Here is a 54,807-nt window from a genome sequence, read left to right as displayed (position 1 = left end):
ATCACTGACCCTTGGCCTCGGCCAATGCTGCCTCTGCTTTGTCCAGCGCCTTTTCAGCCGCTTCGAACGCCTTGGCTTCCTTGTCGCCGGAGTTCTCGGCTTTCAAGGCCGTTTCAGCCGCATCATAAGTGGCGCGGGCATCAGCTACGGCCTTTTCCAAAACGCCGAGGTCAGGCCCTTGCGACTTGCCGGAGGAACGCTTGTGCTCGGCAGTTGCGGAAATAACGCCGAAATTTGCGGCGATGCTGTTCGCTTCCGATTCCGGCAGGGTGACCGCAGTTCCAGGCGCAATTGATTCACCGTCTACAATGATCGTTGCCGGATATGCCTGTCGTATAGTTTTTTCATTCTTTGCCATCTGACTGGCTCCTGTTTGCTTCGGGAAAGACTGGCGATCGCTGCACCGCGGGGGTGCAGCGATCTGGAAATCCGCTCGTTTAGCGGACGGACACGAACATCGAGGCGGATGGATCGCCCGGCACTGGCAATGGTGCCGACTGGGTCATGACCATGGTTGCCGAAGGATCGGGCTGGAGCCACATTTTCGGAAAACGAGAAAGCGGCTGCAATTGAGCTTCCACATCCTGAATGGCGCCATGCGCCATGAAACCCTGTAATTGCGATGGCGCAATCACGCCGACGCCATAGCTCGGCCAGACATCGATGTTGTTGCCAGCATCATCCTGGAACTTCTGTGTGTACTGCCAGAAGTTGAACTGGCCGACCGTGCCGAGGTAAATCGCAACCATGTCCTCGCTGCCAGCGGCAACGGGACCGAACTGGAATTCACCGCCCTGCTGACGGCGATTGTCGAGGATGGTTCGAATTTCTTCATCGGACTGAACAAGTTCGGCAGCTTCCGCACCAAGAATGATTTCCGTTACAGCACCGCCAGATGCAGTTGCGACCGTGGTTGCCCACGAACGCAGAGTGCCGCGAATGGAAACACCCGCCTCCCCCCAACGGCTTGCTCCGGCAAGAGCAAGGGTCTGACCGGCAGGACGGCCATAATCGATTTCAACGGTCGGATAGTCCTCGCCGGTGACAACGATCTTGCCGGTGCGCAGCGCTTCCGCCGCCATGATTTCCTCGCGGCGGGTGATTTCGTCATCCTGATCGGCAAGGATATCGGTGACTGTCTGGAGATAACGTTCCTGAGCTGTCAGATTGCCATTGATCGGCTCGCCGGGGCGACGGCGGAAACCTTCACCGGGTCGAACTGTGTTCTTTGGCTTGAGGTACGCAGGGGTGAATGTCGAGGTCTGACGGCCACGGATGGCGCGTTCCCGGCCCGGAATGAGCGGCGACACGTAAGGCGCGATGTTACGCCGACGCTTGAGTTTATCGAAAGCGATTTCCTCGCTGTCCGACTGGAATCCATTCGGGAAAAATGTGTCCCGGATGAATGCAGTCGGACGATCGCGCGACTCAATAACAGTAAGCAGCGCGGTTGTGCTGAACAGATTCATGTCAAAAGTTCCTTCTTGAAGCACCGCTTGTCTGAGCGTGCGATTGAGAAAAAGGGGATGTAAGGCTGGCGCTTAAGCGAGCGTGCGGACGTAGAGCGAAGCGTCAGCCGTGCGGAATGCGGCTTCTACGGTCGCAGCGGTATGACCCGCCCCGTAGATGAGCTTGGATGCATCCAGCTCCGCCGAGGTGTAGACCCGCTTGGCAACGTCGCCTGCGGTGGCGTCAACGTCCACAGCCGCAACAACTGCAGGAACCTGCGAACCGTCAGCCGCCGCCGACAGCGATACGATGTACTTATCGGATGCGGTGATGCGGCCAAGCACGGCACCACGTTTGATGTTCTGCCCGCTGGCGATAACGACCGTGCGGACAACGACCGGATGATCGCCAACAAGCAGATCGCCGGGTGTGTAATGTTCTGTTGGCATGTCAAAGTCTCCTTTTGGGACTTGAAAGATGATGGAGGGATCATTGGCCCACGCCGAATGCGCAAGGCGGTTACTTCTTCTTGCGCGCTTCGTTGCGGGCTTTGGCGTGTGCGATCAAAGCAGCATCGCCGGTCAGTGCGGACGGTGTCTTGCCGCCGTTGCCGAGCGCAGGAACACGGCCCTGCATGCGGCTTGCAAGGCCAGAACCTTGCGAAGGCACGGAAGCGGAAAGCGTAGCGACAGCCTCTCTGGCGCTCATGCCTGTATTGAAGGCAAGGTGAGCGGCAAGGGTTGGATTGGCATCGGCTTTTGAGCTACCGAGAATTGCAGCCATGCGCGAGCGCTCTGCCTTGCGCCCCTTGGCGAACTCGCCCTCTTTCTTTTCGTCGTCGGGGTTTTCTTCGTCCCCCTCGGCCTCTTCGGGCTTATCCTCATCCTCGACAGGAATGGATTCATCGCCTTCGGCCTCTTCAGGCTTTGTTTCTTCTTCCAGATCCTCGGGCTTTTCTTCCTCAAGGCGTGAACGGTTGACCCGACCGCCGACTGCGGCCCGGATTGCGCTTGCAAGCGACATCGGCTTTTCCTTTGAAACGTTGGGATTGTTGGTTCAGATCAGGATGCGGATGCATCCATTGCCGCGACGAAAGCGCGAAAAGCTTCCTTCGGTCGGCCCACGGCATCAGCAAGGCCGATATCGACCGCCGCCTGTCCACGGTAGGTGTCCGCCTCGGTAGCGAGAGCGGATTGCGTTGTGATCCGGTCACCGCGATAGCGGGCAACCGTCTCGGCAAATGTCACACGCATCGCCTCAAGATCGGCGATATAGGTGTTGTATTCTTCCTCGCTCATAGCCTCAAACATGCCGGGCTTGGCCTTTTTGGCACCGGCGCGAAGGATCGTGACTTCCAGTCCTTCTTTCTTCGCCCATCCGGACAGATCGACATGCATGGTGATAACGCCGATCGAACCGGCAAAGCCGGTTTCCGGAATGATGATCTGGCGGCAAGCGGAGGCGAGCAAATAAGCTGCGGAGCAAGCATGATCGGTCAGGATGGCAATGGTCGGCTTGACCTGACTTAATTCATAAATTTCTTCGGCGCAGGCAAAACAGCCATCGACTTCGCCGCCAAAACTGTCAACTTCATAGACAGCGGCGGTAACATCGGCGCTGGCGCGGGCATCGGCGGTCTGTATGGAAATTCCCTCATAGCTGGTCATACCCGACGATTTGCCGATCCATGACCCCTTGTTGACAAGCGAGCCTTCCGCCTCAATCAAAGCAACACTGCCAATCATCTTCGGCCCGCTGTAAACCTTCTCGCCGGTCCATCCGTCGCGCAACTGGCGCACCGGCTCGGCAAGTGCACCCATTTCGATCGACGAATGCACGTCGACAGATTGTCCCAAAACGCGCGGCCCGAATGCGCGGGCAATGACATCGCCTTTCGCGGCATGCAGCATCAACGGAGTATTGAAGAGGCGCGCGGCGATCTCCGGCATTGCAAACGGTGTCATGCGCTTTCCCCTTCTTCTTTCTCTTTTGGATCGGCGGCAAATCGCGAAACGACACCGGCACTGGCAGTTTCGCCGGAGACAACGCCATGTTTGGCAGCAAACTTGAGTTCGCGGGATCGCTGCAGAATGTCCTCTTTCCAGTCGCGGCCCTGTTCGGCGGCTTCCGATTCTTGCGTGGTGAGACCAGTGGCGAGGCGAATGGCAGCGGCTTTCGCTTCCTTCTCAGGATCGACCCAGCCGCGACCAGCACCGATCCACGCAGCGCGCGCCCATGCAACAGGGTTTGCCTCGAAGGAAACAGCATTGGCAGGAAGTTTAATGCGGCGCTGATCAAACACTTCTTCCAGCCAGGCCATGTAGATCGGCTGCATGAAGCCATGGGCGAAATTGGTTTTGCGCGAGGTCAATCCACGCCAGATTTCAAGAAGCGCTGCGCGAGCGCTGGAATAATTGACTTTTGACCAGTCCATGGTGAGCTGCTCATAGGTCAGCCCGATTGCCGAGGCGACATTGCGCAGGGCAGCATTGACGAACACCTCAAAGGCAGCGTTCGGATGCTCGGATTTGGTGAATGTGACTTCCTCGCCGGGATTGAGGAAGTTGATCTGCGCGCCTTTCAGGCGGATTGGATCAGCTTTGTAAGCCGCGCCCTGTGCAGCGGCCTGCGCTTCGTACAGAGAATTGACCGCCTTCGTTGCATCGCTCGCGCCAATGCTGTCGGCAAGCTGATCCATATCAAGCGGCGTTGAAATGAAAGCGGCCATGACGGCATTGAGCGATGCGGCCTGCAATTCATAATCATTGTAATCGGAAACCTGTTTGAGCGATTGCAGAACCGACGCCCATGGCGATGGCCCACGCGTCATACCGGCGCGGCTCGCCTCAAAGGCATGAACGGCAAGCGGCCTGCCCCACTCAGTTTCTTTTTCGACGCGGTCCCATATGAAAGCATCTCGCAAAGGACGCGCGATATCGCCGGGATGTGATCGGCGCACGTGATAGGCAACCGGTGCACTATGGCCGTCAATCTCAACACCGTCTCGCATCGTGTCGCTGTCGATTACGCCGTAAGGGTTGCAGATCCGCGCCGGATCAATCACATGGACGCAGGTTCCGTAGCCATTGGCACCCATGCGATAGGGTAAGACTGCAAAGGCCTCACCGTCAGAAAAGCGATGACGGGCTGCAAGGCCGAGGATTCCGGCGACAGATTTGGTGCGCTCTGCGTCAAACCAGTTTCCGGGGTCAGTCGCAACATCAGACCACAGCGCCTCAATCTGGTCGCCGATCTCGTCTGCCTGATCTGCATCAATGCCAAGCGTGCGAAAATTCGGCTGAGATGATAGCCGCCAGCCGGAGCCGATGATCGTATCCACGAGACGCGAGACACCAGCAGACGCCCAGCCATTATTGCGGACAGCATCCTGAACGCGATCGGAAATGAAATCACGTGAGAAGCTGAGCGCCGACTGGCCCGACCAAGTGCCCGGTTGCCAACTCGCCATGGAAGCATGATCCGTGCCCGCCGCCTGATAGGCAGAGTTCATGGCATACTGGCGGCGCGCCGTCGCCCGAACCTCTGGCGGCAATGGCTGGCCGTTGGCATCGAAAAGAACAATCTGGTTCATCCGAATATTACCCTGCGAGCTGGAGTGCGCGGGCGAACACCAAGGCCAAGCTGTGCTTTAAGGTCAGCGATATAGGCGCGTAGACGACCTTCATCAGCGGTCGAGAACGTGGCGCTTTCACCCTGATAGCTCAAAGACACGGTTGCCTTGCCAGTGATCAACTGATGCAAAGCCGTTTCGGCTTCATCCAGACGCATCTGGAGAACTGCACGATCAACCATTAATGACGCTCCTGTAATCAAGCCCTGCGGGCGGCACGCGCCTGCGCTCTGGCAATCGCCTGCGCAACGAGCGGACTGACTTTCGTTTCTGTTTTTGTGGTCGTCACACTCGACTGGCGCGGGTTGTGCAACTGATCTTCCAGATCGAGCTGGACAGGTGCCGGCTCATTGGCGAGACGCTCGGCAAGTGCGTCCCATTCATCTTCCGTCCAGAAGTTGACACCGATGCGCAGCGCTGCTGCCTGCGCCTGGTTCATCATGTCGAGGATTTCGTTGCGCGTTCCTGCAGGCAACGTCCACTCATAGTGCACGTGGCCGGACTTCTTGCTCTTCTTGGCAACACGGCGCTCCGATGTTGCCTGCTTGTAAAACTCGTCGCCGAGACCTTCAACGAAATCGATGTAGCCGGTCTGCTCTGGATCTTCCTTGCGGTAGGAACGATAAAGACCTGCTTTCATCACCGCCTGATTGAAGTTGAAAAAGCGCCGTGAATATTTGAGCGGCTTGCCCTTGCGGTCTTTTTCTTTCTTCACCTGCGCCAGCATTGGCGAGGTCTCGCGGTTGTCGCCGCGCACCATGATCACATCAGTGATCGGGTGCCGCCGTGCCCATTCCCATACATCTTCGGTGTAGGCATTTCCGTCGATTGCAGCGAGGTCGGCGCGGCGCTTGTTGCCGTATGTGTCCGGCCATTCCCGTTTGACGATCCGGTCAAGCGCCGCTTTTACCTGCGGTTCTGAAATATGCCCGGAGTGTTCTACAAAGCCCGGAAGCCCCTTACCCGCCCGCTCATCAATGACACCGCAATCTATGACACAACTGTAGCGGTTCTTGCCCCATCCGCGCACAAGCCATTCAACACGGTCACCCTGCACGTCAATGCCGATCGTCACGACCAAGGCGCGCGGCGGGATAACACCCCGCTTGTACTTGAGCTGCTCGGCGCGATCGCGCAGGATTTCCCAGCCGATAGCCTCGCCTTCCGTCTCGAATGCAAGGCCAAGCCAGTCATTCCAGAAAACCTGCTCGGCTCCGGCCTTCTTGCCTTTATCGTCGGGACCGCCGCGCTGAACGTTCAGCCAGGCACGCGCCAGAGCCTCCCATGATTCAAGCGGCGAATAGGCAACCCAGATATGGAACGAGCGGTGATAGCGCGCACGCTCGGGGTATTTCGCAACCCATTTCGCCCCGTTTTCAGGCGCAACCATCCATGCGCGGTGATGTTCCTTGATTTCCGCACCGCAGGATACGCAGTAAAAGCATGCCTTCTCGGGATGCTCCTGATCAATGTGGTCGCGCATCTGCTCCCATTCGAGCGGTTGCAGGTGGCGGCAATGCGGACAGGGAACATGATAGCGCTCCTGCGTACCCTGATCATAATTCGCTGAAATCCGGCATCCCGGCGATATGAGTGGTGTCGATATCTTCAGGAGCTTGGCATTGAGAAAGGCCTTCGAGCGACTTTCCGCCTGACTCTCAGGGTCACCCGCATCATTGTCCTGCCATTTCGACAGATCGTCCTGCACCTGTTTGCGCGGCGAGATCATCGAAAGGCCAGAAGGTGAATTGGCACCCGCTGCCTGAATAGCGCCCCTTCCGTCAGCGCGTTCCTTGTAATGGATCGAATTGCCGCCATCGCGACTCTTCTCGGGAAACAATGACGTCAACGCGGTTGTTTCGCGAATGAGCGGCATCAATTTCTGTTTCGACCAACGCGACGCATTCTCTTCGGTTGGGTGGACGTAGAGAAAATCGCAAGGGTCCATATCGATGGTCCCGAGCGTGAAGATGTTGGCCAGTACCGTGCCGCCGACCTGCGCAGATTTTGCGATCGAGACAACTCGGCAAGGGTCTTCCGGTGACAGTGCCCGCAGGATTTCCGAGAAGAACGGAAACAGCGCCTCATTATATGGCCCCGGATACTGGGTAATACGTTCCGAGAACACGATGTTCTGTTTCGCCCATGCCAGATAATCGACAGGCGGCGGTGGCTCGCATTCCTGACCAAGTATCTCGAAAATAAGACGGCGCGGATTAACCAGATAGCTCATGCCGCCTCGTCGTCGCGATCGTCCGTAACGGGATCATCAACGGTCAGTGGTTCATCAGCGGCCTGCGCCTTGAATTCACCCGCCGCCCGAACCCGCACCGCTCGAAAAGCCTTTTGCAGGTGATGCTGAACATCACGCTGCGGAACATCAAACTGTGCGGCAATTGCCGCCGCCATATCAACAATACCGCTTTCCATGACGCGGAAAGCAACTGCGACCGCTCTGGTCATTTCCGATCTGACATCCTCGGTCAGCATGTACCGACCAACCGCAAGTGCTTCATCGCGCTTGGCCCGAGCGGTCTGAAAGCGGGCCTGCTCAAGTTTCTCGCGGGCGATCTGCTCGGCAATGATATCGGTCGGAAACCGGAGAGCCGGTTGCTGCGCAGCGGCTGGGGTGTCCAGAGCCTCGCTTGATGTTCCGAGCCGCGTGGTCATTCCGTTCGAACCAACACGCTGTGCGACATCGAGCCGTCCGGTTAGCTGCGCCCTCGCCTTATCAACGATGATCTTGGCGTTACGGCCCTCGCCTTCAATCGCATCCCGCGTGATCTGCCCGGCTGCGATATACTGCGAGACGCGGCCAGGCGTAACATTGAGCAGCCGCGCAAATTCTCCCTTGCTCACAATCTGGCCGGTCGGCATTTCCATTTGAAAATTCCTCAAGCGCAATAGCGAACAGATGCGCAGTCTGTCCGGAAGTGATTGCGAGTTGAGCGATCCTTTAGCCCTGACTTTAGCTGTTTAGGCTCTGCTCTTTAGGCTTCAATTTCAGGCTCAGACTGACGAAGGGTCGCCGCGCGAAATACCCGCAGACCGATCTGCACAGGAAGGACCCCAAATGATTCCGGATGGTTTTGAGGTCGGTTGGCTCACTTTGCGAGCGCTTTGCCTATCGCCTCGGCAAAGTATTGCGGGAACTTGCGCTCTGCGACGGTCTGCACGGTCAGCTGGAAATCAATCTTCTTCGAATAGCTGCGCATCTTCACAAACAGCAACAAGGGCTTGATCCCGTTGTCACGCGGATCGCGCTGCCAGACACCCGGAAACAGACTGGAAGTTCTGGCGGGCACGAAGAACCGCGCATTGCGATAGCTCTTGTTCCGCTTGGCCGAGGCATCGGTGCGCTTGCGGTTGAAACCTTCAGTGCGCGCATTGATCTGAAGATCAGCAAGAATGCGAACGATCAGCGCAACGCGAACGTTTCCGTACTGATCAAGCGGACAATCCTTTGCAGGCACAGCATAATATCCCGATGGCAATAGCCCCGCAGACTGCAACTGCACTTCGAAGGATTTGAGATTGCGCTGGCCACCAAAGAACTGAGGCGTGAGGAAGTTTGCAGGCGGTGTCGAGTTCTTTGCCCACGATTTGCCCGCGATGATAACCGTTGAGGTCAGCTTGTTCTTTGTCGCTTGCTCGTAGGCCACACCCTTCTTGGCGAATGGTGTCACCCGGTCTAGCTGCTGATCCATCTGGCTCTGAACTTCCAGACGACCGACAGCGGCTGTCCTGTTCAACGCTGCTATCGTTGCTTCCGGCAGAACCGACCGCTCCACACGATCAAGGAAGCGCTCCCAGCCCTTGGTATCAAAGTTGAGATATGCCGCAGTTCCGCCCAAAGATGAGCCGCCTGACAAAGATGTTGTTACATCCAGAGCCATGATGTTCCCGGTATCAGTGTGGAATTGCGTAGCACTTGGGGAGAAGCTATCCGCCTATTGGCATTCGCTTCTCTAAGGTCCGCAGGGAGCCCTACCACGATGGCAGCTCACCGTCTCGAAGGAGAATCATCCTCACTGTCTACGGGTCGTCTGGTAAGACTCGCTACTAGACTTTTTCGATTTGATCAAGATCAAGCCAAACTGGGTTAATCCGACCGAATATGGCTAACTCAACCATGACTCTTTCGTCGTCATGTTTGCAGTATTCAACCGTGGCTGGGAACGATGCAAACGGACCATCCTTAATCCTGATGCGCTCACCAAGATCAAACGGCGCAGTGCCGCCTTTGTCCTCTCTGAAGATTTCACCGCTGGCCACCAAGTCTTTGAGATATGTAATCATTTTATCTCTGAGCGCGATTGGATGGTCGCCATCCGTAAGGATGCTTTTGACGTGCTTCAAGGCAGACAAGCCAGCCCAACTTTCCGGAACAGGAACTACTTTTACGAAGATGTAGCCAGGCCAGCATATCAAGTGCTTTTCCGATGCGGGACGGCTCCCACGACGCGGAGTGCGCTTCACTTCCACAGGCAACCACGCCTCGATTGAAGCATCCTGCAAGAGTTTATGCACAGACTTTTCGCAATTGTTTGCGGTCATAATCACGAACCATCGGCGTTTTGATTCGGAATTTCCCGCCGCTGCTGCGAGAAAACGGCGCTGCCTATCATTCCATTGCAGCGCCCTTTCTCTTGCGATCCGAACGCGATCTGTGTTGATTTCAATTGCTCTTTCGAGGGTACGCTTATCGATTGCCATCATGATCATTCCCCAAAACAGCCTGCTTGAATGCATCTAACCGAGCCGGTCCGCCGACCGGAAAATAGACAACCGGCTGTCTGCCGGGGTCTGGTATCCACGGCCAGCCAGACTGCTCGTGGTGGGTTTTCCATTCTTCGTACCGCGTGCTTCCAACCGGTACGGCCTCGACCCAATCCTTGAATGCCTCCAGCGAGGCAGCGACCGCAACGCCCTGATGATTTGCTGCCCGTTCGTGCATGGTGTTGATGTGTGGCCAACCGGATTTGGCAAGGCTTTCCCGGCGCAGCTGGTCACTCAACCTGTCTGGATCATCGCTGCTGCTGATCAGATGCTTCTGGAAAGCCGTAAACGACGCGAATGGATTTTTTGGACCGGTGACGAGTTGTTTGGCACGGGCGATTGCCCACAATGCGCCAAATGGTGCAGCGTCCAAGGTATCGGATTTCTTGGTTTCCGAAGCGGGTGGAAGCTTTTCCCATCGCTTCTCCCGAAGATAGGTGTCGAAAGCACAAATGGTTTTCCTGCCACCTGCCTTACCTGCAACGCTGATGTAATCCTGCATGCGCTCAACCGCTGCTTGTCGATCTGTTTCCGACAAGGCCAACCATTGCGCCATCGCTCTCGGTTCGGAATCGTCAATGTACGTTGGCCAAATCCGATGCGCGCGATTACATTCCTTCCTTGCTTCCGCCTCATTACTGGATTTTGCTTTTTCGGGATTTTCGCCCCCGCGCTCTCTCTCCCCGCTAAGAGGGGTCGTTAAAGAAGGGTCGTTAATAGGTGCCGGTCCAGAACCGGCAGGGGGTGCCGCCTCTGGACCGGCAGGGGGTGCCGATATACCGGCAGGGGTGCCGACATACCGGCAGGGGTCATCGGCGTCACAAATTGACGCCGGATCAGGGTGTTTCGGGTCAAGAATGACACGATAAAAGTGCGCGCTGTCCCGCCCGCTGTCAGTCTCTTGAACGTGTTTTTCAAGATAGCCTGTTTCGACAAGGCGACTGATCGATTCAAACACTGTTGAGCGGGCGCAATCCATTTCTTGCGCCATCTTGACCTGCGACCGGCGACACCAGCCAAGGTCGTCAGTATGACGTCCAAGCACGCATAGCACCTGTAAATCGCGCGGCTTGAGCGCCCTGTCGGTCGCTGCGCGTGCCGGAATGATGGAAAGTCTTGGGTGATTCATCGGCTTGCCTTCCGCCACGCCTCAAAATCGGCGCGCAAGTTACGCCACCGATCTGCCGCAGCCATATCGTTATTGAGTTCTTTCCGTGAGGAAATGGAGAGGATTGTACGCAATCGTTGCGCCACGCGGTCGGCCGTCAAAGGACGCTCCAGCCCGTGGCAAGCTTCGAGAAAAGCCTTGAACGCTGGCTCTTCGCATTTCATGGCGGATTCCGCCGCAAAGTCTTTCGGGTCAGGTTGGCGAGGCTGTTTCGTCTGTGGGGACCGTTGCCGTGCCGCCTCTATGGCGCGATCAATTAACCTCATCATGAACGCCATATCGGTTGGCGCGTTCGCGAAGAACTGAATCTCATCTGGCGAAGCACCCCGCGAGAATTGCGCCACGATGCTGGTATCGGTCGCCGTCTTGGCCTCAACATATGTGTCAGCACCGCTGACAGAGACCAACCATTGACACTCGCCAAGCATCGCCAGTCGATTGCGTATCTGCCGGAGTTTGGTCGCTTCCTCATTCATGCGGCACCGCCGATTGTTTCACGCGCGACACACTGAAACAGCTTGAAATCGTTGGAGAAATGTAAAACGAGCGAAACGAGATACTCATCCAGTCGCAGGCCGCGATGACCTTGTGCGCCGCCACCGCCTGCCCGCTCGCCATCCTCGACAAATCAGCAGGCGTCACACCGATGAGATGAGCTAAAGCACGATATCCGCGCCCGTCATGCTGCAAGCGACCGCGCAATAACAGGCCAAAATTTCGCCAATCGTAATCCGCGCGGCCTATAGGTTCGTCAAGGTGGGTTTCAGTCACTTGACCACCTCCTGCCCGCCGCCGTCGACCAGCCTGATGCCGTGATCAGCCGGATTGATCTTGAGCGCTGCCCACAGCCGGTTGCGCGGCGTGGCGGACGACAGCCTGCCCATCCACGCAAATTCAAGCTCGGCATGCGTGACGCGAGCCGCGCGGCGCATGTCTGCTTTGTATCGCTTGATTGTAGCGGAACGTCCGGCAGGCAGCGGCGCGCTAAAACAACGATAGGACGCGCCGGCCCGAAGGAAGAATTTCAGCATTTGCGGGGAGTATTGAGGGACTGGCTTGGTCATGCTGCCACCTCAAAAATGGGCGCATCCGCTTCCGTAAATGTTCGCGTCCGTAACGCCGTGCAGACAGCCTTGCAGATTTCTCTGCCTGTCATCATCCAAGTAATTTGCCTGATGCAATCTGGTATCGTCGTGCGGGTAGCAACATCGAGGCTATGCGCGCGACCGATTGATACAAGCTCTTCCTGCCATAGCATCGAGAGAAAGCTAAATGCCCTTGGTTCAAATGGTCGGCCTTTGCGCCACTGATCATGACGACGAAGTTTCCACCGAAAATCGCCAAGGCCCTCGTATGGAGCTGGCTCCGGGTATTCCCAAACACTGTTAGTGCTCCAAGTGAAGCCATCGGCGTTCAAGCGCTTCACCGGATTGGTGTAATTGGCTAGAGCCTCATGCAGAAAGTGCTTTTTGTGAGCACAAATGACAAACTCATGGCTACACTCTTTGAAAGCCTTCGCTTGCTCGGGCAATCGCTTCAGCGTGTCTTTTTCAGATTTGATTTCAAACAGCGTGAGATAGTCCGGCTCAATAACTGCCAGATCGGCGCGGCAGCTACCCTGCCCGCTTGTATTCAGCTCATGAACAATCCTGCCGGTCGGCATTGCAGACCGGCAAAACGCTACAAGAGCATCCCTGATTTCCCATTCGGATGATGAGCGGGTGTGCTTCATGCTGACACCTGCAAAATTTCGCGCTTGCCAACTGCATTGGCAGGTCCAACGATGCCCTCACGCTCCATTCGTTCGATGAGGATGGCAGCTTGATTGTAGCCAATCGTCAAACGCCGCTGGATTAGGCTAGTTGATGCTTTGCCCGTACTTTGCACGACAGCGACAGCAGCGGCATAGTTGTCCGGCTCGCGATCAGACATCGGCGTGGATTCATAGCCCCAAGCATCCCAGCCCGGACGTGGCGACCGGCAGAACATTTCCAGCCGTGGCACATCAGGATAAAGACGCTCGATTGTTTCGGCGTAGAAGTCCGGCTTGACGGAATGTTTGCCTTTGGCTTCCGCGAATACCGTCTCCGGCTGCGATCCCATCAATGGAGCTGGCGGCGAACCGCGCTTGCCGATCAGTAGAATCTCGTGGCGGTCACGGCCCCAAAAGCCAGTGCCAGCGACAACCTTGTCCCAAATCCAATGATGCACATATCGGAAGCCCCAAGCTTCCATGACGCGGAGACCATCCGGTAACATTGGATTGGTCGCCCACAGAAACAGGATGGAATGCGGCGTCGCTGGTGAGCCGATCTTTTCGAACAACGCGCAGATTTCGTTGGTCGGCATGGTGGGGTAGTGATTTTCAGCACTACGGTCCCTGCCCGTTTCCTCTTCGCGAACGTCAAACTGCCAAGGTGGATCAGCATAGATGATAGGAAACTGAAATCCGACCATGCCAGGCGCTGCACTTTGACCTGTAGTGGCAATACGCTGCATGTTGGCGACACGCTCGGCATGCCGGATTCTTTGACGTTCCGCCCTTATCCGCTTGGATGCTGCGATAATTTCGCGCTCTTCCTCGGCAAGCACCTCCAATTGTGCGGCCTGCGCGAGGTGAGAAATCATCTCACCAGCATTGATCGACACCCTGCCATCCCGGATTGCCTCGACCAGCTCCGGCACGCCGTGCTCACGAATACGCTTGGCTGCGATTATGGCACGCTGCGCAATCGACAGTTTTTCGGCTGCTTTCTCTTGGGTAAGCAGTTCTGCTGACCCAATCGTGTGCTGGTTGATACCGTTTTCCCAGCCCACAACATGAGCCGCGACCATGGCGCGCTGCGCGTTGGAAAGGTGGCGACGATGCAGATTGTGGGACAGGACAAAACCGAGCGGGTCACTGCCCTCATAATCGATTGTCAGCGGTTCAATTTCTGCCAGCTCGCAAGCCTTCAGGCGATTTCGCCCGTCGAGAACCTTGCCTTCATAAATGACAATCGGCTCTTCCTGCCCGCGCGTTTTGATGTCGTCGGCGAGCTGCTGCAAGTCAACGGCATCAATCATAGGAAACAGGTCAGCGAGCGGATGCGACTCCATCATGCGGCCTCGGCGATGAACTGGCTTCGGTTTTGGCGCGATCTGGCGGCGTGATGTTCGCAATAATTGCTGCCGGGCGTCCTGTCATGTCCGCAGAACAAGACAACGCCACCACGAGGCGGCTCATTGACAGGCCATTTGCACTCGTTCTGCCCCACAGCCAGAAAGGTCAGATGCCTTGTGCTCCGATCGAATGCTTCGTGCAGGGCTTTCAAACTCTGCGATTTGGGCACCGCAATGTCAGTAAACCCCAAAGATTGGAGCCTTCGCTCCCCTTGCTGGCTGGTACGCCCGTCAAATCCGATGGCGTGAAGTTTAGGAATGGCATCGACGCGGCGCTTGACCGTCCCGATCTGACACGCCATGCGAACCGCAATTTCATGGGCAGACCATCCGGCCAAGAGATAAGCCGCGACTTCAAGAACTTGTTTCTGCGTCCAAGCTGGAATTTGCGAATGACCACTGGAAATCATTGCTGATCAACCTTTGCTTCTAATGCTGAGAGGACGGCGCGCGCATCTGCGATTTCGCGTTTGATTTCGGCGCGCTCTAAATTCGACAGTTGACCATCGGCCAACGCGTTTCCGATGACTTTGCTTACGTCATTGCCTTCGCTGATCCAGCGGCAAAGATCAGAAATCCCGAGACTTCCTGACATGTCGCTTGGTGCGGCTTTGACAAGGTCGTAGCCTTGCGCAGATGCGAGCGCCCTCGCGATCACGGGCTCACCGGACGCAAGGTCGATATCCAAAGCCACATCAATCGGGATGTACCGCTCCAGCTCGTGCTGAGCGATGTAGAGGGACAACGCCGCCTCACTCACCCGCGTAACCTGCGAAACAAATTTTCCGCCGCCACAGTTTTCGATGGCAATGCGGGGAGCGATCTTGAGAGTTACGCGCTGCTTGTCAGATGAAGTTCTATTCATGACTGCACTCCGAAAATGGCGCGCGCCCCGGCTGGGAGGAGGTAGCCGGGGCGCACTTTTCCGTTCACCGGGAGGAGGTGGCGAACGAAACCGTGTAAAGCGGGAGAAAAACAATCAACGTGACCGCGAGAGGCATGCCGCATAATTGTCCTAAAAACAGATTGGACAGGCCGTGCCGCACAAAATCGAAAAACTCTCATCATGCGTCCTCTCGTTTGGCTCGATTTGCCAAGAGCACTTGCAATCGATCGGCTGTGAAAAAGTCCTCGGGACGCAAATCCAAATCATGGGCCTGCGCATATTGCAGGAGGGATCGTTGGTCCCGGGAGGGGATCAAACCGCCAGTCCCTTCCCTCGTGCTTTCCGGATAAGTCCAGCGATATACACGCGAATAGTGCTTACCAATGATCGAAGCGACCACCTGAGCACCGCCGAGAAATTCAATGACTGAAGTTGCGGGTTCCATTTTCATGCGCGATATTTGCGATAATCGCCAATTCATGTCAAACGATATTTGCGATTATCTCTATAGCAATGTTTGCGGAATGCGCAAAAATGCGCGCATGTCCGACACACGACAAGAATTGCGCGATTGGCTTGGCGATCAACTAACCAAGATGGGCCACGGCTCTAAGAAGAAGCTAGCAGAAGCGCTCGGCATCAGCTCCGAAGCTGTGTCCCGCATTTTAAATTCCAAACCCGGCAAAGAAGCCCGCGACGTGAAAGCCCACGAACTTGTGAAGATGAGTGAGTTTTTCGGAATGTCCGCCCCCGGCTTAGAACCGAAGCAATATGACGCGCCGGAATTTGAGAATGAGCTTAAACTCAGCAACGACAAAATGGTCGAAACCTACGTGGCCGGTACTGTGGAAGCTGGATCGTTCCGGGAGGTAGACGAACTAGACCAGTCGGAGCCAGAGATTGTCGCGGTTCCTGCCGATCGGCAATTTCCGAGAGCCAGGATTCTCGTTTTCAACGTGGCAGGCGACTCGATGAACGATCTTAAACCTCGTCCGATACTCGACGGAGACCGCGCCATATGTGTCGCTTACGAGGATGTAGCCCATTCGGTTCCGTTGCGCGATGGCATGGTGGTTGTAGTCCAACGCACACGCGACGGCGGGCATACGCGAGAATGGTCTGTCAAGCAGATCGAGATTTATGACGACAGGGTTGAATTCCATCCGAGATCTAAGAACGCCCGCTATAAACCGATAGTTGTCAGAAAAGATGCGCATGCTGACGAAGGCGTCGAAGTTGAGATTATCGGATTAATGCGGCGCATAATGAACGATTTTCCATTGTTCTAGATCACCTGCCCGCCGGTCACATCAATAATCCTCCCAATCGCACTTTCACAGTCTACGCAACTGAACGCGAAGCGTGTCAGCACGACGCTCTCAAGCAGTTCCTGTACATCAGACGGCGCGTCATCCACACACGGGACGAGTATTTCTCGCTCGCTGTCCCGTGCGCAGTTTGAGCATCGAATCAAGAGTGCGAACGATCGTTGGGCATGATTGAACGACAAGTCCATAGTTTTGTTCTCCTTGTGTTCACATTGATTCCCAACTTTGGGTTGAGAGTCCAGAGTGATTCGCACGAAAGGTTAATTTTCTTAACTTTTCAATGATTTGCGATTATCTCAATTTTTTGGTTTGACTTATATTTGCGATTAGCGCAATTATCCGGCGTTCCCCTTAACTGGCCGCGTCGGGGAGACCCCAAACCGGCGCGGTCCTTTTTCCGGGAATCTCAACGGAAAAGGATGACCGATGATTCAGTTTGTAAAGCGCCAGAACAAGCCAACCTCGCCCGGACATTGCCGGATTCAGTGGGTTGACCGCCTCGAATTCAAAATGCGCGAAATGGCATTCGCTGGCGAGAACGTTACCCCCGAAACCTTGATGCAGCACGGCTTCAACGCAGCTGTTATCGAGCGCTACGGCGAAGCTGCCGCCAGCATGGCCCGCCGCCGCTCAGTAAAGGTCATCGGTCATGTGGATGCTTAACCGCCTCGACAGCGACACATGCCAGTTTGTTTGCGGTTACATTGCGATAATCGCGCTCGCACTCGCAGGCTATTCGGTGTGCCAGCTATGAACCCATCCTCGCGCACGCCGGACCCCATCATCTTTAGAAATACCGGCGCGTTTTCCGCGCTCGGTTCAGCACAGCGATTTTTAACCGCTCGCGGATGGTCATTCGGCAGCGCGAGCGGCAAGCATCCCATTGGCGTGATGTACGGAAACGTACTCATCGCCAAATGGAAGAACCTGACAGATCGCGAGCGGGATCAGTGTCACGGCATCATTACCGGCGATCTCCGTAACGGCCCCATCACAATCAGTTTTCGTGCCCATGCGCCCGTCGAGGGCTTGCGTGCAGTTTCACGGGAGATAGCCTGACATGCATAGAACTAATCGCGTTTTTCTCGGCGAACTTGAGCCTATAAAGATTTCGTTCACTCGCTTTGCCGACGCGTGGTCAAGCGTCATCCTGCTTGCTGCCATTGGCTTAATGGGCTGCCTTTTCATCGCCGCCATGCTGCGAGGCATCGCAAATGGCTGACAAAACCAAAATCGAATGGACCGACGCCACGTGGAACCCGATCACGGGATGCAGTGTCGTTTCTCCGGGCTGCACCAATTGCTACGCCATGAAGCTGGCAGGCACCCGCCTCAGCAACCACGAAAGCCGCAAGGGCTTGACCCGCGACACGAAGGCCGGACCTGTCTGGACCGGCGAAGTCCGTTTCAACGAGCAGTGGCTTGATCAGCCGTTGCGCTGGAGCAAGCCGCGCATGATTTTCGTCTGCGCCCATGCCGATCTTTTTGCGGAAGGCGTCCAAGACGAGTGGATCGACAAGATTTTCGCCGTTATGGCGCTATCGCCCCAACATACATTTCAGGTCCTGACGAAGCGTCCCGAACGTATGCGGGACTATATCGAGCCCGCCTTCCAGCGGATAGTTTTGGAAATGATGTCGCTTGTTGATCAAGGCTGGCCGACCGTGAATGAAGCCTGCGAATTACATGGCATCCCGTGGACTCAACCTCGATCCGCTCACGATTGGTATCCACTTCGTAATGTATGGCTTGGCGTCTCCGTCGAGGATCAAAAGCGGGCCGAAGAACGCATTCCGTTGCTGCTCAGCACTCCCGCTGCTGTTCGCTGGATCAGCGCGGAGCCGCTGCTTGGCCCGATTGATTTAAAGAATATCGACATTGATGGCGATAGCTCTATGGACACTGTAAATGCCCGCCTTTGGCGCGATGAATGGGAGTTTTCTTGGAAAGGTGCCTCCGAAAACGTCGATGAGGAATTAGAATCGTTTCTCGACTGGTACGGTGTCAGCAGCATCCCCGATGGGTACATGCATCCAACACTCGACTGGGTTGTCGTAGGCGGCGAAAGCGGCGATGGCGCACGCCCGATGCATCCCGACTGGGCGCGAGATTTGCGGGATCAGTGTGCCGAATCTGGAGTGGCATTCCACTTCAAGCAGTGGGGCGCATGGACCCCCGGCGAAAACGTGCCGTCATCAATTCGTGGCCGCAGACCGTCTGCCCACTGGTGGAACGACAGCTGGATGATTGGCTCAACCAATATGGGCGATCCAGAGGACGGTTGGGACGATGAACCCGATGTCTACCAGATCGGCAAGAAAGCCGCAGGCCGGGCACTCGACGGCGTTACCCACGATGCATTTCCCGAGGTGAAATTATGACGGACGAGCGGAAACTGTTTGATGAGTCGGACCCCTTCGATGCAATCGCACATGCCACAAAGAGTGAAACAGCGGACGCTTTTCTAAGGGCGCTCAAACACGCCAACACCATTCATACCGATAATCAACTGAGGTGCGAAGCTCTTATCACTGGCCTGTTGGTCGGTGCTTGCGGATGTGCGGCCTCACTTACGGATGTTGAGAAACACGGGGAGATTCGAGCCGCCCTTATAGCCATGATCCCTGATTGTTTCGACCAAGCACGAGAAATCGCTGGCCTTGACCCGTTGGGGCCAAACCAATGATTCCAGCCACTCACCAAACGCAATGATCGGAGCTTCACTATGAAGAATCGCCTTCTCGACCTTAACAATCACCTGTTCAGCCAGATGGAACGCCTTACCGAAGAATCGCTTTCTGCCGAACAGATCGAAATGGAAGTGAAGCGCGCTGACGCCATTGTCGCGGTAAGCGAACAGATAATCGAAAATTCCTCTTTGTCGCTCAAGGCGGCACATTTGATCGCCAATCATGGTGACAGGTTCAAAACCATGCTTCCCACAATTTTTCGCCAGCCCGACACGATCGAGGGCCAGGCCGAGCGCCCTGCCATTGGAAATGACAAATGAAGGGAGCTCGAATTCCCTATAGCGCCAAGGAAATGGCATGGCTTGAGGCGAACTATATGATGGTCATAAGCGACTATCATCAAGCCTTCGTATTGCAATTCGATCGGCATGATGTCTTGCCGGTGCATTTGAATGACTTACGCAAACGAAAGGGCTGGAAGGTCGGACGCGACGGCAGTCGCTATCGCGGCAGGCGCAGAAAGTTCACTTCGGAAGAAATCTCATGGCTTCGGGATAACTGCACATTGCCGATCCGTGATTATCGACGAGAATTCTGCACCAAGTTCAGTCGAAAAGATATTTCTGCGCAAAGTCTCCATGCTCTCCGCAAGCGCGAAGGCTGGAAAACTGGGCGCACCGGCCAATACGTAAAAGGGGCCGAACCCCTTAACAAGGGCAAGAGGTGCGCGCCCGGTACCGGCGGTCGCCATCCCAACGCGCAGCGTACCCAGTTCAAAAAGGGCAACTCGCCGCACAACACTAAATTTCTTGGACATGAGCGCGTTTCAAAAGATGGCTACGTCGAAATCAGTGTCAATGAGACAAACCCTCATACGGGCTATGGGCGTAGGCACGTCCTGAAACACCGCTACCTTTGGGAACAGAAGAACGGACCGCTGGCAGACGATCAATGTCTTAAGTGCCTGGACGGGAACCGCCTCAATACAGACCCGTCGAACTGGGAAGCCATTCCCCGCGCCGTCCTCCCCCTTCTCAGCGCCCGGTTTGGCATGGGCTTCGACTACGCCTCTCCTGAAGTCAAACCGACCATTATGGCAGTGGCAAAGCTTAAGCACACCGTCAAAAAAGTGAAATCCAAGGCTGGTGCATTATGACGAACGTCACGTGGTCGGGCGATCAATCCGCAGAAAACGCCACCCTTAAAGCCGAGAACGCGAAGCTTCGCCAAGCAGCTCGTGACCGCGTCAAAACGTTTGCGGCCGAGCGCAAGAAACTTGAAAGCCGGTTTGATCTGGTAACGCATCTTTACCGCCAGTCCGCATTCTCGCAACGGGCATTCGGCCCCGGTCCGCGCACGCTTGGCAATCTTGACCATATCCGAAAGGAGCTTGTGGAAATTGAGCGCGATCCCGATGACCTGAAAGAGTGGGTCGATGTGATGCTGCTCGCCTTTGACGGCGCTTTGCGCCGAGGCTTTTCACCAGAAGAAATCGTTGCCACGCTGGACAAAGTTTTGAAACGCAATGAAGGGCGCACGTGGCCCGATTGGCGCACGATGTCGCCCGACCGCGCTATCGAACATGACCGCACCAAAGATGAGGTGCGGTCATGACGAAGCCCGTCCGCATGCGACTTTCCCGCGCTCGCGGTTTCAATCTGCAAGAGCAATCCAAGAAGCTGAATGGCCTTGAGGCTGTTCACGTGGCGCGGCCAGGTCCATGGGGAAACCCATTTATCGTTGGCAAAGATGGCGACCGCGAACATTGCGTGGATCTATACAAGGCGCTTCTCGCCGGTTTGCTAGCCCTTGCCAAGTCACCACACATCGACGCTCTGCATGCAAGCCGTAAATATGTCGACGACCACCTGCACGAATTGCGCGGCAAAAACCTCGCATGTTGGTGCGCGATCGACGGCAAGCCCTGCCACGCAGATGTTCTCCTAAGCATAGCAAACCGCCCGACATGTGAAGAGGTATCAGCATGACAACCCCTCGCCTTTACCTCGATCTTGATGGTGTGATGGCCGACTTCAATCACCACTTTCCGGCGACGTTCAATCTTGATCATCGGAATTTGGCGTCCAAGGAGATTTGGGCAAAGATAAATTCTCACCCGACATATTTCCTCGACATGCCGCCATGCCTTGGCGCGCTCGATTTCTTTCAGTCCATCGAACGGCTCAAGCCGATAGTTCTCACCGCCTGTTCAAAGGACAATTTCGAGAACGTCGCGCGCCAGAAGCGGCAATGGGTTCAGAAGCATTTGTCACCCACGGTGACTGTACTGCCGGTCCACGGCAGTCGCTTCAAGCCAATGTTCATGCATGCCCCCGGCGACATCTTAATCGATGACTACGAAAGCAATATCGCCGGATGGAATGCCGAGGGCGGCATTGGAATCCATCACACCGATTTTCCGTCAACTGAAGCTGCCCTTGTCGAGGCTCTGCAAAACTGGAGTGTGCGCCGATGAACGACGCGATCACAGCAAACGATAATACACTTTGGGCAGTCAGCATTCACGGTCCTGACGATCTAATAGCGGCAGAAAATTACTCGACCGCAATCTACGTCGCCAACCGCTTCAACGCGTTCTGGCAGTCGCGGGTTAAGATAGACCATCATCCTTATGATCCCCGCATGTGGGCCGTCCCTATTGAATGGCCGCATGACCGATCATCCCATGCCGATGAGCTCGCCAACCCATCTACAGAGTACGCATGGTTTCAGAAGCCACTAGAGGAAACTCATGCCGCCCAAGACGTACTGGCAGAACGGTTGCGCCAGATCAGCCAAGAAGGCTGGACGCCAGAGCATGACGACAAGCATAGCGCCGGTGAGCTTAGCACCGCAGCGGCTTGTTATCTTTGTCCGGACTTGAGACACAACGTTATATCAAGCGATGGCGTCGCCTTTTTAGACCCATGGCCATGGTGGAACGGATCGTACCGATACCCACATGAAAAAGCTTTTTACAAGCCAACTACCCGCCGCCGCGATCTGGTTAAAGCCGCCGCTCTAATTATTGCCGATATCGAGCGCATAGACCGAATCGAAACAGAGCTTTGCCCGGTATGCGCCAAGCCATTCGACAACGGCGATCTTTGCGCCACTGATATCGAAATGGGGACATGCCACGCAGCATGTTTGGATGGTTCACCAACCGTCAATCTCGATAGCGGCGAGCCGTCTGAAGGTCCGATCGCCACCTTTAGGTATGACGACGGTGAGGTTCCAGAATGATAGCTTTCAAAAAGTATGTCGCTGAAAATGGCCTCAATGGGTTCCGAGTCTGGGCGGGTTCGAATTGTCTAGGGACAATCTTCTATTTCCCGGATGGCCCCATGACGTGGAAGGGTGTAGCGCCGGACGGCACCCGTTTCAGCGCACCGTCGAAACCGAAAATTACCCAAAGATTGCGGATTCACGCCACCGCTGCAAAATCGGAGGTAGAACGATGCGGCTGACGTACCTGAAGGAAGGAAAGGGCCTGCACGCCGCTGTTCAGTTCAGCGCCGAACGTTCATTCAAAACCGTGGCGCTTTTCAAGACGGAGCGTGACGCGCGGCGATTTATTGATGCGGGAAACCGTTCCCTCGACACAGCGGACGAGCGCCAGACACGCGCCGCCCTGAAATCGGAGGCTGGCAAATGAGCAAGTTAACGGAGAGCGACTTTCCAGCGGCATTCAACGGACAGCTCAGGCCCGCTATTTCAAAAATCAAATGTCCTAAGTGCCGTTCAAAGGATTTGGAAATAACGGAGACGATGGAGGCATTCACCAGTTTTCGCGTCGTCAATGGCCGTCTCAATCGAGAGGATGGAATTCATAATTTTGGCGGCTGGATTGGTGTCCGTGCCCTTTGCGATAAATGCGATCACAATTGGAGGCCACGCAAGGCCTTTATGATTGACGACGTTGTTATTGAACTTGATCCAGAAACGTTTGAGGTCCAGCCATGACCGATATTCGCTTCAGCGTTGAACCTCGACTTATCCCCCCAGCCAAAGCAGCCAGGCGCTTGCATCTAACTTTGCAAGAGTTTGAGCAAAAGCTCCGGGCGCTGGAGCAAATCGGCTTTCCAGAACCGTGCCCCGTGACGGGATTTTACGACATCGCTGCGATTGATGCATGGCTGGATCGGCGTGCCGGGTTGGGGATTGGCAAAGGTCTGGCGAAAGCAGTAGCTTTGGACGCCAGAGACGTTGCCGCGCAAAGGATAGCATCACTTGGGTAGCATTAAACTGAAGCATTACGTTGTTCGAAAGGGAAAACACGGATACTGGCTTCCCACAGCGAAGATGCGTGCGCTTGGGTTCCAGATAGTATCTTGCGGCCATGACGGCCCCGAGGCATGGCGAATTGCCGCCGAATGGGAAGAACGCTATCAGCGGACGCGCAAAGGTCTGGAAGCGCCGCTGTTGAAGGTTTACCCGCGCAATAGTGTTGGTGATGCCTTTGACCGATATCGTCGCACAAAAGAATGGCAATCCCGCGCGCCGCGAACCCGCGAAGACTGGGAGCGTGGCTGGAAGTATATTGACCCAATCTTCGGCGACGTTGCTCCAGAAACTGTCACCATGGAGTTGATGGACAAGTGGTACCATCAAATATTGGACAAAAAGGGCGCAGGAGAGGCTGGACGCGCGATGAAGACGTGGCGGTCCCTTTACACCGTAATGGCAGCGATGAAGCTCTGTACGCCCCTGCAAGACCCATCTCTAATGATTCAGAAGAGAGGCGTTCCCGGCAGAACCGAGATTTGGTCGGAAGGCGAAGCTGTAAGATTGGTCAAAGGCGCATGGCGCGCTGGCTATAAAGGGCTGGCCTGCATCATCGCTGTTGCGTGGGACACCAGCTTTTCGCCGGTAGATTGCCGCACCCTGACGCCAGCCCACGCGGTCACTGCTGGCGACGACTGGGGTTTTCTAACGGTGCGAGGAAAGACGGATGAAACCGCATTCGGAATAATGTCGCCACGAACACGCAGGCTCTTCGAGACTTACATTCGTGGCCTCGATTTCGATCTACTCGATGACGCACCAATATTCCGGACGCGTGGAGCTGCGCCCGGACCGAAGGGCGGCAGACGGCACAACCCAGTTCGATACACGAAAGATAGTCTGATCGACGACTTTGCCGATATCCGCCGTCTGGTTTTTGGCAAGGGAGAAATGAGACGCTTATCCGACATGCGGCGCACTGGCGCGGTTGAAGCCGTATCAGGCGGCGGCACAGTCGAATCAATTGCGGCCAAGATGGGAAACAGCATCGACGAGAATAAAACGCTGCAAAAAACTTACATGCCGGTCAATCTTGCGGCAGTGCGAGCAGCCGATGCATCCCGCATAATCGGGCGGCGCGCGATCGCCTCAGAACAGAACGTAATCAAAAAGTTGAAACTTTCCAGAAATGGAAGTTGAAACTGCGGGGCCCGCCACTTTTCCAGTAGTCAAACAATATTTGATTTGTCTAAGGGAAAAGTGGCGCGAGTGACGGGGCTCGAACCCGCGACCTCCGGCGTGACAGGCCGGCACTCTAACCAACTGAGCTACACCCGCGCACTTTCGTACCGAACAATTTGTCCGGCGTGAGCGGTCGTTTAAGGGGTTCGCGGGAGAGTGTCAAGCGCAAGTAGCCATGAAAAATGCGATTGTGAAAAACTCTTCAAACAATTCATAAAAGTGCTACATCCCCTCTTGCCAATGTCGTTCGAAACGCCTAAACGCTCCGGAACACACCCTGTGAGGGGCGATTAGCTCAGTTGGTAGAGCGCTTCGTTTACACCGAAGATGTCGGGAGTTCGAGTCTCTCATCGCCCACCATTCCTTTCCAAGATAAGAAATGTTGCACACGGCCTACCGGCCTGATCGCATGTGTGTTCTGGCAGTATTCTGCCTTCTTGAAGCAATCATCTACCGGACAGTGCCCTTTAACCGGCAATGCGCATCGCTGTAGCGCGCTGGTCGGGTATTTTGTGTTGCGATCCACCAGAATCATATCACTTCCACCCCTATGACCATCTTTAACGGAATGCGAAGCAAGACCGTCAGCAAGCATCAAGCTTAGAGACGGGCTAGGGGGAATCAAAATGGCCGGATAATCGCTTACCCGGCCATTTTTGAACGTGTCAGATGCTAATGGGCGATCTGCGCAGCGGCGTCATCTTCGACAGCCGGAGTTGGAACATGAGCGGGTTCAGTCCACTCGATAGGTTCCGGCTGGCGAATCAAGGCGTGTTTGAGAACTTCATTGGCATGTGAGACAGGTATGATCTCAAGGCCATTCTTCACATTATCCGGAATCTCTGCCAGATCCTTGGCATTCTCCTCCGGAATCAGAACCGTCTTGATACCACCACGCAGAGCAGCCAACAGTTTCTCTTTCAGCCCACCGATAGGCAGCACCCTGCCCCGCAAGGTAATCTCACCAGTCATAGCGATATCTTTGCGAACCGGAATACCGGTCAATATCGACACAATGGCAGTCACCATCGCAATACCGGCCGATGGTCCATCCTTAGGCGTAGCACCTTCCGGCACATGCACGTGGATATCGCGGCGATCGAATAATGGTGGCTCAACTCCAAAATCAATGGCGCGCGAACGGACATAGGATGCCGCCGCCGAAATTGATTCCTTCATCACATCACGAAGATTACCTGTAACGGTCATGCGGCCCTTGCCGGGCATCATGACACCTTCAATGGTCAGCAATTCGCCGCCCACCTCAGTCCAGGCAAGCCCAGTAACGACACCAACCTGATCTTCACCGTCGATCTGGCCGAAGCGGAACTTCTCGACACCAAGATAATCATCAATGTTGGCTGCCGTCACCTTCACCGATTTCTTCTTGGACTTCAGAATTTCCGTAACCGCCTTACGAGCAAGCTTCATCAACTCGCGCTCAAGACTACGTACACCGGCTTCCCGCGTATAGCTGCGGATAATGGCGCGGATAGCATCCTCAGAGACCGAGAACTCCTTAGGCTGCAACGCATGATCCCGAATTGCCTTGGGCAACAGGTGCCGTTTGGCGATTTCCAGCTTCTCATCTTCGGTGTAGCCGGCAATACGAATGATTTCCATACGATCCATCAAAGGACCCGGAATGTTCAACGTATTGGCGGTCGTCACAAACATCACGTTCGAGAGATCATATTCGACCTCAAGATAGTGATCCATGAAGGTTGAGTTCTGTTCCGGATCGAGCACCTCGAGCAATGCGGAAGACGGATCGCCGCGGAAATCCTGCCCCATCTTGTCGATTTCGTCGAGCAAGAACAGCGGGTTTGACTTCTTCGCCTTCTTCATCGACTGAATGACCTTGCCGGGCATAGAGCCGATATAAGTGCGGCGATGGCCGCGGATTTCGGCCTCGTCACGCACGCCGCCCAGTGACATACGGACATATTCGCGTCCAGTTGCCTTGGCGATCGAACGAGCCAGTGACGTCTTGCCGACGCCGGGAGGACCAACGAGGCAGAGGATAGGGCCCTTGATCTTGGTCGAACGTGCCTGCACCGCCAAATACTCGACAATTCGGTCCTTGACCTTGTCCAAACCATAATGTTCGGCATCCAGCACTTCATCGGCAAGGTTGAGATCGTTCTTGACCTTCGACTTTTTGCCCCACGGAATGGACAGCAACCAGTCGAGATAGTTGCGAACAACCGTCGCCTCAGCGGACATCGGGCTCATCTGACGCAGCTTCTTGAGCTCGGCATTGGCCTTTTCACGGGCCTCTTTCGAAAGCTTCGTCTTTTTGATGCGATCTTCCAGTTCAGCGGCCTCGTCACGGCCATCTTCGCCGTCACCGAGTTCCTTCTGAATGGCCTTCATCTGCTCGTTCAGATAGTATTCGCGCTGGGTCTTTTCCATCTGGCGCTTAACGCGCGAGCGGATACGCTTTTCCACCTGAAGAACCGAAATTTCGGATTCCATGAACGACATCGCCTTTTCCAGCCGTGCACGCACGGACAGAATGGACAGCATATCCTGCTTCTCAGGAATCTTGATTGCCAGATGCGATGCAACGGTATCCGCCAGCTTCGAGTAGTCCTCGATCTGACCCGCAGCACCAACAACTTCAGGCGAAATCTTCTTATTGAGCTTTACGTAATTCTCAAAATCCGACACCACCGAACGGGCAAGCGCCTCGACCTCAACCGGATCTTCCTCCGGTTCAGCCAGCGTTGTTGCATTGGCTTCGTGATAGTCGGTACGATCGTTGAAACTCGTAATTTCAGCGCGCGCAATGCCTTCGACAAGTACTTTCACCGTTCCGTCTGGCAATTTCAGCAATTGCAAGACATTAGCGATTGTGCCAACCGTGTAGATTGCATCGGCTTGGGGATCGTCATCCGCCGCGTTTTTTTGTGTGGCAAGCAGTATCTGCTTGTCGACGCCCATCACTTCCTCAAGGGCGCGAATTGACTTTTCGCGTCCAACGAAGAGCGGGACGATCATGTGAGGGAAGACAACGATATCGCGCAACGGCAAAACGGCATAAAGCCCGTTCTCGCCACCCGCCGGAGTCTTCTTGCTTGCAACCGTCATTTCAATGTCCTTTCTCAGACCATTCGGTCAGATCACCGCGTCCGGGCACCCTTTTGGTTGCATGAGTTTCCGAAAATGGATGGGAGAAAACTCCAATCCCGGAGCCATGCTAGAGCGGCGTACTACCAGTTATGCGGCTTACCTATTACTTGGAGTGGCAACCCTCCTGTTTCAAGTCACCGGGCTCCAAGCGTCTTCACAGAATCGTAATCTATCCTGCGCTCCGGATGGGTGGAGCGCAATCTTTTGCGACGCCGTACACAGCTTTGAAAACAGAAAAGCTCCGCACAACGCGGAGCTCCTCGTTATTTTGCGCTATTTCCGAAGGATTACGCGGAAACATTGCCTTTTTCTTCCTTGCGTTCAGCATAGATATAGAGCGGACGTGAATTGCCCTCTACCACATCGCCCGAGATGACGACTTCCTGAACGCCATCCAACGTCGGCAGTTCGTACATCGTATCAAGCAGGATTTTCTCCATGATCGAGCGCAAGCCACGAGCACCGGTCTTGCGGGCGATCGCGCGCTTTGCAATTGCCTTCAATGCATCCTCATGGAAGGTCAGCTCGACATTCTCCATGTCGAACAGACGCTGATATTGCTTTACCAAGGCGTTCTTTGGTTCGGACAAAATCTGCACCAGAGCGACCTCGTCGAGATCCTCCAACGTTGCGATAACAGGCAGACGACCAACAAATTCGGGGATAAGACCAAATTTCAGCAGATCTTCCGGCTCAAGTTCGCGGAAGATTGCGCCAACACGGCGATCATCCGGTGCCTTGACTGCCGCGCTGAAGCCAATCGACGTCTTTTCACCACGAGCGGAAATGATCTTGTCGAGCCCGGCAAATGCACCACCACAGATGAAGAGGATGTTCGTCGTATCCACCTGCAGGAACTCCTGCTGGGGATGTTTGCGACCACCCTGCGGCGGCACGGAAGCGACAGTGCCTTCCATGATCTTCAACAAAGCTTGTTGAACACCCTCACCCGATACGTCGCGCGTGATCGAAGGATTGTCCGACTTGCGGCTGATCTTGTCGACTTCATCGATGTAAACAATACCGCGCTGCGCCCGTTCGACATTGTAGTCGGCGGACTGAAGCAGCTTCAGGATAATGTTCTCAACATCTTCACCGACATAGCCGGCTTCTGTCAGCGTCGTCGCGTCTGCCATCGTAAACGGCACATCAATGATGCGGGCGAGCGATTGCGCCAGATAGGTTTTGCCGCAACCAGTTGGACCAACCAAAAGAATGTTGGACTTCGCCAATTCGACTTCATTGTTTTTCGATGCGTGGGCCAACCGCTTGTAGTGGTTATGGACCGCGACAGATAGAACACGCTTGGCATGGTTCTGGCCAATGACATAATCATCCAGAACAGCCATGATTTCCTGCGGCGTCGGGACGCCTTCACGAGATTTCACCATCGAGGATTTGTTTTCCTCGCGGATGATGTCCATGCACAATTCGACGCATTCATCACAGATGAAAACAGTCGGGCCCGCAATCAACTTGCGAACTTCGTGCTGGCTCTTCCCGCAAAACGAGCAATAAAGCGTATTCTTTGAATCGCCGCCGCCGTTGCTGACTTTGCTCATTGCAGTTTCCTTTCAGTATCGGCCCCTCCTCTTGCGGGGGCCGCCACTTCCCTTAGTTGGAAGTGATTCGATCAATTATTGGTAGAATAAGCTCTGCAAACTCACCAATAACTTAACGTAGCGTCTGCTCGTCTCTATGCAAGCCGCTTATGTGGCAGAAAGTCCCCACATGGGTCAAAAAAAGTTCATTTTCGACCCATGCAGGCAATTTAGCCGGTTACTTTGCGTCGCCTTCGACCGCAGCACGCGATTCAAACATCTTGTCGACCAATCCGAAATCAAGTGATTCCTGTGCCGTCATAAAGTGATCACGGTCCAGAGTACGCTCGATTGTCTCGTAATCCTGGCCTGTATGTTTAACATAAATCTCGTTGAGGCGGCGCTTCATCTTGATGATATCCTGCGCGTGACGCTCAATATCGGAAGCCTGCCCCTGGAAGCCGCCCGATGGCTGATGAAGCATGATGCGGGCATTTGGGAGGACGAAACGCATATCTTTTTCGCCAGCAGTCAGCAGCAGCGAACCCATGGAGGCGGCCTGACCGAAACAAAGGGTTGATACGGCAGGACGAATGAACTGCATCGTATCGTAAATCGCCATGCCCGATGTTACCACACCGCCAGGCGAGTTGATGTACAGGTTAATTTCTTTCTTCGGATTTTCCGACTCAAGGAACAGCAACTGCGCGCAGATCAGCGTCGCCATTCCATCTTCGATTGGTCCGGTAATGAAAATAATGCGTTCTTTCAGCAGGCGCGAAAATATATCATAGGCCCGCTCGCCCCGATTGGTCTGCTCGACGACCATTGGAACAAGATTCATAGCTGTTTCGATTGGATCTCTCATCGGTGGGCCTCAGCTTTTAAGAGAATATGAGGCTGGAAGCGCCTCAGATTCGTGGAACAATGATTCGTTACATAGGGTGTTGGCACCCGTTTCCGCAAGATGTTCGCGTCAGGATGCCGGTTCAATATGAAGGTGAATGGCCCGAGATTAATAAGTCTCTGCCCTCAGCCAACGCTTTAATAGCGGAACATCACCGTTTTCGACGGTTCGTGCGACACGGCGGCCAACGGCAGCGCCAAATTTATACCCATGGCCCGAACAGGCCGAGACGATGATGCATTTACCCATTTCTGTCGCAAAAAAACGTTCATCGGAGGTGAAAGTATAAGCGCAAGTCACAACATTCGTGACGCGATATTCGTTGATGCGCTTTAAAGGTGGAGCGAAAAGATCGCGGATGGTTTCGCCTTCCCCCTCGACCGGGACGCGATCAAGATCGGCACTGGGTGTTTTGCGCTTGTGGAGGCCGGAACCAAACTTCAAACCACCGCCACCGCTAGGCGGGAGAATATAGCCGTCTGTACGCCCACCCACATCAAGAACCACAGGTGACGCATCCCATGCGGCCTTCAAATCTGCCGGTGGATCGAGATAAACAACGGCAGTGCGATAGGTTGTCAAATCTTTAGTGATGTCCGGAAAAAGCTTTGTAACCCAAGCGCCGGCAGTCACGACGACCTTGTCCGCCGTCAACTTTGTGCCATCAGCAATGGTAACCGAACCATTTTCAGTATCGACGGCAATAACTTGGGTATTTTCAAGGACTTCTGCACCATTTTCGCGCAGCCAGCGCAGCATATCGGTCGCAATTTTCTTACAATGCAAAGCACCACCTTCCGGCGAGAAGAACGCATATCGAAAGCTACCTTCTTCAAGGTATGGATAGCGCTTTAGGGCTTCAACAGAATCATAAATTTCAAGGGGATAGCCACCATTCTCGAGGCCTTCCCGATATTCGTCCGCTTCGTCTCCAGCCTCGCGCGATACAGCGATAAAACCACGCGAATCCAGATGAACAGCACCAATGTCCGCCCAAAGCTCCCCCCATGCCTCATAAGCTTCGGAGATAGCATTGGCATATCCGCCCGCAGCACCGTAGGCGCGTCTTATGATACGGTGATGATCGCCTGAAGCTGCCAGTGGATTGGGAATGGCTCCCTGTTCGATAAGCGTGACGGAATGCCCCGCCTTCGTCAAAGACCAAGCCGAAGACAGGCCGCCAATACCAGCCCCAACAATAATGATTTTCATGATAAGACTCTGTTTTTACTGACCTTCTGCGAGGCTAACGAACATGTCATCATTCGTCAAAGTCTTATCACATATTCTTTTCTTGTGGTTTTGATCACTTCCCATGTTCCGCGAAAACCCGGGCGCAACACGAAACTGTCACCGGCCTGGATATGATGCTCGTCCCCACCATCCTCGGTAATAATCGAGCGGCCCGAAAGGATGTGGCAATACTCCCATTCATCATAAGCAATGCGCCATTTACCGGGCGTTGCTTCCCAGATTCCGGCATAGATGCCGCCATCAGATTCGTCACAGTTCCAAGTCCGGAATTGCGGGTCTCCGGCAATAATGCGGTCTGGATTGGGTGCTCCATGTTCCGGATCAATATCGCCAAAGTCTATTTTCACTAGGTTTGTCATAGGCTTACACTTTCGCCAAGGCCTGATCGAGGTCAGCAATAATATCGGTGACGTTCTCAATGCCAATAGACAGGCGCACAACATCAGGGCCCGCACCGGCAGCAATCTTCTGCCCATCACCTAACTGACGGTGGGTGGTTGAAGCCGGATGAATAACCAGTGACTTGGTATCGCCGATATTTGCCAGATGGGAAAAAAGCTCAAGGTTTTCAACGAGCTTCACACCAGCATCGTAGCCGCCCTTCAGACCGAATGTAAAAACAGCACCACCGCCGTGAGGGGAGTATTTCTTCTGAAGCGCATTATAGGGATCGTCCGGGAGACCAGCATAGCTGACCCAGCTGACTTTCGCGTGAGATTTCAACCACTTCGCAACTTCGAGCGTATTGTCCACATGACGCTGCATACGCAGCGGCAAGGTCTCGATACCGGTGGCAATCAGGAATGCATTGAAGGGCGAAAGAGCCGGGCCAAGATCGCGAAGACCAAGAACGCGCGCTGCAATGGCAAAGGCAAAATTGCCAAAAGTTTCGTGGAGAACAATGCCGTTATATTCCGAACGAGGCTCGGAAAGCAGCGGGTAATTACCGGATTTCGACCAGTCAAACGTGCCGCCATCGACAATGATCCCGCCCATGGAATTGCCATGGCCGCCCAGAAACTTCGTAGCAGAATGTATAACAATATCAGCACCATGCTCGATTGGCCGGATGAGATAGGGTGATGCCAAAGTGTTATCCACAATGAGCGGAATTCCATGCCTATGGGCAATTTCCGCAATGGCAGAGATATCAGAAATGATACCGCCGGGGTTGGCAATGCTCTCGATGAAAATGGCTCTGGTGCTTTCATCGATCTGCGCTTCAAAAGCCGTGGGATCAGTGCCGTCAGCCCAGCGAACACGCCAGTCAAAAGATTTGAACGACTGGCCGAATTGATTGATCGAACCGCCATACAGCTTGTTGGAAGCGACAAAATTATCGCCAGGCTGCATCAACGTATGAAACACTAGAAGCTGTGCAGCATGACCCGATGCAACCGCCAATGCGGCCGTACCACCTTCAAGCGCTGCAACACGTTCTTCCAGTACGGCATTGGTTGGATTGGTAATTCTCGTATAAATGTTGCCGAAAGCCTTGAGACCAAAAAGAGAAGCCGCATGGTCGGCATCGTCGAAGACGAACGCGGTCGTCTGGTAGATTGGAGTTGCCCGCGCCCCGGTCGCCGGGTCTGGCTGTGCTCCGGCGTGAACTGCCAATGTTTCAATTCCGGGTGCACGATTTGCCATATTCCAATTCCTCCAAAGCAAGTGATGGAGGCAAGCTAGGGGATAGTCGAGCCCCCGCCAAGGAAAGATTTTTCAATCGGCAAAGTTTACCAGACTCAACCGGCCACAACTAAATTGCATCTCCAGATTTCAAATTTTGAGCAATTTTCGGCAGTTTTTGGGTAAGATTGCTGTGCTTTGCAGGAAATTGGTGTGGTTTCGTTGAAATGCGGACCGAATATCGATGAATTTGATTCAAGCCTCGGCTTACTTCAGACGGTTCAATCCGAAACTCTGAAAGCCTTTTCCAAGAATTGGCTTTTTGGAAGAAAGAACCCGCGAGTTCACTCCGCTCCATCCGATTTCGCCACAAAGACGCGCATATTCAATTTTCGGGCAGCGGTTCATGACCACCTGAATTCCCGCCGCCTCCGCTTTTCGCGCAGCCTCGTCATTGCGTACCGTAAGTTGTGTCCAGATGACTTTCGGCAAAGGGTTGAGCGCCAGAACTTCATCGACAATGGCAGGGACAGCATCGGAAGCGCGAAACACATCGACCATATCAATGGGCTCCGGAATATCCGCCAAACGTGCATAAGTCAGTTGCCCGAGAATGTTTTTCCCGGCTTGTCCCGGATTGACGGGGATAACCTGATAGCCTTTTGCAAGGAGATATTTCATCACAAAGAAACTCGGCCTCACCTCATTGGCCGAAGCGCCAACCATGGCGATAATTTTAACAGACGAGAGAATGCCGCGAATATAATCGTCGGAGTAGTGGTCGTGATCCATGCCGCTCACTCGCCCGTCCATTCAGGTTTGCGTTTTTCCATAAAGGCACCGATGCCCTCTTCGGCATCCCGGGCCAGCATATTTTCAACCATAACCTGCGCCGTGTAATCATAGGCGCTGGCAAGGTCCATTTCTGCCTGATTGTAGAATGCTTCCTTGCCGATTTTCAGTACCAAAGGTGATTTGGCTGCAATGGCTTGAGCATATTTCCTGACAATCTGATTCAGATACTCCTGTGGCACAACCCGGTTTACCAGTCCAAACTCGCGCGCAGTTGAAGCATCAATGGTTTCGCCGGTCAGCAGCATTTCCATAGCCTGTTTGCGCGATACATTGCGCGACAGCGCGACCATCGGCGTCGAGCAAAAAAGACCGATATTTACGCCCGGCGTACAGAAGGTGGATTTGTCTGAACAAACTGCCAGATCGCAAGAGGCAACCAGTTGACATCCGGCGGCGGTTGCAAGCCCGTCAACGCCAGCAATCACAGGTTTTGGATGGCTGACGATAGCCTGCATCAATTCCGCGCATAAGCGCATGGTTTGTTCGAAAAAGGCACGGCCACGATCTTCGTCGGAGCGATGGCTCGACAATTCCTTGAGGTCGTGGCCTGCCGAAAACAATTTCAGCGATGAATCGATAATGATAACGCGAACTGCCTTGTCTTCTCTTGCCGATCGAAGGTGTTCCAATAGCAATTGCATCATCGCAATCGACAAAGCGTTGGCCGGAGCGTTTTGCAATGTCAGACGCAATATGCCGTCCAACAGCTCATGACCGACAATAGGGCTAACCTGCCCTTCCTTGCGGATGGCGTGAACTTCTCCCATGGCATTCCTCGTACTTATGTGGCCTCGTTGCTTATTGCTGCCGTACCCACTGATTATAGAATGGCTTCAATGAGCGCAAATGACGCTCTACAATTACGATGTTGTCCAGCGACGGTCTGGCATTTTGAATCTGGGCCAGACCGCTTTTCAAGCCGTTGATTGCTTCTGCTTTTTGCTCGGGCGAGAGAGCAACCATTGTGGGAACCGAAGCGATAGCTTTTTCCACTTCCTGTTGGGGTTGTGGATGGGTGGCCCAATGATAGGTGACCATGATCGTGTTGTTTGTATCGAGCCAATCGGCATAGCTGGCAAAGCCGAATTCCCGCGCCTTCGCGTCAAGTATAGCGGTCCGGACGGATGCTTCATCGTCCTCATCAAGTTCGCGCTGTGCGGCGGCGACTGGCGCATAGCCATAAAGGAAACGCGTCACGATCTCTTCATTCAAAGCCACGGCCCGATCCGGCATTTGGTAGCGTTCTATAACAGGCGCCAAGGGCGGCGCGGGCCGCGTGGCGAAAAAACCCGCATACCCAACGGTGAGCAAAACAGAGGTGACAACTATTCCTGGCGGTTTCATAAAACGGCCCCATCCTTGTAAAGACCAAGCAGCGTCAATAGTAACAGTCTAAGTGTAAACAAAACAGCAAGGGAACAGCGATAATGGCTGCATTAATGAGCGCAAAAGCCCTGACAGCGTTTCTTGAAGAGGAGTTTCCGCAGGTTAACGCAGACGGCATTGCTTACACTGTTGTTGATGCCGGCGCTGGCTATGCTGTGATGCGTCTGGAGCCGACTGTGAAACATTTGCGCCCCGGAGGCACGGTGTCAGGGCCAACCCTGTTCGCATTGGCGGACATTACCGCCTATATGGCCATTCTTGCTCAAATCGGCCCTGTCGCGCTGGCTGTTACAACCAATCTGAACATCAATTTCCTGCGCAAGCCTGAAATTGGTCCCCTGGAGGCAAGGGCTACGCTTTTAAAACTTGGCAAGCGTCTTGCCGTGGTGGACATTGCCATTACCAGCGGGGCCAGCAGCGAACTGGTTGCCCATGCAACAGCAACCTATTCCATCCCGCCAAGAAGCTGATATTCGCCGCAAAGCAGATTGCATTTCTTCTCTGCGTGCTTCGACAAGCTCAGCATGAGTGGGGGTAATGATTGCATTACCTCCACGCAACGGAATAACACCTCCATGCGATCAATCCACGTCCCTCATGCTGAGCTTGTCGAAGCGCGCAAAGCGTTCATGCCAACGTATAAGCGTCAGGCATTGCCGATCAAAATGCCTGTCGCCAGCACCAATCCGCCACCAAGCACAACCTGTATGGCAGCGCGGAAGAAGGGCGTTTCCATATATTTGTGCTGGATGAATGCAATCGCCCAAAGCTCGACGAAAACTACCAGCGCAGCAATTGTTGTTGCGGTCCAAAAATTGGTGATCAGATAAGGTAAGGCGTGGCCGAGCCCGCCGATTGTTGTCATCAGACCATTGGCAAGGCCGCGCTTGAGCGGTGACCCGCGTCCGGACAGCTTGCCATCATCATGCGCAGCCTCGGTAAAGCCCATGGAAATACCCGCACCAAGCGATGCGGACAGGCCGACGAGAAAAGTTTGCCAAGTGTCCTGCGTTGCAAAGGCGGCTGCGAAAATTGGCGCGAGCGTGGAAACGGAACCATCCATAAGACCCGCCAGACCAGGCTGGATATAGGTCAACAGAAACTGGCGGCGCTCCGTCTGCTTCTCTTCCTGCTGCACATCGTACGGCGTATGTTGCACACCAAGGCGATGCGCCAACGATTCATGGACTTTTTCGGCGACGGCCAGATCACCAAGCAGCTTGCGGGTTGAAGCATCGCTAACGAGTTTTACCGACTCCATATAGAAGCGATAGGCCTGCTCCTCCATTTTTTCCGCCATCTCACGGACCTTATCGATTCCGAGTGGGCGCAGGAGCCAGTCAGGTTTACGCTCGATATAGCCCCGCACATGTTCGCGGCGGATCAAAGGAATGCGGTTGCCGAACCGCTGAACATGAAGATCAATCAGCGCCTGGCGATGGCTGTTCTCCTCCTCCGCCATGTCTTCAAACACCTTGGCGCTTTGCGGAAAATCCTCCCGCAAACCATCCGCATAGGCGAGATAGATGCGCGCATCATCCTCTTCGGAGGAAATGGCGAGGGCTAAAATCTGCTGTTCCGACAAGGAAGCACGGTCGTAACGGCGGTGACCAAAAAAACGGCTGAACATGGGATATTCCTAAATTAGAATAATTCTAAACTAGAGCGTTTGATCAAAAATTTCAAGGTAAGAGTTGGGTAGCCGTACAACCGCAGTGTGCCGATTAACTTGACCACAATCATCAATAAAATTGATAAACACTGTTGAAAAGGCCCGATAGACACGGTGCAGGCGCGGGAGTATGTTGCGCACCATTCAATTACCAGTGCCGGATTTCTTCATGACACTTACAGGTTTTATCGCCTATTCGGGCGCACTCGCTATTGCCGCAGCCATTCCTGGACCGGGTGTAACTGCCCTTGTCGCCCGCGCGCTGGGCTCTGGCTTCCGCTCTTCCCTGTTCATGTCCATCGGGCTTGTCCTTGGTGATCTTACCTATCTTACCGCGGTCGTACTCGGCCTTGCAGTTGTGGCGCAAACGTTCGGTACGTTGTTTCTGATTATAAAATGGGCTGGTGTTGCCTACCTCACCTATCTGGCCTGGAAGCTGTGGACGACTGGCATTTCGACCGAGAGAATCGAAGCGAGTAAAAGCCGCAGCGGCAATATTTCAGCTATTCTAGCTGGACTGACGCTGACACTAGGCAATCCAAAAACCATGCTTTTCTACATCGCGCTGACACCGACGCTGGTTGATCTGAAATCCATTACTCTGGCTGACTATTCCATTCTCGCTGTCTTAACAGTGATTGTGCTGATGATTGTACTCGTGCCCTATCTTGCGCTGGCCGCCAAGGCACGCGGTCTGCTCGCCTCTCCCCGCGCTCTCAAGCGTCTTAACCGTACAGCCGCCGCTTTTATGGCTGGCGCGGCATTGGCTATCGCTGGTCGCGCTGGCTGACTTGGATTCATATTCTAACAGGAATGGATTATTAGTTTAATTTTCCATTCCTCCCCGCCTTTGTGCACGTACCCGACTATGAATTTTCTGCCAAGAGCCATAAGATCGCGGCCAGAACAATTTCAATTCGGGAGAATATCATGAGCAGCGACACGCTACGCAAGCCGGGCCGTGGCCGTATCTACAACTCTATTGTCGATACTATTGGCGACACGCCGCTTGTGCGTCTCGACAAGTTCGCCAAGGAAAACGGCGTCGTTGCAAATCTTCTGGCTAAGCTTGAATTTTTCAATCCGATTTCCAGCGTCAAGGATCGTATCGGTGTTGCGCTGATCCAATCATTGGAAGATCAGGGCAAAGCTGTGCCGGGAAAGACGGTTTTTGTGGAACCGACATCCGGCAATACAGGCATTGCACTCGCCTTTGCCGCCGCAGCAAAGGGCTATCGCCTTATCCTTACCATGCCGGAAACCATGTCCGTCGAGCGCCGCAAGATGCTCAAGCTGCTTGGCGCCGAATTGGTGCTAACAGAAGGCGCAAAGGGCATGAAGGGCGCTATCGCCAAAGCCAATGAACTCGTTGAAACCACGCCGGGCGCAATCATTCCCGGCCAGTTCGACAATCCGGCCAATCCTGAAATTCATCGCAAGACGACAGCCGAGGAAATCTGGAACGATACGGACGGTGCGGTCGATATTCTCATTTCCGGCATCGGCACGGGCGGCACGATCACCGGCGTCGGTCAGGTGCTGAAGCAGCGTAAACCAAGTGTGCAGATCATTGCAGTCGAACCCAGAGATTCGCCCGTGCTTTCAGGCGGCAATCCCGGACCGCACAAGATTCAAGGAATCGGCGCCGGTTTTGCGCCGAGCGTGCTCGACACCCATATCTACGATGAGGTGGTCCAGGTTTCCAATGAGGATTCCTTTGCCAATGCAAGACTGGTCGCGCGTATTGAAGGCGTACCCGTTGGCATTTCCTCAGGCGCGGCGCTGACAGCAGCGATCGAGGTTGGCAAGCGCCCGGAAAACAAGGGCAAGAATATCGTTGTGATCATCCCCTCCTTTGCCGAACGCTATCTTTCAACAGCGCTATTTGACGGGCTGGATGGCTCATGAAAACCACCAATCGCTCCCTTCAAGGGAGAGATTGGCGAACTTTAGGGGTGCCGCTTTAACTACGACAGATTGGCGAAACGTTCGATAGGCGGTTGCTCACGATGCTCCGCTTGCCATAAATCGTAATCAGCCTGCACGCCAAGCCAGACCTTTGCCCTGCCAATACCTGCACGCTCCAAGCGTACAGCAAGGTCTGGGCTTATGGGCGCATGACCATGCATAATGCGAGACAGGGTTTCACGCGCAAATCCTAGCCTGCGCGCAAGCTCGGTCACCGATATGGCAAGCGCTGGTAAAACATCCTCCAGGAGGGTTTGACCGGGATGCGGGGGATTAAACTGTCCCATGTCATTATTCCTCAATGATAATCCAGATAATCGACGAGTTCGACATCATTAAACCGGAAAATGATCCGCCAATTTCCACTGACGGAAATCGACCAAAAACCTTCCAGAGACCCCTTGAAGCCGGTGAAGTCTCCAGCCTGGAATAGAAAGATCCTCAGGTACGGAAGCGCGGTCGAGAAAGGCCAGTGTTCGAGACAATCGCTTCACATGCGCAGCATTGATCTCCGGGTGGAACCCGTTTCAAAGAAAACCTCAAGTCCCTTATGGCGAAAACTTCTGATCATTCCTCGAATGTGATGTAATAGATCACATATCGCAACCAACGTCTGGTTGCAAGCTGCAAAAACAATGCGCCAAGATGTGGTAATACAATACCTTTCTTACAAGCTATTGATTTTGCTTATTTATTTATATTATATGTCGAAATTAACGACTTGACGCTCTCCATTTGAGCCTTTATTGAGACCCATGACTGCGGTGGGGCTTCCCGCCGTTTTTCATTGTTGTGCGGATTTCATGATCTTCACAACCCAAGCAACAAGAAAAGCCTTCTTTTATGAAGGATGATCTCAAGGACAACACAAATGGCTACCTTCACACAGAAGCCGGCAGATGTGACGAAAAAGTGGATCCTGATCGACGCGACGGATCTCGTCGTCGGCCGTCTCGCCACCATCGTCGCAAACATCCTGCGCGGCAAGCACAAAGCTACCTTTACCCCGCATGTTGACGATGGCGACAATGTCATCATCATCAATGCCGACAAGGTTGCCTTCACAGGCAAGAAGCTTTCGGACAAGATTTATTATTGGCACACCGGCCACCCAGGCGGCATCAAGGAACGTACAGCTGGTCAGCTGCTTTCCGGCCGTTTTCCTGAGCGTGTTGTCGAAAAGGCAGTTGAGCGCATGGTTCCACGTGGACCGCTCGGCCGTCGCCAGATGAAGAACCTGCGCGTTTATGCCGGTTCTAACCACCCACATGAAGCGCAGGCACCTGAAGTCCTCGACGTTGGCGCGCTGAATTCCAAGAACAAAAGGAGCGCATAAGAATGGCTGAGCTCAACTCGCTCGCAGAACTCGGTACAGCTGCTGCATCGACGCAGGCTGCTGCACCTGTTCATGTCCAGAAGCTCGATGCCAAGGGCCGTGCATATGCAACCGGCAAGCGTAAGGATGCGGTTGCCCGCGTCTGGATCAAGCCAGGTTCCGGCAAGATCGTTGTCAACGACAAGGAATATGGCGCATATTTCGCTCGTCCGGTTCTGCAGATGATCCTGCAGCAGCCAATCGTTGCTGCTAACCGCGCTGGCCAGTATGACATCATCGCTACCGTTGCCGGTGGTGGTCTTTCCGGTCAGGCCGGTGCTGTTCGTCACGGCATTTCCAAGGCCCTCACCTATTTCGAACCTGCACTGCGCGGCGTTCTGAAAAAGGGCGGCTTCCTTACACGCGACAGCCGCGTTGTAGAACGCAAAAAGTACGGCAAGGCGAAAGCCCGTCGTTCGTTCCAGTTCTCGAAGCGCTAATATCGCTTTATACGGACAGAACAGAAAGCGGGCCCTCGGGTCCGCTTTTTTGTTGCGCTGAGATATACTTGAGATAGCTTCGCCGCTGTGCGTGGTTCGACAAGCTCACCATGAGGAATCCGGGTTGCCTTCATCTGATGGGAACTCTTAGATCGCCGGTTCAGGCGTCTCCCTTCCTCATGGTGAGCTTATCGAACCACGTACAAAAGAAATGCCAGAACTCCCGGAGTTGGAAAACCAATGCCCTCGAAATCCATCGATCATGCCTTTACAGCTCGCACGCTGACCAGCGCAGCGACTGATCCCACACATGCGGGCGCGCTCTCATTCATGCGCAGGCGCTATACCAAGAATCTCAATGGGGCAGAGGCTGTTGTCTGGGGCATTCCATTTGATGCTGCGGTTTCCAATCGCCCTGGCGCAAGGTTTGGTCCGCAGGCAATCCGCCGGGCCTCGGCAATCTTTGACAATGACCCGCAATATCCCTTCCAGCGCGATCTGTTCGAAGATCTGGCCGTGATTGATTATGGCGATTGCCTGCTCGACTATGGCAATCATCAAAAGACACCGGCCACGATTGAACGGGAAGCGGCCAAAATAATCAAATCCGGGGCGTTCCTGCTTTCGCTTGGCGGCGATCATTTCGTCACATGGCCGATCCTGAAGGCGCATGCGGCAAAACATGGACCGGTTGCTCTCGTGCAGTTCGACGCGCATCAGGACACTTGGTACGATGATGGCAAGCGTATTGATCATGGTTCATTTGTTGGCCGTGCGGCACGCGATGGTGTTATCGATCCTGCCCATTCGATTCAGGTCGGTATCCGTACCCATGCGCCGGATGATTGCGGACTGAAGATCGTTTATGGCTACGAGGTTGAGGAGCTTTCGGCGGCGGAAATTGCCAGGCAGATCATCGCTCGCACCGCTGGCAAGCCGGTCTACCTGACCTTTGACATTGATTGTCTTGATCCGGCCTTTGCACCGGGAACCGGAACGCCCGTCGCAGGCGGCCCGTCATCGGCAAAGATTCTGTCGGTTCTGCGCCATCTGACCGATCTAAATATTATCGGTGCGGATGTGGTGGAGGTCGCCCCTGCCTATGATCATGCGGATGTGACGGCAATCGCAGGTGCCACAATAGCGATGTATTATTTAGGTATATTGGCCGAACAGAAGGCCAACCGATCAAATCCAACCTGATGGCTATCTGATGCGATTTTCTGTGCTTCCGGTGCTCATGGACAAGAACGTCCACTGCGCTCCGGTTCTCGAAAATCACCCCAGCTAACTCATCAGTTTAAATTTGATTTTCGGCAACCTCCCACATTGAATCCGCTTTTCTCGCTAACTATCTGAATTCAAAGCTTCCAAGGGTATTTTGATGAAACCGAAAATATTTATCGACGGCGAACACGGCACCACAGGTTTGCAAATTCGCACCCGGCTTGCGGGGCGCGATGATCTAGAAGTCATCTCCATTCCTGAAGCCGAACGGCGTAACAAGGATTTGCGCGAGGAGTTTCTGAAAGCTGCGGATGTGGCGATTCTTTGCCTGCCGGATGAGGCTTCAAAGGAAGCCGTTGCTATTCTCGAAGGAAACAATTCCACCAAGATTATCGACACGGCGACAGCGCACCGCGTTCACCCTGACTGGGCCTATGGCTTTGCGGAACTCGACAATGCGCAGCGCGAAAAGATCGCCAAAGCGCGGCTTGTCGCCAATCCGGGCTGCTATCCCACCGGCGCGATTTCGCTGATCCGCCCATTGCGTGATGCTGGCATATTGCCTGCCGATTATCCGATCTCGGTCAATGCGGTTTCGGGCTATACGGGCGGTGGCAAGCAGATGATCGCGCAGATGGAAAACCCTGACGCGCCAGACCATATCGCGTCCAATCATTTCCTCTATGCAATGCCACTCAAGCACAAGCATGTTCCGGAACTGCAGCTGCATGGTCGCCTTGACCGCAAGCCGATCTTCAGCCCGAGCGTTGGCCGCTTTGCCCAAGGCATGATTGTTCAGGTGCCGATCTATACGAGCGATCTTAACGGCAATGCTTCGATGGCGGATATCCACGCTGCGCTGACCGCTCATTATAACGGCCAGAATATTGTTCAGGTCGTATCGCTTGAAACAAGCGCCACCCTGCCCCGTCTAGACCCTGAAGAACTGCGCGATACGGACATCATGAAGCTCTACGTGTTCGGCACGGAAGGCTCCGGGCAGGTCAATCTCGTAGCCCTTTTGGACAATCTCGGAAAAGGCGCTTCGGGCGCGGCAGTGCAGAACCTTGATCTCATGTTGGGTCATGGCTGACAATCTTCTGCAAAGCCTGCCAGCCGAATGGTATCTTTCTGAACCCGAACTGTTCACAGAAACCCATACCAGCCGCATCATTATGGTGCGGTTGGAAAATGGTGAGCAGGCTGTGGTTAAGCAGTTGAATGCCACCGGCATGGAAAATGAGTTGCGTGGCGCGCACTATCTTGAATGGCATGATGGCCATGGGTGCGTGCGCGTACTCAAGCAACAAGACAATAATCTCCTGCTGGAATATGGCGGCTCGCGCACCCTGCTCGATCATCTGAATGAACATGGCGATTCATCGGCAACATTGATCTTCACTGATCTATTCCAGCGATTGCAGGAAACCTTTCGCAGTCAGAAACCGGTTTCACCGGATTTCGTGCCATTGCGGAAACAATTTTCCAGCCTTTTCAAGAAGGCAGAGAAGGACCGCAAGGCCGGTGAGCGAAGTATATTTGTAGACGTGGCCGCAATTGCAGACCGGTTGCTCGACAACCAACGTGATATTCAGCCGCTGCATGGTGACATACACCATGAGAACATTCTTTTTGGCAAACGTGGCTGGTTGGTTATCGATCCGCAGGCATTGCTGGGCGACCCGGCCTATGATGCCGCCAATATGTTTTACAATCCGGTGGAACGGACTGACCTGCGTACTGATCCGAAACGCGTGGCCACCATGGCGAAGATTTTCGAAGACGTGCTCAGGCGTGATCGCAAAGACTATCTGGAATTCGGCATGGCGCATGCATGCCTATCTGCTTCATGGCATGATGAAGACAAGAACCACGAAGAGCGAGATCGCAGCCTTGCCGTGGCGACGACTATCCGCGAGGTGCTCGCCTCAGCCGCCTGAACGTTTTACGAGTCTTGCCACCACGACGAATGTCATGACCCCCAGCGTAGCGATAATGGCGACGACAACGAGCGCTGCCGTCGGCCCGAAATGCTCAAGCAGAAATGCAAAAATGAAAGGCGCCACCGAAGAAACGATCAGGCGAGACGAGGTGATTTTGCCGAGAATTTCGCCATAGCCCTGATGACCGAACAACGCTAACGGCAATGTGCCCTGCACGATGCTGTTCAATCCCGATCCCATGCCAAACAGAATAGCGAACATGACCGCTCCGGCAACTAAAGGTATGGGTGCTGGCAGCAGCAACATCATGAATGCGAGTGGGATCATTACCGTGGAAACGATTGCGATGGTCATCGCAGAGAACCGGCCACCCATAAGCATATTGATGAGGCGGCTTGCAAATTGCGCCGGTCCAAACATCGTCCCGACGAAGACTGCGGAGGAAGCGCCTAGCCCAACCGCGCCGAGCACTGGTACAAAATGAATAAGCATTGATGAAAGCGAGAAGCTCGTCAGCGAAAAACCCATTGCCAAAAGAACAAGAGCAGTTTTGCGATCATCATATTGTAGCGAGCCGCCAGCCTCCATCGCGTGGGGCGGTTGAGGCGAAGCATTGTGCGTCATCTTCGCCGAGCGCCGTGTCATTTGTGACAGCCAGAAGTGGATGGGGAAGCAGACTGCGACTTGCAAAACGGCGTAAAACAGGAAGATTTCGCGCCAGGTGAAGGTGTCCAAAAGTGCTGTGGCAAGCGGCCAGAACAGTGTCGACGAGAAACCGCCCATCAACGTCAAATAGGTTATCCGGCGCGGCGCGAGCTGTGGGTCTACTTGTACCAGTACGGCAAAGGCAGTGTTATAAAGGATGAAAGGCGTGGCTATGCCTGTTGTGACCAAAGCGGCCGCAAACATCCACCAATTGGTTGAGACAGCGCAAAAAACAAGGGAGAGCGCCGCAGCCAGTGAGCCGAGGGTCATGACGCGCCCTGCCCCAAACCTGTCTGCCCAGCGACCTGACCATGGCGATACAATGCCGCCAATCAACAGCGTTCCGGAAAACGCCGCAAACAGCCATTCTCGGGTCTGAGCAAACTCCTGCCCTACAACCGGAGCCAGAATACTGAAACTATAGAAAAGCGTACCATAACCGATGATCTGCGTGATACCGAGGCCAACTACCGTAGCCAGCGACCGCCTCGCACTGATGATCATAATTTTAGTTTCCGATATGCATGCTTAACAGGGTTAGCGTCAGGACCTGCAAACTAACTGAGTCTCTCACTGTAAGCAGTCAGTTTCCTTGTACAATCTTCGTTTCAAGCGGATATGCGCCTTTTGTTGCGCGCCAATGCGCCACAGCAAAGCCAAGCAGAACAATTGCAAAAAGCTGATGAAGCAATCCGAGCCCGATCGGCACTTGCATAAGCAACGTGGTAATGCCGATTGCGGCCTGAGCAGCGACCAGCAGCGCGAAGAAAACTGCACGTCGGGCATGCGTTGTCTCAGGCGCCATGCGCGTGGTTGAGAAAGCATGCCAGATCGCCATGGCAAAGACGAAATAAGCAAAGATGCGATGGACGAATTGCACAGTCTTCGGGTTTTCAAAGAAATTGTGCCAAATCGGCTGAATAGGAAACATGTCGCCCGGGATGATTGAGCCATCCATTAGCGGCCAGGTATTGTAGGACAGCCCCGCATCAAGGCCAGCAACGAGGGCGCCAAGATAAATCTGAATGAATACAAGCACGACCAGCCAGCCGGAAAAGCGCTGAATGGGGCGATCTGCCGGTTTTTCAGTATAGACCGCCAAACCTCTTGCCACGTACATGACGGCTGCGAAAATAATGCAAGCCAAAGTCAAATGTGTAGCGAGACGGTATTGGCTGACATCGACCCGAACAGCCAGCCCTGAGGCGACCATCCACCAGCCTACGGCACCTTGCAGACCGCCTAGCGCCAAAATACCAATCATGGGCCATCTGAGGCGTCGCTCGAGTCGGCCCGTAAGCCAAAAGAAAGCCAGCGGCAGGGCAACAAGAAAACCAACGCCCCGAGCAAGGAACCTATGAGACCACTCCCACCAGAAAATCTGCTTGAACTCAAACAGGCTCATGCCTTTGTTCAATTGCTGATACTGCGGAATCTGCCTGTACTTATCGAACTCTTCCATCCACTGGTCATATCCAATAGGCGGAATAATACCGTGGATCGGCTTCCATTCGGTGATGGAGAGGCCCGAACCCGTCATACGAGTGGCACCACCCACAAACACGATGGTCGCCAGCACCACCAGCACCACATACAACCAGATACGGATATGCTGGCGATTTCTCGCTTCGCGATCCTGCACCAAGACAAGCGCGTCTTCGGACGTAATATGGGCGGCCATGCAAAAACTCCTTAGAGCCGGATAGGTGAAGCATCTTGCAGTGCATGACAAGCGGCGCTTACGCGACACGCCGTCGCGTTTGCAAGCCTCGCGTGGCTTTTTCGCTTTTCGAGTGAGGATTTAACAGATAGATCAACCTAACGCTCAATTGGATAGCAATATGCCCGTAAGGCTGAAGAAACTCATCGGAACATTTTTCCTGGTCGCGCTGGTCTGCGTCTACGCCATTGTCGCGACAATTTTTGCTGTGGCTCTCCTTGGCAATGCCAGCCCGTGGATCCACCTGCTCTACTTCTTCGGCACAGGCATATTGTGGGTGGTCCCGGCGATGTTCATCATCAGCTGGATGGAGAAGGCGCCCAAGACCAAAATCTAGGCACTCAAGCCTGAATAATCCGCCTGCCCGCATTGGCGATAGGTGTGGTCGCACCACTCATCATGGTTTTCGCATAAACCAGCTTCTGGAAACGCCCATTGATCGAAATGCGCGGCAATATATGCATGTGAGCCCGATGTTCGGCGTGGATGGTGCCGTGACGGGTTGTCACTGCCGAAACAAAACCTTCCTGCGCCGCCAATGATGCCTCACGATCGCCCGCCGCTCTCACCGAGCCATAGGGATAGGCGAAATGCTGCGGTCGTTTGCCCAATTTTTCTTCCAGCATATCTGCGGATTGCCGCATTTCGAAAGAAACCATCTCAGGTGTCAATCGCTTGAGATTGTAGTGATGAACGGAGTGCGCGCCGATTGTGCATAGCGGATCGGTGGCGATCTGACGCAATTCTTTCCAGTTCATAACATCGCGATCGGCAGCGACACCGCAAATCATGTTCTGGGCGTCACACATTTCCCGCAAGACAGGCATTTGCTGGAGTTCGGTCAGTGTTTCGGTGAAATAGCGCATCAAGGCGTGAAATGTCGCGCGCTTCTGGAACATTGTTGCGCAACGCCATTCCTGGCCGTTCGGTGCCTTGATGAAGCTAGCCTTGGCGACGAGAAGTTCCAGCACCTCCCACCACAAAACAGCCGCGCCTTCTATAAGACCGGGCGTTGCATAAACCGTGAAAGGCGCACGGTGCTTTTGAAAGACCGGATAGGCATGATGGAGATTATCACTATAGCCATCATCAAGCGTGACCGCCGCAAAACGGCGCCCGCCCTTTGAGCCGGATGCAATCCGGGCGACAGCTTCATCCATGGAAACCAGCTCAATATCTTCCGACTTAAGGGATACCAGTATTGTGTCGAGAAAGGCCGGAGAGATTGAGAGCGAACGATTGACGCCGAGCGGACTTGTGCAGTCCGGCCGCACCCTGTGCAGCATGATGATTGAACCGAGACCGCCAAGACGCGCGCGCGACCGCGATGCAAAGCCGCTATGCCAAGCCAGCCTCATCACGGCCTTGCGTATTAAATCGGCCGCGTGGACCATTCCTTCACCAACTTTGATTTATGTAGAAGCAACAGGATAGTTATTGCTCCAATAGAGCATAGTGAATGCTGATGATATATCGAATACCTTCGTCGTAAATCGTCTTTTCGTGGAACGCAAGAATGAACCATCGGCAGCTTGAAGCAAAAATACTGATCGATGGCCGGGATGTTGAGGCTGCCTGGTTTGAACTTGGTGCCGATTTCATCTCGGGAGCCTCGCAAACGCCGCGTTGGCTTGCGCTTTGGCAATCTCTGGTCAATCGCGATTGCCTTGTCGCGGCGCTTTATTGCGAGGAGCAACCTGTTCTTATCCTGCCGCTGGAAATCCGGCAAACCGGGCCGCTACGTATCGCGATATATGCTGGCGGCCCTCATGCGAATTGCAATTTTCCCGCCATTTTGCCGGGTCAAAACATTACGGCGGACGCGCTTCGTTTGCTCTTCGATGCCCTGCACCATGCGCGTCCCGATATCGACCTTGTATCGCTGACCCGTCAGGTGGGCGAACTCGGCGGCTTTGCAAATCCCCTGATAAAAATTCCAAGCAGGGTTAACGCAAATATAAGCCTTGCCATCACGTTGGATGGAAATTTCGAGATGGTTCTCGCCAGGGGCAATGCGAAGCGCAAAAAGAAAAAGCACAGGCACGATATGCGCCGGTTCGAGGATGCAGGCGGCTTCGGCATCATCACCGCGACAACGCCGGAAGAGACCAATGCGATGCTCGATAATTATTTCGAGCATAAAGCAACGCGGTTGGCACAGGCGGGGATTAAAAACACTTATGAACCAGCGGGCGTGAAGGACTTCTTCAAGCAGCTTTTTGCGGAGGAAGCCGCCGCGCCCTCGCCGCGTTTTCAGTTGAAAGCCTTGAAGGTTGCCGGGCAATATCGTGCAGTCCTTGGAAAATCTTATGCTGCAGATCAGACCTTCATCGATTTCGTTGGAATTGCTGAAGACGATCTGGTCAGCACGAGCCCGGGCGAGTTTCTGTTCTTTGAAGATATTGCCGCAAGCTGCCAGACCGATTTAGATATTTATAGTTTTGGCATCGGGGATGAACCCTATAAGCGCAGCTGGTGCGATATTGAGCTGTCGACCTATGATACCGATATCAGCCTTACAGCAAAGGGCAGGATTTTCCAGGTATGGCTTCAGGTTCGCCGCAAGCTGGTGCGCATGATGAAGCAGAATGAATTTGTCTGGGCAAAGGTGAAAAAACTGCGCTCAATGTTGCGCGGGGCGCGCCGAAGTTAAGCCCGGCGCACGAGCCTGCCAGCTTCCAGCCACAACTCGCCAGGATGGAAGGGCGTCAGCAGATTTGGCTCAAGAAAGCGCGCATCATAAACGGCTTTTGCAGTGGCAGTCACGTCCGGATCATCCGGATTGACCACGCCGAGAATAAGCTCTGTGCCCTCAGCCAGCAAATGCTTCAGCTCGGAAACGGTAGACGGGCCGCTATCGACGACAACCAGATCATAGGCAGACTGCAAGGCGGTCAGAATCATTGGCAGACGCCCGACCGATTGCATAGCCTTTACCGGATCATGATTGCCGAGCGGAATAATTTCGGCCTGTGAGTAGTGATCGAGATGAATAACATCGCTGAAGTGTTTTTCAGAGACGAGCAGATCGGTGATGCCGGGTAAGCTACCATTATCCAGCATGGAACGCCCGATCTCCGGCGAACCGGTCATATCAACGAGAATCACGCGTACGCCCCTGTCCGCCAGTTCGCGCACCAGCAGGATCGTCAAGGCGGACGCTTCATCGCCCTCTGGCGAGACGATGACAGCCCTCGCCGCGCCACTTGCCATGATTCGATCAGCGACAATGGCGACACTGGTATGATCGGTTTCTATCGACTGAAGCGTCTCCGGCATGATCGGCAGCGGAGCAGACTTGTCTGATGCAGATTGAATCTCTTCTGTGGCCGGTACAGCAGCCACTGCCGCTACAGGTGGGGACATGGTTGCGGGCTGATCGATGGGCCGAGCCGGCACTTCATAAGCGCCCGATACAGGACGCAAGGCCCGGCCACTGAACAGCGCGTGGAGAAGGGTCCCAATGCTCAAGATCAACAATGAAGCCACGAAGGCAGCTAGCGTCATCGGAACCTTTTTGGGGAAGTAAGGTTCGATTGGGCGATCGGCGCGAGAGAAAATGCGAGCATCAGCAGGCATGTAGCCCCGATCTGTGCGCGACGATGCCTCGCGGTAACGCGTAAGATAGGATTCGAGCAGTTGGCGCTGGGCCGTCGCTTCGCGTTCCAGCGCCCGCAACTCCACTTCTTCCTCACCGGCCCGCGATGACTGCGCCTTGAGCTGGTTCAGGGAACGATTCAGCTCTGCCTCACGCAAGCGCGCAGTTTCTGCTTCGTTTTCAAGGCTTGCCAGCACCTTGCGCGCTTCGAGGCGTATCTGATTGTTCAAGTCGGCAAGCTGCGAGCGCAATGCCCTTATTCTGGGATGTCCGCTAAGCAGTGAAGCTGACAGGTCAGCAATGTCGTTGTTAAGCTGGACCTGGCGTTCGCGCAGCCGCTGGATCAAAGGCGAAGCAATGACATCCGGCAGGGTTTCCGCCTGCGCGCCACTTTGCAATGCTGCCCGTACGCTTGCTGCGCGCGCTTCGCTTGCGGCCCTGTTGGCGCGAACGCGTGACAATTCACTGGAAAGTTCCGAAAGCTGCTGGGTCGCCAGCACCGCATTATTCTGCCCAATCAAGAGATCGGACGAACTGCGATAGGCCGCAACCTTGGCCTCCGCATCCTTGACCCGCTTGCTCAAGTCCGCGATCTCTGGCTGTAGCCAGCCCGTGGCATCCGTATTTATTTCGGACTTCGCCGCCTGCTGCATAGCCATGTATTCATCTGCGATGGCATTGGCGACCGAGGCAGACAAATCCGCATCTTTCGACGAAAATTGGACGACAATAACGCGGGACGCCTGAACACTGTAAACCAGCAGGCGGTCGCGCAGTGCCTGAAGAATATAGTCTGCACGCGTTTCATCGCTCAAATTACGGCCAAGCCCCACACTATCCAGAAGCCTGGACAACATTGAGGGTTCGGCGCTTGCGGTCAGCTCGGCATTTTTTGCCAGATCAAGCTTGGTGATGACGTTGCGCAAAACATCGGATGAACCGATCAATTCAACCTGGCTTTTGATCGCTTCCTGATCAACCACAGGACGATCATCAGTCTGCTGATTGGCCGGACGAGTGAATACGGATTCACGCGCTTCGATAAGGATACGTGTTTCAGCACGATATTTCGGCGAGACCATAGAGAGAGCGATGAAGGTCAGAACGGTGACAAGCAATGTACCAATGATGATGCGACGCTTGTTTTGCCATAGACTGGCAAACAGCGCACCCATATCGATGTCTACATCAGTGCCTGTGGATTTGGCCTGAGCCATGCGATCACCCCATACCATATGCCTTAAGGGTAAAGACTTATGGTAACCACCAAGTTAAGACTTTTGCGCCCAGAACAGCCTTCTCATATCGCGAGCTTTACCAGCCATTAACCCTAATGAATTGATAATGCACCCAGAGAATCGACAAGCGCGTTGCCAAGTTAGGGTCCGAATCGTGTTCAGCAAGCAGATATTTCTGGTATCAATCGGCATTGCCTGCATGACGCTTGGTGGTTGCGCCAGTTATCGCCCAGCGCCGCCTGCATTTAACGAGGCGATCAACAAGCCATATATGCTCGACGCGGGTGACCGAATCCGCCTGACGGTCTTTGAGCAGGACGGCATTACCAACACCTATAGCGTCGATCAGGCCGGCTATATTTCCATTCCGCTGATTGGCAGCGTGCCAGCGCGCGGCAAGACCATCCAGCAGATCGAGGCAGCAGTGGCAGCCAAGCTCAAGCAGGGATATTTGCGCGAGCCCGATGTTGCCGTCGAGATTGATCGCTATCGGCCCATCTTCATCATGGGCGAAGTGGGCGCTGCAGGCCAATATTCTTATGTTCCGGGCATGACCGCCCAGAAAGCCATTGCTGCCGCGGGTGGATTTAGCGCTCGCGCCAATCAAGGCGACGTCGATATTACGCGGCAATTTAATGGTGAAAGCCTCACCGGGCGTGTGACTATCTCAGATCAGGTATTGCCCGGCGACACGATCTACGTGCGCGAACGCTTTTTCTGATCGGCGCACATGAAGACCAGCCGGTCACTCCGTATTGTTCATTGCTTCAGGGCTCCCGTAGGTGGCGTCTTTCGGCATGTCCGCGATCTGGTTGCTGCGCAGAATGCCGCGGGGCATCAAGTTGGCGTAATCTGCGACGCAACAATTGGAAGCGAACTTGAGGAACAACTCCTCGCCGAACTTGGCGTCGGGCTGGCTTTGGGACTAACGCGTATTCCAATGCAAAGGCAGATTGGGTTCCGCGATGCCGTAGCGGCATTCAGGACATACAAGACAATCAAGAAATTGAAGCCTGAGATTCTGCATGGGCACGGCGCCAAAGGCGGCACCTATGCAAGAATATTCGGCTCGCTGTTACGGGTATCTGGTGCAAGCGTTGCCCGTTTTTATTCGCCGCATGGCGGTAGTCTCCATTACGATCCGACGAAACTTTCCGGAAAACTGATTTTCCGGATCGAGCGGCTGATGGAGCGAATGACGGATCGCATTATATTTGTTTCAAAGTTCGAGCGCGAAACCTATGTGCGGAAAGTTGGAGAGCCCCACTGCCCCAATGCTTTGATCCATAATGGGCTGTCCGCACAAGAGTTTGATCCGGTCGTCGAGAACGACAATGCCGCAGATTTTCTGTTCATCGGAGAATTACGCGCGCTGAAAGGGCCCGATATTTTCATTGAGGCTCTCGCAAAGGCCAGCAAAGCAAGCGCGCGGAAGTTTACTGCCGTTATTGTTGGTGATGGGAGAGACCGCGCATCACTGGTGGAACAGGCCGTATTGATACGGGAGCAGACCGACATAAGGTTCCTGCCTCCCATGAAGGCCAGAGACGCTTTCCGCCTTGCAAAAATTGTGGTGGTGCCTTCGCGCGCTGAAGCCTTGCCCTATATTGTTCTGGAGGCATTGGCAGCTGGAAAGGCGTTGATCGCCAGCCGGGTGGGTGGAATTCCAGAAATTCTGGGCGATCAATCGCTGGCACTGGTCAGGCCCGACGCAACCGAACTTGCCCAGAAAATACTGACTGCCATTGGCGATGTTGCAGCCTATCGCACCGTCCTGCCGGATATGGACGATCTGAAAAAGAACTTCAGCGCCAGCAGTATGGCAGCCCGGTTGGAAACCGAATATTTCGTTTCACTTGGTCACTAATTATCAAACCTTTCTTAGTGCCTATATGCTACCTAAGGTAGTATTATGAGAGATAACAACGCAAAACCGAAGCTCACTCGCGAGTCCGTTCGTAATCTGGTGTCCGATGAAGAATCTTCAACGGGCAAAAGCAGCCTGAGCCCTGTCGCCTACACGATTGCGTCACAATATGCGCAATCAACCAACTCGCCGGTAATGATCAGCGGTATCATGCGGATCATCGAGTTCATGATCGTGGCGGTTACGGGCATCGCGATCTATATTTTCTATGTGGGCGCATCGCCGAGCTTGTTTCTGCACTATTTGCTGGCAGTCGTGGTCACCGCAACCGCGACTGTTTTCATGTTGGAGCTGAGCGACAGTTACCAGCTTGCCACGATGCGCGATCCTTTCAGCAAGTTCGGGCGGCTTGTCATCATATGGTCGGGCGTTTTCGCGATGATGTCGCTGGCAGCCTTCTTCCTCAAAATATCCGAAGACTATTCGCGTGTCTGGTTTGGCGCCTGGTTTCTTTGCGGACTGGTTTTGTTTGTTGCATTTCGGCTCATCATGTCCCGGTTGATCCGGCGCTGGGCACGTAATGGCAAGATGGAGCGGCGGGCCGTTCTCGTCGGTGGCGGCAAACCCGCCGAAGACCTCATCCGTTCCATCGAGCAGCAACCCTATAATGATATCCGCATTTGCGGGGTCTTTGACGATCGCGACGCAAAACGTTCACCGCCTATTGTTGCTGGTTACCCGAAGCTTGGTAATATTTCAGAGCTCATCGAGTTTGCGCGGATAGCGCATATCGATATGCTCATCGTTTGCCTGCCTATAACGGCTGAAGAGCGCGTACTCTCGCTTTTGAAGAAGCTCTGGGTACTGCCGGTCGACATAAGACTATCGGCCCACAACAATCATTTGCAATTCCGCCCACGCGCTTATTCCTATATCGGCTCAGTGGCGATGATCGATCTGTTTGACAAGCCGATCAATGATTGGGACTCGGTCGCCAAACGCGCTTTTGACATCTTCTTCAGTCTCTTCGGCATTCTCGTTTTCAGCCCGATCATGCTGGCTACAGCGCTTGCGATCAGACTGGAAAGCAAGGGTTCTGTCATTTTCAAGCAACAGCGCCACGGCTTCAATAATGAGATCATCGAGGTCTGGAAATTCCGTTCCATGTATACGGAAATGTGCGACCCGACGGCGCGCAACGCAGTTGTCAAAAATGATCCGCGTGTCACTCGTGTGGGTCGTTTCATCCGCAAGACTTCCATCGATGAACTGCCCCAATTTTTCAACTCGCTGATGGGGACCCTGTCGCTTGTCGGGCCTCGTCCTCACGCCATAGCGGCCCACTCCCACAATCTTCTCTACAATGATGTGGTGGATGGCTACTTTGCCCGGCACCGGGTTAAACCAGGCGTGACAGGGTGGGCCCAAATTAACGGCTGGCGCGGAGAGATCGACTCGGACGACAAGATCAAGATGCGCACGGAGTTCGATCTTTATTATATTGAAAACTGGTCGCTTTGGTTTGATCTGAAAATTCTGCTGCTTACCCCCATACGCCTGCTGAATACGGACAACGCCTATTGAGCACTGTTGCGCATCGCGACTTACCAAGCGGGATAGACCGCGCCACCAAGAACCGCGCGCTCATCCGGCTCATTTCGAATTTTGCGGTGGGTTTCGGTGTATTCCTGAGTGGTTTCGTCATCGACGAGCCTGCTCCATACGAACTTTACATGGCGGGCCTGATCGCGATTTGGGCCTTGTTCGGCCTCAGGCTCTCGCAGGTTA

At 54.2% G+C, this 54,807-nt stretch carries 64 protein-coding genes, 2 tRNA genes and 1 pseudogene (2 of these 67 cut by a window edge); 30 read left to right on the top strand and 37 right to left on the bottom strand.

What is annotated here, in order from left to right; translation table 11 throughout:
- The 20 genes and pseudogenes from AC6CHM_RS01500 to AC6CHM_RS01405 all read right to left on the bottom strand — a co-directional run.
- Positions 1-5 carry the start of a head-tail joining protein gene (locus tag AC6CHM_RS01500; RefSeq protein ID WP_498171726.1) on the bottom strand. Its footprint begins 316 nt before the window's first position, so 5 of the gene's 321 nt are visible here — the first part of the coding sequence; its start codon is at positions 3-5; the stop codon falls past the left edge of the window.
- Positions 2-358 carry a hypothetical protein gene (locus tag AC6CHM_RS01495; protein ID WP_498171725.1) on the bottom strand — a complete coding sequence of 119 codons (357 nt, stop codon included), beginning with the start codon at positions 356-358 and terminating at the stop codon, positions 2-4. The genes AC6CHM_RS01500 and AC6CHM_RS01495 overlap by 4 nt, the downstream gene beginning before the upstream one ends.
- Before the next feature lie 79 nt (positions 359-437).
- On the bottom strand, positions 438-1,469 hold the full coding sequence (locus tag AC6CHM_RS01490; protein WP_498171723.1) for a major capsid protein: 1,032 nt from the start codon (positions 1,467-1,469) through the stop codon (positions 438-440).
- A 72-nt stretch (positions 1,470-1,541) separates the two neighbouring features.
- Positions 1,542-1,898, bottom strand: a complete 357-nt coding sequence (locus AC6CHM_RS01485; RefSeq protein ID WP_498171721.1) for a head decoration protein — start codon at positions 1,896-1,898, stop codon at positions 1,542-1,544.
- Positions 1,899-1,968: 70 nt separating this feature from the next.
- Entirely contained in the window at positions 1,969-2,472 is a 504-nt protein-coding gene (locus AC6CHM_RS01480) for a hypothetical protein (RefSeq protein ID WP_498171720.1), read from the bottom strand.
- Between the two features lie 38 nt (positions 2,473-2,510).
- Positions 2,511-3,413, bottom strand: coding sequence for a S49 family peptidase (locus AC6CHM_RS01475; RefSeq protein ID WP_498171718.1), 903 nt, complete (start codon positions 3,411-3,413; stop codon positions 2,511-2,513).
- Positions 3,410-5,041, bottom strand: coding sequence for a phage portal protein (locus tag AC6CHM_RS01470; protein WP_498171716.1), 1,632 nt, complete (start codon positions 5,039-5,041; stop codon positions 3,410-3,412). The genes AC6CHM_RS01475 and AC6CHM_RS01470 overlap by 4 nt, the downstream gene beginning before the upstream one ends.
- Positions 5,038-5,262, bottom strand: coding sequence for a gpW family head-tail joining protein (gpW, locus tag AC6CHM_RS01465; protein ID WP_498171715.1), 225 nt, complete (start codon positions 5,260-5,262; stop codon positions 5,038-5,040). Before gpW ends, AC6CHM_RS01470 begins: the two co-directional genes overlap by 4 nt.
- 17 nt (positions 5,263-5,279) lie before the next feature.
- Positions 5,280-7,313 (bottom strand): phage terminase large subunit family protein, encoded by a 2,034-nt coding sequence (locus tag AC6CHM_RS01460; RefSeq protein WP_498171713.1) that lies wholly within the window; start codon positions 7,311-7,313, stop codon positions 5,280-5,282.
- Positions 7,310-7,963, bottom strand: coding sequence for a hypothetical protein (locus AC6CHM_RS01455; protein WP_498171712.1), 654 nt, complete (start codon positions 7,961-7,963; stop codon positions 7,310-7,312). The genes AC6CHM_RS01460 and AC6CHM_RS01455 overlap by 4 nt, the downstream gene beginning before the upstream one ends.
- A 221-nt stretch (positions 7,964-8,184) precedes the next feature.
- Positions 8,185-8,976: a hypothetical protein gene (locus AC6CHM_RS01450; protein ID WP_498171711.1), complete on the bottom strand. Its 792-nt coding sequence runs from the start codon at positions 8,974-8,976 to the stop codon at positions 8,185-8,187.
- A 166-nt stretch (positions 8,977-9,142) separates the two neighbouring features.
- Positions 9,143-9,799 (bottom strand): transcription termination/antitermination protein NusG, encoded by a 657-nt coding sequence (gene nusG / locus AC6CHM_RS01445; RefSeq protein WP_498171709.1) that lies wholly within the window; start codon positions 9,797-9,799, stop codon positions 9,143-9,145.
- The gene (locus AC6CHM_RS01440; protein ID WP_498171707.1) at positions 9,783-10,988 is read right to left on the bottom strand and encodes a helix-turn-helix domain-containing protein; all 1,206 of its coding nucleotides are present in this window, start codon (positions 10,986-10,988) and stop codon (positions 9,783-9,785) included. Before AC6CHM_RS01440 ends, nusG begins: the two co-directional genes overlap by 17 nt.
- Positions 10,985-11,503 carry a hypothetical protein gene (locus AC6CHM_RS01435; protein WP_498171706.1) on the bottom strand — a complete coding sequence of 173 codons (519 nt, stop codon included), beginning with the start codon at positions 11,501-11,503 and terminating at the stop codon, positions 10,985-10,987. The genes AC6CHM_RS01440 and AC6CHM_RS01435 overlap by 4 nt, the downstream gene beginning before the upstream one ends.
- Positions 11,496-11,798: a hypothetical protein gene (locus AC6CHM_RS01430; protein ID WP_498171704.1), complete on the bottom strand. Its 303-nt coding sequence runs from the start codon at positions 11,796-11,798 to the stop codon at positions 11,496-11,498. The genes AC6CHM_RS01435 and AC6CHM_RS01430 overlap by 8 nt, the downstream gene beginning before the upstream one ends.
- Complete coding sequence (locus AC6CHM_RS01425) at positions 11,795-12,091, bottom strand: hypothetical protein (RefSeq protein ID WP_498171702.1); 297 nt, start codon at positions 12,089-12,091, stop codon at positions 11,795-11,797. Before AC6CHM_RS01425 ends, AC6CHM_RS01430 begins: the two co-directional genes overlap by 4 nt.
- Positions 12,088-12,759: a hypothetical protein gene (locus AC6CHM_RS01420; protein ID WP_498171701.1), complete on the bottom strand. Its 672-nt coding sequence runs from the start codon at positions 12,757-12,759 to the stop codon at positions 12,088-12,090. Before AC6CHM_RS01420 ends, AC6CHM_RS01425 begins: the two co-directional genes overlap by 4 nt.
- A pseudogene (locus AC6CHM_RS01415) lies at positions 12,756-14,171 on the bottom strand (MT-A70 family methyltransferase); the annotation flags it as partial. The gene AC6CHM_RS01420 and the pseudogene AC6CHM_RS01415, both read right to left, overlap by 4 nt.
- The gene (locus AC6CHM_RS01410) at positions 14,126-14,599 is read right to left on the bottom strand and encodes a GcrA family cell cycle regulator (protein ID WP_498171700.1); all 474 of its coding nucleotides are present in this window, start codon (positions 14,597-14,599) and stop codon (positions 14,126-14,128) included. The pseudogene AC6CHM_RS01415 and the gene AC6CHM_RS01410, both read right to left, overlap by 46 nt.
- Positions 14,596-15,054, bottom strand: a complete 459-nt coding sequence (locus tag AC6CHM_RS01405) for a phage regulatory CII family protein (protein WP_498171699.1) — start codon at positions 15,052-15,054, stop codon at positions 14,596-14,598. Before AC6CHM_RS01405 ends, AC6CHM_RS01410 begins: the two co-directional genes overlap by 4 nt.
- 443 nt (positions 15,055-15,497) lie before the next feature.
- Between AC6CHM_RS01405 and AC6CHM_RS01400 the strand changes: the two genes are divergently transcribed.
- The 15 genes from AC6CHM_RS01400 (at position 15,498) to AC6CHM_RS01330 (ending at position 24,520) form a co-directional block, all read left to right on the top strand.
- Positions 15,498-16,364: a LexA family protein gene (locus tag AC6CHM_RS01400; protein ID WP_498171698.1), complete on the top strand. Its 867-nt coding sequence runs from the start codon at positions 15,498-15,500 to the stop codon at positions 16,362-16,364.
- Between the two features lie 465 nt (positions 16,365-16,829).
- The gene (locus tag AC6CHM_RS01395; RefSeq protein WP_498171697.1) at positions 16,830-17,066 is read left to right on the top strand and encodes a hypothetical protein; all 237 of its coding nucleotides are present in this window, start codon (positions 16,830-16,832) and stop codon (positions 17,064-17,066) included.
- Positions 17,067-17,153: 87 nt separating this feature from the next.
- Positions 17,154-17,462: a hypothetical protein gene (locus AC6CHM_RS01390; protein ID WP_498171695.1), complete on the top strand. Its 309-nt coding sequence runs from the start codon at positions 17,154-17,156 to the stop codon at positions 17,460-17,462.
- A gap of 1 nt (position 17,463) precedes the next feature.
- Positions 17,464-17,625 carry a hypothetical protein gene (locus AC6CHM_RS01385; RefSeq protein ID WP_498171694.1) on the top strand — a complete coding sequence of 54 codons (162 nt, stop codon included), beginning with the start codon at positions 17,464-17,466 and terminating at the stop codon, positions 17,623-17,625.
- The gene (locus tag AC6CHM_RS01380) at positions 17,618-18,784 is read left to right on the top strand and encodes a DUF5131 family protein (protein WP_498171693.1); all 1,167 of its coding nucleotides are present in this window, start codon (positions 17,618-17,620) and stop codon (positions 18,782-18,784) included. The genes AC6CHM_RS01385 and AC6CHM_RS01380 overlap by 8 nt, the downstream gene beginning before the upstream one ends.
- Before the next feature lie 344 nt (positions 18,785-19,128).
- Complete coding sequence (locus AC6CHM_RS01375; RefSeq protein WP_498171691.1) at positions 19,129-19,413, top strand: hypothetical protein; 285 nt, start codon at positions 19,129-19,131, stop codon at positions 19,411-19,413.
- A 56-nt stretch (positions 19,414-19,469) separates the two neighbouring features.
- Entirely contained in the window at positions 19,470-20,249 is a 780-nt protein-coding gene (locus AC6CHM_RS01370) for an HNH endonuclease family protein (protein ID WP_498171689.1), read from the top strand.
- The gene (locus AC6CHM_RS01365; protein ID WP_498171688.1) at positions 20,246-20,707 is read left to right on the top strand and encodes a dATP/dGTP pyrophosphohydrolase domain-containing protein; all 462 of its coding nucleotides are present in this window, start codon (positions 20,246-20,248) and stop codon (positions 20,705-20,707) included. Before AC6CHM_RS01370 ends, AC6CHM_RS01365 begins: the two co-directional genes overlap by 4 nt.
- Positions 20,704-21,081 (top strand): DUF4326 domain-containing protein, encoded by a 378-nt coding sequence (locus AC6CHM_RS01360; protein ID WP_498171686.1) that lies wholly within the window; start codon positions 20,704-20,706, stop codon positions 21,079-21,081. The genes AC6CHM_RS01365 and AC6CHM_RS01360 overlap by 4 nt, the downstream gene beginning before the upstream one ends.
- A complete protein-coding gene (locus AC6CHM_RS01355) occupies positions 21,078-21,569 on the top strand; it encodes a 5' nucleotidase, NT5C type (protein ID WP_498171685.1) in 492 nt (163 codons plus the stop codon). Before AC6CHM_RS01360 ends, AC6CHM_RS01355 begins: the two co-directional genes overlap by 4 nt.
- Positions 21,566-22,339 carry a hypothetical protein gene (locus AC6CHM_RS01350; RefSeq protein ID WP_498171684.1) on the top strand — a complete coding sequence of 258 codons (774 nt, stop codon included), beginning with the start codon at positions 21,566-21,568 and terminating at the stop codon, positions 22,337-22,339. The genes AC6CHM_RS01355 and AC6CHM_RS01350 overlap by 4 nt, the downstream gene beginning before the upstream one ends.
- Positions 22,340-22,553: 214 nt before the next feature.
- Positions 22,554-22,751, top strand: a complete 198-nt coding sequence (locus AC6CHM_RS01345) for a hypothetical protein (protein ID WP_498171682.1) — start codon at positions 22,554-22,556, stop codon at positions 22,749-22,751.
- Complete coding sequence (locus AC6CHM_RS01340) at positions 22,748-23,059, top strand: hypothetical protein (RefSeq protein WP_498171681.1); 312 nt, start codon at positions 22,748-22,750, stop codon at positions 23,057-23,059. Before AC6CHM_RS01345 ends, AC6CHM_RS01340 begins: the two co-directional genes overlap by 4 nt.
- Entirely contained in the window at positions 23,056-23,334 is a 279-nt protein-coding gene (locus tag AC6CHM_RS01335; protein ID WP_498171680.1) for a hypothetical protein, read from the top strand. Before AC6CHM_RS01340 ends, AC6CHM_RS01335 begins: the two co-directional genes overlap by 4 nt.
- Positions 23,327-24,520 carry a hypothetical protein gene (locus AC6CHM_RS01330; protein ID WP_498171678.1) on the top strand — a complete coding sequence of 398 codons (1,194 nt, stop codon included), beginning with the start codon at positions 23,327-23,329 and terminating at the stop codon, positions 24,518-24,520. Before AC6CHM_RS01335 ends, AC6CHM_RS01330 begins: the two co-directional genes overlap by 8 nt.
- A 61-nt stretch (positions 24,521-24,581) precedes the next feature.
- On the opposite strand, the gene AC6CHM_RS01325 is transcribed toward AC6CHM_RS01330, so the two are convergent.
- Positions 24,582-24,658 (bottom strand) — tRNA-Asp (locus tag AC6CHM_RS01325).
- Between the two features lie 188 nt (positions 24,659-24,846).
- Here AC6CHM_RS01325 and AC6CHM_RS01320 point away from each other — a divergent pair.
- Positions 24,847-24,922 (top strand) — tRNA-Val (locus tag AC6CHM_RS01320).
- A gap of 312 nt (positions 24,923-25,234) precedes the next feature.
- Here AC6CHM_RS01320 and lon read toward each other — a convergent pair.
- The 9 genes from lon to AC6CHM_RS01275 form a co-directional block, all read right to left on the bottom strand.
- Positions 25,235-27,655 carry an endopeptidase La gene (gene lon / locus AC6CHM_RS01315; RefSeq protein ID WP_115051683.1) on the bottom strand — a complete coding sequence of 807 codons (2,421 nt, stop codon included), beginning with the start codon at positions 27,653-27,655 and terminating at the stop codon, positions 25,235-25,237.
- A gap of 329 nt (positions 27,656-27,984) precedes the next feature.
- The gene (gene clpX, locus AC6CHM_RS01310) at positions 27,985-29,259 is read right to left on the bottom strand and encodes an ATP-dependent Clp protease ATP-binding subunit ClpX (protein WP_008120789.1); all 1,275 of its coding nucleotides are present in this window, start codon (positions 29,257-29,259) and stop codon (positions 27,985-27,987) included.
- Between the two features lie 217 nt (positions 29,260-29,476).
- Positions 29,477-30,106 (bottom strand): ATP-dependent Clp protease proteolytic subunit, encoded by a 630-nt coding sequence (locus tag AC6CHM_RS01305; protein ID WP_115051684.1) that lies wholly within the window; start codon positions 30,104-30,106, stop codon positions 29,477-29,479.
- 147 nt (positions 30,107-30,253) lie between these two features.
- Positions 30,254-31,357 (bottom strand): NAD(P)/FAD-dependent oxidoreductase, encoded by a 1,104-nt coding sequence (locus AC6CHM_RS01300; protein ID WP_336441867.1) that lies wholly within the window; start codon positions 31,355-31,357, stop codon positions 30,254-30,256.
- 56 nt (positions 31,358-31,413) lie between these two features.
- Entirely contained in the window at positions 31,414-31,758 is a 345-nt protein-coding gene (locus tag AC6CHM_RS01295; protein ID WP_498171676.1) for a cupin domain-containing protein, read from the bottom strand.
- 4 nt (positions 31,759-31,762) lie between these two features.
- Complete coding sequence (locus tag AC6CHM_RS01290) at positions 31,763-33,046, bottom strand: O-acetylhomoserine aminocarboxypropyltransferase (RefSeq protein WP_498171675.1); 1,284 nt, start codon at positions 33,044-33,046, stop codon at positions 31,763-31,765.
- A 246-nt stretch (positions 33,047-33,292) separates the two neighbouring features.
- On the bottom strand, positions 33,293-33,817 hold the full coding sequence (locus tag AC6CHM_RS01285) for a CoA-binding protein (RefSeq protein WP_498172628.1): 525 nt from the start codon (positions 33,815-33,817) through the stop codon (positions 33,293-33,295).
- Positions 33,818-33,822: 5 nt separating this feature from the next.
- Positions 33,823-34,647, bottom strand: a complete 825-nt coding sequence (locus AC6CHM_RS01280) for an enoyl-CoA hydratase (protein WP_498171673.1) — start codon at positions 34,645-34,647, stop codon at positions 33,823-33,825.
- Positions 34,648-34,678: 31 nt separating this feature from the next.
- A complete protein-coding gene (locus tag AC6CHM_RS01275) occupies positions 34,679-35,224 on the bottom strand; it encodes a hypothetical protein (protein WP_115051690.1) in 546 nt (181 codons plus the stop codon).
- A gap of 83 nt (positions 35,225-35,307) precedes the next feature.
- On the opposite strand from AC6CHM_RS01275, the gene AC6CHM_RS01270 reads away from it, so the two are divergent.
- Positions 35,308-35,736, top strand: a complete 429-nt coding sequence (locus tag AC6CHM_RS01270; RefSeq protein WP_115051691.1) for a PaaI family thioesterase — start codon at positions 35,308-35,310, stop codon at positions 35,734-35,736.
- Positions 35,737-35,912: 176 nt separating this feature from the next.
- Here the strand turns inward: AC6CHM_RS01270 and mbfA are convergent, their stop codons facing one another.
- On the bottom strand, positions 35,913-36,896 hold the full coding sequence (mbfA, locus tag AC6CHM_RS01265; RefSeq protein WP_498171671.1) for an iron exporter MbfA: 984 nt from the start codon (positions 36,894-36,896) through the stop codon (positions 35,913-35,915).
- A 211-nt stretch (positions 36,897-37,107) separates the two neighbouring features.
- On the opposite strand from mbfA, the gene AC6CHM_RS01260 reads away from it, so the two are divergent.
- Positions 37,108-37,728, top strand: coding sequence for a LysE family translocator (locus AC6CHM_RS01260; protein WP_115052179.1), 621 nt, complete (start codon positions 37,108-37,110; stop codon positions 37,726-37,728).
- A 140-nt stretch (positions 37,729-37,868) separates the two neighbouring features.
- Positions 37,869-38,846 (top strand): cysteine synthase A, encoded by a 978-nt coding sequence (cysK, locus tag AC6CHM_RS01255; protein ID WP_115051693.1) that lies wholly within the window; start codon positions 37,869-37,871, stop codon positions 38,844-38,846.
- Positions 38,847-38,905: 59 nt separating this feature from the next.
- Here the strand turns inward: cysK and AC6CHM_RS01250 are convergent, their stop codons facing one another.
- The gene (locus AC6CHM_RS01250; protein ID WP_115051694.1) at positions 38,906-39,193 is read right to left on the bottom strand and encodes a HigA family addiction module antitoxin; all 288 of its coding nucleotides are present in this window, start codon (positions 39,191-39,193) and stop codon (positions 38,906-38,908) included.
- Between the two features lie 11 nt (positions 39,194-39,204).
- A complete protein-coding gene (locus AC6CHM_RS01245) occupies positions 39,205-39,345 on the bottom strand; it encodes a type II toxin-antitoxin system RelE/ParE family toxin (RefSeq protein ID WP_443094454.1) in 141 nt (46 codons plus the stop codon).
- Between the two features lie 432 nt (positions 39,346-39,777).
- Here AC6CHM_RS01245 and rplM point away from each other — a divergent pair, with 432 nt between their 5' ends.
- The 5 genes from rplM to AC6CHM_RS01220 all read left to right on the top strand — a co-directional run bounded on the left by rplM (position 39,778) and on the right by AC6CHM_RS01220 (position 43,888).
- Positions 39,778-40,242, top strand: coding sequence for a 50S ribosomal protein L13 (rplM, locus tag AC6CHM_RS01240; protein WP_115051695.1), 465 nt, complete (start codon positions 39,778-39,780; stop codon positions 40,240-40,242).
- A gap of 2 nt (positions 40,243-40,244) precedes the next feature.
- The gene (rpsI, locus tag AC6CHM_RS01235) at positions 40,245-40,721 is read left to right on the top strand and encodes a 30S ribosomal protein S9 (protein ID WP_122084539.1); all 477 of its coding nucleotides are present in this window, start codon (positions 40,245-40,247) and stop codon (positions 40,719-40,721) included.
- Between the two features lie 240 nt (positions 40,722-40,961).
- Positions 40,962-41,924: an agmatinase gene (gene speB, locus AC6CHM_RS01230; RefSeq protein WP_307284250.1), complete on the top strand. Its 963-nt coding sequence runs from the start codon at positions 40,962-40,964 to the stop codon at positions 41,922-41,924.
- Between the two features lie 181 nt (positions 41,925-42,105).
- Positions 42,106-43,041 carry an N-acetyl-gamma-glutamyl-phosphate reductase gene (gene argC, locus AC6CHM_RS01225; RefSeq protein ID WP_337353848.1) on the top strand — a complete coding sequence of 312 codons (936 nt, stop codon included), beginning with the start codon at positions 42,106-42,108 and terminating at the stop codon, positions 43,039-43,041.
- Positions 43,034-43,888, top strand: coding sequence for an aminoglycoside phosphotransferase family protein (locus tag AC6CHM_RS01220; RefSeq protein ID WP_498171669.1), 855 nt, complete (start codon positions 43,034-43,036; stop codon positions 43,886-43,888). Before argC ends, AC6CHM_RS01220 begins: the two co-directional genes overlap by 8 nt.
- Here the strand turns inward: AC6CHM_RS01220 and arsK are convergent.
- The gene (gene arsK, locus AC6CHM_RS01215) at positions 43,877-45,100 is read right to left on the bottom strand and encodes an arsenite efflux MFS transporter ArsK (protein ID WP_498171668.1); all 1,224 of its coding nucleotides are present in this window, start codon (positions 45,098-45,100) and stop codon (positions 43,877-43,879) included. The genes AC6CHM_RS01220 and arsK overlap by 12 nt on opposite strands.
- Before the next feature lie 79 nt (positions 45,101-45,179).
- Positions 45,180-46,277: a COX15/CtaA family protein gene (locus tag AC6CHM_RS01210; RefSeq protein ID WP_115051701.1), complete on the bottom strand. Its 1,098-nt coding sequence runs from the start codon at positions 46,275-46,277 to the stop codon at positions 45,180-45,182.
- Positions 46,278-46,437: 160 nt separating this feature from the next.
- Between AC6CHM_RS01210 and AC6CHM_RS01205 the strand changes: the two genes are divergently transcribed.
- Positions 46,438-46,653: a DUF2842 domain-containing protein gene (locus tag AC6CHM_RS01205; RefSeq protein ID WP_115051702.1), complete on the top strand. Its 216-nt coding sequence runs from the start codon at positions 46,438-46,440 to the stop codon at positions 46,651-46,653.
- Between the two features lie 4 nt (positions 46,654-46,657).
- On the opposite strand, the gene AC6CHM_RS01200 is transcribed toward AC6CHM_RS01205, so the two are convergent.
- The gene (locus AC6CHM_RS01200; RefSeq protein ID WP_336441878.1) at positions 46,658-47,710 is read right to left on the bottom strand and encodes a polysaccharide deacetylase family protein; all 1,053 of its coding nucleotides are present in this window, start codon (positions 47,708-47,710) and stop codon (positions 46,658-46,660) included.
- A gap of 122 nt (positions 47,711-47,832) precedes the next feature.
- Here AC6CHM_RS01200 and AC6CHM_RS01195 point away from each other — a divergent pair, with 122 nt between their 5' ends.
- Positions 47,833-48,969 (top strand): GNAT family N-acetyltransferase, encoded by a 1,137-nt coding sequence (locus AC6CHM_RS01195; protein ID WP_498171665.1) that lies wholly within the window; start codon positions 47,833-47,835, stop codon positions 48,967-48,969.
- Here AC6CHM_RS01195 and AC6CHM_RS01190 read toward each other — a convergent pair.
- Positions 48,966-51,131 (bottom strand): GumC family protein, encoded by a 2,166-nt coding sequence (locus AC6CHM_RS01190; protein WP_337353844.1) that lies wholly within the window; start codon positions 51,129-51,131, stop codon positions 48,966-48,968. The two genes, AC6CHM_RS01195 and AC6CHM_RS01190, sit on opposite strands and share 4 nt — an antisense overlap.
- Before the next feature lie 220 nt (positions 51,132-51,351).
- Between AC6CHM_RS01190 and AC6CHM_RS01185 the strand changes: the two genes are divergently transcribed.
- The 4 genes in view from AC6CHM_RS01185 to AC6CHM_RS01170 are tightly spaced (at most 45 nt apart) and all read left to right on the top strand, a layout consistent with a single transcriptional unit that may run on beyond the window.
- On the top strand, positions 51,352-51,873 hold the full coding sequence (locus tag AC6CHM_RS01185; RefSeq protein WP_336441926.1) for a polysaccharide biosynthesis/export family protein: 522 nt from the start codon (positions 51,352-51,354) through the stop codon (positions 51,871-51,873).
- A gap of 9 nt (positions 51,874-51,882) precedes the next feature.
- The gene (locus tag AC6CHM_RS01180) at positions 51,883-53,019 is read left to right on the top strand and encodes a glycosyltransferase (protein WP_498171663.1); all 1,137 of its coding nucleotides are present in this window, start codon (positions 51,883-51,885) and stop codon (positions 53,017-53,019) included.
- 45 nt (positions 53,020-53,064) lie between these two features.
- Positions 53,065-54,603, top strand: a complete 1,539-nt coding sequence (locus tag AC6CHM_RS01175; RefSeq protein WP_115051708.1) for an undecaprenyl-phosphate glucose phosphotransferase — start codon at positions 53,065-53,067, stop codon at positions 54,601-54,603.
- Positions 54,600-54,807: the start of an O-antigen ligase family protein gene (locus AC6CHM_RS01170; RefSeq protein ID WP_307284221.1), read on the top strand. Its footprint extends 1,034 nt past the window's final position; the window shows 208 of its 1,242 coding nt (coding positions 1-208); its start codon is at positions 54,600-54,602; its stop codon lies beyond the right edge, outside the window. The genes AC6CHM_RS01175 and AC6CHM_RS01170 overlap by 4 nt, the downstream gene beginning before the upstream one ends.

The organism is Phyllobacterium sp. GQ127 (genome assembly GCF_059758635.1).
Note: the sequence above shows the minus strand (reverse complement) of the source record. Positions and strands in the feature narration are given on the sequence as shown.

Coding starts and splice junctions, on each gene's coding strand:
- AC6CHM_RS01305 (WP_115051684.1), bottom strand. CDS start 30,106: ATGAGAGATCCAATCGAAACAGCTATGAATCTTGTTCCAATGGTCGTC.
- gpW (WP_498171715.1), bottom strand. CDS start 5,262: ATGGTTGATCGTGCAGTTCTCCAGATGCGTCTGGATGAAGCCGAAACG.
- mbfA (WP_498171671.1), bottom strand. CDS start 36,896: ATGTTCAGCCGTTTTTTTGGTCACCGCCGTTACGACCGTGCTTCCTTG.
- rpsI (WP_122084539.1), top strand. CDS start 40,245: ATGGCTGAGCTCAACTCGCTCGCAGAACTCGGTACAGCTGCTGCATCG.
- AC6CHM_RS01475 (WP_498171718.1), bottom strand. CDS start 3,413: ATGACACCGTTTGCAATGCCGGAGATCGCCGCGCGCCTCTTCAATACT.
- AC6CHM_RS01285 (WP_498172628.1), bottom strand. CDS start 33,817: ATGGATCACGACCACTACTCCGACGATTATATTCGCGGCATTCTCTCG.
- AC6CHM_RS01290 (WP_498171675.1), bottom strand. CDS start 33,046: ATGGCAAATCGTGCACCCGGAATTGAAACATTGGCAGTTCACGCCGGA.
- AC6CHM_RS01420 (WP_498171701.1), bottom strand. CDS start 12,759: ATGAAGCACACCCGCTCATCATCCGAATGGGAAATCAGGGATGCTCTT.
- arsK (WP_498171668.1), bottom strand. CDS start 45,100: ATGATCATCAGTGCGAGGCGGTCGCTGGCTACGGTAGTTGGCCTCGGT.
- cysK (WP_115051693.1), top strand. CDS start 37,869: ATGAGCAGCGACACGCTACGCAAGCCGGGCCGTGGCCGTATCTACAAC.
- lon (WP_115051683.1), bottom strand. CDS start 27,655: ATGACGGTTGCAAGCAAGAAGACTCCGGCGGGTGGCGAGAACGGGCTT.
- AC6CHM_RS01355 (WP_498171685.1), top strand. CDS start 21,078: ATGACAACCCCTCGCCTTTACCTCGATCTTGATGGTGTGATGGCCGAC.
- AC6CHM_RS01375 (WP_498171691.1), top strand. CDS start 19,129: ATGAAGAATCGCCTTCTCGACCTTAACAATCACCTGTTCAGCCAGATG.
- AC6CHM_RS01400 (WP_498171698.1), top strand. CDS start 15,498: ATGACTGAAGTTGCGGGTTCCATTTTCATGCGCGATATTTGCGATAAT.
- AC6CHM_RS01450 (WP_498171711.1), bottom strand. CDS start 8,976: ATGGCTCTGGATGTAACAACATCTTTGTCAGGCGGCTCATCTTTGGGC.
- AC6CHM_RS01250 (WP_115051694.1), bottom strand. CDS start 39,193: ATGGGACAGTTTAATCCCCCGCATCCCGGTCAAACCCTCCTGGAGGAT.
- AC6CHM_RS01480 (WP_498171720.1), bottom strand. CDS start 2,472: ATGTCGCTTGCAAGCGCAATCCGGGCCGCAGTCGGCGGTCGGGTCAAC.
- nusG (WP_498171709.1), bottom strand. CDS start 9,799: ATGATGGCAATCGATAAGCGTACCCTCGAAAGAGCAATTGAAATCAAC.
- AC6CHM_RS01390 (WP_498171695.1), top strand. CDS start 17,154: ATGAACCCATCCTCGCGCACGCCGGACCCCATCATCTTTAGAAATACC.
- AC6CHM_RS01180 (WP_498171663.1), top strand. CDS start 51,883: ATGAAGACCAGCCGGTCACTCCGTATTGTTCATTGCTTCAGGGCTCCC.
- AC6CHM_RS01380 (WP_498171693.1), top strand. CDS start 17,618: ATGGCTGACAAAACCAAAATCGAATGGACCGACGCCACGTGGAACCCG.
- AC6CHM_RS01195 (WP_498171665.1), top strand. CDS start 47,833: ATGAACCATCGGCAGCTTGAAGCAAAAATACTGATCGATGGCCGGGAT.
- speB (WP_307284250.1), top strand. CDS start 40,962: ATGCCCTCGAAATCCATCGATCATGCCTTTACAGCTCGCACGCTGACC.
- AC6CHM_RS01275 (WP_115051690.1), bottom strand. CDS start 35,224: ATGAAACCGCCAGGAATAGTTGTCACCTCTGTTTTGCTCACCGTTGGG.
- AC6CHM_RS01345 (WP_498171682.1), top strand. CDS start 22,554: ATGCGGCTGACGTACCTGAAGGAAGGAAAGGGCCTGCACGCCGCTGTT.
- AC6CHM_RS01335 (WP_498171680.1), top strand. CDS start 23,056: ATGACCGATATTCGCTTCAGCGTTGAACCTCGACTTATCCCCCCAGCC.
- AC6CHM_RS01440 (WP_498171707.1), bottom strand. CDS start 10,988: ATGAATCACCCAAGACTTTCCATCATTCCGGCACGCGCAGCGACCGAC.
- AC6CHM_RS01270 (WP_115051691.1), top strand. CDS start 35,308: ATGGCTGCATTAATGAGCGCAAAAGCCCTGACAGCGTTTCTTGAAGAG.
- AC6CHM_RS01175 (WP_115051708.1), top strand. CDS start 53,065: ATGAGAGATAACAACGCAAAACCGAAGCTCACTCGCGAGTCCGTTCGT.
- AC6CHM_RS01210 (WP_115051701.1), bottom strand. CDS start 46,277: ATGGCCGCCCATATTACGTCCGAAGACGCGCTTGTCTTGGTGCAGGAT.
- AC6CHM_RS01410 (WP_498171700.1), bottom strand. CDS start 14,599: ATGATTTCCAGTGGTCATTCGCAAATTCCAGCTTGGACGCAGAAACAA.
- AC6CHM_RS01360 (WP_498171686.1), top strand. CDS start 20,704: ATGACGAAGCCCGTCCGCATGCGACTTTCCCGCGCTCGCGGTTTCAAT.
- AC6CHM_RS01205 (WP_115051702.1), top strand. CDS start 46,438: ATGCCCGTAAGGCTGAAGAAACTCATCGGAACATTTTTCCTGGTCGCG.
- AC6CHM_RS01370 (WP_498171689.1), top strand. CDS start 19,470: ATGATGGTCATAAGCGACTATCATCAAGCCTTCGTATTGCAATTCGAT.
- AC6CHM_RS01385 (WP_498171694.1), top strand. CDS start 17,464: ATGCATAGAACTAATCGCGTTTTTCTCGGCGAACTTGAGCCTATAAAG.
- AC6CHM_RS01425 (WP_498171702.1), bottom strand. CDS start 12,091: ATGACCAAGCCAGTCCCTCAATACTCCCCGCAAATGCTGAAATTCTTC.
- AC6CHM_RS01295 (WP_498171676.1), bottom strand. CDS start 31,758: ATGACAAACCTAGTGAAAATAGACTTTGGCGATATTGATCCGGAACAT.
- AC6CHM_RS01200 (WP_336441878.1), bottom strand. CDS start 47,710: ATGGTCCACGCGGCCGATTTAATACGCAAGGCCGTGATGAGGCTGGCT.
- AC6CHM_RS01300 (WP_336441867.1), bottom strand. CDS start 31,357: ATGAAAATCATTATTGTTGGGGCTGGTATTGGCGGCCTGTCTTCGGCT.
- AC6CHM_RS01365 (WP_498171688.1), top strand. CDS start 20,246: ATGACGAACGTCACGTGGTCGGGCGATCAATCCGCAGAAAACGCCACC.
- AC6CHM_RS01340 (WP_498171681.1), top strand. CDS start 22,748: ATGAGCAAGTTAACGGAGAGCGACTTTCCAGCGGCATTCAACGGACAG.
- AC6CHM_RS01485 (WP_498171721.1), bottom strand. CDS start 1,898: ATGCCAACAGAACATTACACACCCGGCGATCTGCTTGTTGGCGATCAT.
- rplM (WP_115051695.1), top strand. CDS start 39,778: ATGGCTACCTTCACACAGAAGCCGGCAGATGTGACGAAAAAGTGGATC.
- AC6CHM_RS01260 (WP_115052179.1), top strand. CDS start 37,108: ATGACACTTACAGGTTTTATCGCCTATTCGGGCGCACTCGCTATTGCC.
- AC6CHM_RS01185 (WP_336441926.1), top strand. CDS start 51,352: ATGACGCTTGGTGGTTGCGCCAGTTATCGCCCAGCGCCGCCTGCATTT.
- clpX (WP_008120789.1), bottom strand. CDS start 29,259: ATGAGCAAAGTCAGCAACGGCGGCGGCGATTCAAAGAATACGCTTTAT.
- AC6CHM_RS01460 (WP_498171713.1), bottom strand. CDS start 7,313: ATGAGCTATCTGGTTAATCCGCGCCGTCTTATTTTCGAGATACTTGGT.
- AC6CHM_RS01490 (WP_498171723.1), bottom strand. CDS start 1,469: ATGAATCTGTTCAGCACAACCGCGCTGCTTACTGTTATTGAGTCGCGC.
- AC6CHM_RS01405 (WP_498171699.1), bottom strand. CDS start 15,054: ATGAATAGAACTTCATCTGACAAGCAGCGCGTAACTCTCAAGATCGCT.
- AC6CHM_RS01395 (WP_498171697.1), top strand. CDS start 16,830: ATGATTCAGTTTGTAAAGCGCCAGAACAAGCCAACCTCGCCCGGACAT.
- AC6CHM_RS01350 (WP_498171684.1), top strand. CDS start 21,566: ATGAACGACGCGATCACAGCAAACGATAATACACTTTGGGCAGTCAGC.
- argC (WP_337353848.1), top strand. CDS start 42,106: ATGAAACCGAAAATATTTATCGACGGCGAACACGGCACCACAGGTTTG.
- AC6CHM_RS01220 (WP_498171669.1), top strand. CDS start 43,034: ATGGCTGACAATCTTCTGCAAAGCCTGCCAGCCGAATGGTATCTTTCT.
- AC6CHM_RS01280 (WP_498171673.1), bottom strand. CDS start 34,647: ATGGGAGAAGTTCACGCCATCCGCAAGGAAGGGCAGGTTAGCCCTATT.
- AC6CHM_RS01455 (WP_498171712.1), bottom strand. CDS start 7,963: ATGGAAATGCCGACCGGCCAGATTGTGAGCAAGGGAGAATTTGCGCGG.
- AC6CHM_RS01190 (WP_337353844.1), bottom strand. CDS start 51,131: ATGGCTCAGGCCAAATCCACAGGCACTGATGTAGACATCGATATGGGT.
- AC6CHM_RS01435 (WP_498171706.1), bottom strand. CDS start 11,503: ATGAATGAGGAAGCGACCAAACTCCGGCAGATACGCAATCGACTGGCG.
- AC6CHM_RS01470 (WP_498171716.1), bottom strand. CDS start 5,041: ATGAACCAGATTGTTCTTTTCGATGCCAACGGCCAGCCATTGCCGCCA.
- AC6CHM_RS01495 (WP_498171725.1), bottom strand. CDS start 358: ATGGCAAAGAATGAAAAAACTATACGACAGGCATATCCGGCAACGATC.